We start from the raw sequence: 42,838 nt of genomic DNA on the forward strand, positions 1-42,838 counted from the left end.
CTTGGGGGGTGGCCCGTCGCACCGATAATGTCTGAACGCGGTGATGGTTCCGTGACTCCCGAACTTTTTTAAGAAATATTTGATGCCGGACGTTGCGAGCGTCCCCTCAGCCAGTCGCGGCCGGCGTGGGCGAAGACCGCGCACAGCACGATGGCGCCTCCGACCATGCTCGCCACTGGCGGTATTTCGGCCAGGAACAGGAACGCAAACAGGATCGCGAACGGCACTTCCGCCGAGCCGAGCAGGCCGGACTCAGGCGCCGGGATCAGCCGCGAGCCTTCCGTCCACAGGATGGAAGCCAGCGCGAAGGACGCGCCGAACGTGGCAAGCAGGATAGCGTCTCTTGATGAGACCGCCAGGGGATCGGTGACGAACCAGCCGAGGATGAACAACAGGAAGGCCGAAACCGCACCGGCCCACACCGCCGGCGTGTCGCGGAAAGCGCGCACCATGATCATGTAGAGCGCGCTGCCGGCCGTCATCAGCAGCGCCAGCCCGTCGCCGAACAGATTGCCGGTGCCGAAACCCGACCAGACCATGATGGCCACGCCGCAAAGCGATACCGCCGCCGCCACCATCGTCTGGAGGCGGAAGGGCTCGCGCACCAGAATCCAGGCCAGCACCGCGGCAATGAAGGGCGACGTCGCGTAGATGACCGCGACATTGGCGACGAAAGTGAACTTGAAAGCGGAAATGAAGGCGATGCTGGCCAGCGCGCCTTCCACCGCCAGCAGCCAGCCGCGCCAGCCAAGCCGCAGTGGTTCGCGCTTGCCGGCACGGCGGCGGCGCCACAGCACGTAGAGGCTGATCAGGATCGCGCCGACAAAGCCGCGCCAGCAGGTGATCGTCAGCGGATCGGCATGGATCGATTTTGTCAGCACGCCGGTCAGCCCGAATACAGCCGCCGAGGATGACACGAGGATGATGCCCAGCGTGCGCTCGGCGACAGTGTCGGTGGTGGCTGTCACATCAGTCATGCCGCAAGACTACGCCACTCCATCCTGACATCGTAGCGTCAGCAACATTGACCATCAAAGCCGCTTGCGAAAATGCTCGCCGCCGACGACCAGCAGGCCGGCGGCGACGATAAGGGCAGCCCCCAGAAAGACCTCACGGCGTGGCACGTCGCCCCAGATCGCGAAGCCGAGCGCGAACGCCCACAACAGGGAGGTGTATTCAAGCGGCGCCAGGATCGATGCCGGCGTGCGCTTCATGCCTTCGAAGAGAAGATATTGCGCCAGGCCGCCGAGCGCGCCGACGCTGGCGAGAAGCAGCAATTGACTCGGGTCCGGCCTATGCCACCACAACAGCGCCGGCACCGCCGAAAACACCAGGAAATAGAAATTGTTGAGGAGGAGCTGGATTATCGAGCGTTCGGCAAGCGCCGTCTTGCGCAGCAGCACGATGGCGATGCCCCACAGGAAGGCCGCCGTCAGCACCAGCAACACGGGCACCGACAGGCCGAGATGGGCGGGATCGCAGGCGACAAAGACACCGGCAAAGCCGATCAGGACCGCCAGCCAGCGCAGCACGGGCACCTTTTCGCCGAGCAGGACCACCGAAAGCACGGTGACGATGATCGGAGCCGCGTAATAGACGGTGGTCAGTTCGGCGAGCTGCAGGCTGCGGGCGGCATTGTAATAGCAAAGCCATGCGGCGAGCGTGAAGGCGCTGCGCACCAGCATCGGCAGCACGATCGGGGAGCGCACCGTGTCGGCGAACAGCCGCCGTCCGCCGATCACCGCGCAGGCGCCAAGAATGGTGATGCTGCGAAAGAACATGATCTGCCAGACGGTCATGCTGGTGACCAGCAGCTTGATCGAGGCGTCCTGCGTCGAAAACAGCAAATAGGCGGCGCCCGTCAGCAGGATTCCGGTCAGGACCTTTTCGCGTGTATCGAGAATGGCGATATCGGCCATAAGGCGTGCGCCTGCTTGAGTGAAGGCGGCCCCAGCCCTGTCGGCTCCGCGCCTGTCAGCTATACGGGCGAAATCCCGCACGGCGCTGCTCCAGCGCCATGCTTGCGTTTGGGGCAGGGAACCGTGGCGCGAAATACAGCCGGTCCCGGATACGGCTTCTGGCGCGGCACGGCTGATTGGTTTAGCATCCTCTCATAAAGCCGGAGACAAGGCAGGCGCGCGGAACGCCGGGGAACGGACAGCAAATGGCGCTCGGCTCATGCCAGATGTAGCATGTGAGGGTGCGGCCTGAAGGCCGCGTCTGTCAGAGCGGATATTGCGGGGAGAAGGCCGATGCGGAAACTGCAGTCGCAAGGCGTCCATCACATCACGCTGGTCGGTGCGGGCCGCCAGACCTCTATCGATTTCTGGGAAGGTGTGCTGGGCATGCCCTTCATCTTCGAGCAACCCAACCTCGACAAGCCGAGCGAAAGCCATCTGTATTTCGATCCCGGCGACGGCCGGCTGATCACCATCTTCACCGATGAGACCCGCACCGCCGTGAAGCGCCGCACCCCGACCGACCCGGGCTGTGTGCATCACATCGCCTTTTCGGTGTCGCGCGTCACCTTCCTGCAGGCGGTCGCCCGGCTCGACGAGCGCGCCATCAAGCATAGCGGCATCAAGGATCGCGGCTTCATGGATTCGATCTATTTCGAGGATCCGCTCGGCCTGCTGATCGAACTTGCCTCCTATCGTTTCGAGCCGCCCGCCGGCTTCACCCATGCCGACGTGCTGATGGAGGCGCACAGGCTTCGCGTCGCGCGTGGCGACTATAACATCTCCGAAGTGCATCTGGCAGACGCCATCCAGGCGCTTGTGGAACGCGCGCGCGCGACATTGTCGGCCGACCGCGCACCCAAGAATCCATATTGAAGGCTGAACAGGCAAGGGAGGAATACGTGGCAAAGGCAGTGGCGAAAAGCACAAGGAAACCGGGGGCCAAACCAGCGTCAAAAGCCGCCGCGAAACCGGCCGCCAAAGCAGCGGCCAAACCGGCCGCCAAACCAGCGGCCAAGACGGCCTCGAAGGCAGCCGCCGGCAAGACCGTGGCCAAGGCCAAGGCAAAACCGGCCAGGAAACCAGCACTGACCATCAGCATGTTGAAGCCGAGCGTCAACAACATGACCGTTCGCGTCTTTACCCGCGCCGCCGGGCTCGACCATGCGGAGACCGATGTGTGGGGGCACACGCGCTCGCCCGAATACATGGCGCGCAACCCAGCCCATCTGACGCCGATGATCGAGGACAAGGGACTGCCGCGCGGCGTGCTTTGGGAGAGTTGCGCCATCATGCAGTATCTCTCCAACAAGCATGGGTTGGAGAAATTCTACCCCAAAGCGCCAGCCAAGCGGGCGATGATAGACAGCGCCATGTTCTATCTGATCGGCACGCTCTACCCCTATGTGGCGCGTGCCACCTATCCGGCGCTCGGCTTCCCGCAATATGCCGGCGAGGTCGGCCACAGCGACGCCCATCCCGACAGGAAGTCGGAGGCACAGAAGGCGGCGGTCGCCGCCATTGCCGAACCGCTCGAGGTCTTCCATTCCTTCTTTCGCGACGGCAAGCCGTTCATCGGCGGCAAGAACCCGTCAATCGCCGACATCCGCCTGGCGGCGACCCTGGAGTTCCTCGGCGTCATCGACTACGCCCTGCCCAAATGGGCGAAGGAATACATGGCCGCGATCGAGAAGAAGCTCGGCAAGGCCTATGCCGGCCCGGCCGGCGACGTGCGCGGCTACATCGCCCATGTGAGGTCGCAGGCCAGGGCGTGAGGCGGGCGGGGAGCACCCGTTGGCCCGGCGTCGCCAGACGCGGCCTCCTCCGCGTCTGGTGGTGCAGCCACCGTCTGTCTAGGAGTGCGGTACACAGAGAGCTATCGAAAGGGCAAGACATGGACGCGACGGGATTGAAGGCCATGCAGGCGCCGCTGAAGGAAACCTATCGCGATGATGCCTCGCGTGCGCTGATCACACTGCGAGCCAAGGGCGCGATCGACGACCAGTCGATCGCCTGCAAGGTCGAGACGGGCAGGGCGTTTGCAATCGCCGGCCTGCATCCGGCGACGGGCGGCTCGGGGCTCGAACTGTGTTCGGGCGACATGCTGCTCGAGGCGCTGGTGGCCTGCGCCGGGGTGACGCTGAAGGCGGTGGCGACGGCGCTCGAGTTCAAGCTCGGCGCCGCCACGGTGGAAGCCGAAGGCGATCTCGATTTTCGCGGCACGCTTGGCGTCGCCAAGGATGCGCCGGTAGGCTTTCGCGCCATCCGGCTCAATTTCAGTCTCGATACCGACGAGCCCCAGGAGCGTATCGATTCGCTGCTGAAACTGACCGAGCGCTATTGCGTGGTGTTCCAGACCATCAACCAGAAGCCGGAACTGACGGTGAGCGCCGGCCGTTGAAGCTGCCGATCTCCCCCAAAGGTCCCCAAGTGGGGAGATGCCCGGCAGGGCAGAGGGGGGCGCTGTCCCGCCGGCTTTTGTCAGTGCAGCGCCTTGCTTACTGTGCCGCCGGCTCTTCGGCGTCGCCTTCGTCGGTGAAGGGCGAGGCACTCGGCACGCACTGCACGGACCAGCCAGCGGGTGTCGGCTGCTTCTGATACTCGGTGATGGCGGCGGTGCACTGTTCGCGCTTGTCGAAGGTGCTGGGCAGCACGACCATGCCGCCCTGCGGGCCGGCGATTACCAGATACCAGACCAATGCTGCGGTCGTAGCCATGGGGTTTTCCTTGTTCTGCCTAGGGGGCGCTTGTTGTGGGAGTCGTCCGATCCTAACAACTCCCCGGAAATGACGAAAGCATGACCGCCGCGCGGCCTTCTCCCGTCAGATCACAGGCGCGTGATGAGCCGGCGGTTTACGGGCTGGCGTGTTGCCGCCGCCACGCTTCAGTCGGTCGCGAAGCAATAGAACAGGCCGTCGCCACCCGTGCCTCTCAGCGCTTCCTGGCTGCAGCCGCCACGCGAGGCATGCGAGGAGTTCCACGACTTCGCCGCCGCCGAATCGTCGAGCCCGGTCCGGTCGTGATGGCCCATCATGGCCGCACCTTCGGCACCGCTCAGCGTCCCAGTCGCCGCAGGTCTGGTCCGCGATCCTGGTGCCGTCGGGCTTGGAGCCCGTCAGCATGTCGTGCCGGTTGGGCGTATCGCCGCGGCCATTGACCGTCTCGCCCTTCTCGTTGAGCGCCGTCTGTTTGGTGATGCCGTTGGCGTCACCGTGAAGGGACGCGACGTCTTCGGCGATCTTCTCGCCCTTGGCGTTGAACCAGGGACCCTTGCCGATGCGGTCGCGCGCATCCTCGGCGCTGGTCGAGAGATAGGCAGCCCAGCTCTTGCCGGTGACGCCAGCGGCTTCGGCAAGCGAGGCGCAATGCGCGTCGGCGCCCTTCAGCCCCCCAAGATCGGCGCCCTTGCCGGAGCCGACACTGGTGACGAAGAAACTCATCTTGGTCTCTTGCGAGAGGGCGACACCTGCGGTGGCCGCGAGAGCGGCCGTGACGGCGGTGGCGGCAACGAGAAGAAGTCTGCGCATGTCGGTCCTCCGGTTTCGAATGTCCTACGTTAGAAGAACGTAGCCGGAGGCGCTTTTAATCCGTTTCGAACCCGAGTTTTATTCCGGTTGCCGATAGGCGACGAAGCGGTTGTGCTTGGCCTGGAAGATCAGCCCGGTTTCCCTGAGCTCCGGGCTGACCAGCGGCACGATGCGTTTGGCGATCTCGGAGGGGTGCGGCAGCGTCTCGGGATCCTCACCGGGCACGGCCTGCGCGCGCATCGCGGTGCGGGTGGCGCCGGGATCGGCGGCGTTGACGCGCAGGGCCAAGCTTTGCGTCTCGTGTGCCCAGGAGCGCATCATGGTCTCCACCGCCGCCTTCGATGCCGCGTAGGGCGCCCAGAAGGCGCGTGCCGAATGCGCGGCGTTGGAAGACAGGATAATGGCGCGGCCGGCATCCGAAAGCCGTAGCAGCGGGTCGACCGAGCGGATCAGCCGCCAGGTCGAGGTGACGTTGATGGTCATCACCTTTTCGAATGTCTTGGCCTCGACATGGCCGATCGGCGAGATGACGCCGAGCACGCCGGCATTGGCGACGAGAATGTCGAGCTTGCCCCAGCGCTCGTTGATGGCGCCGCCCAGCCGGTCGATGCCGGCCATGTCGGCAAGATCGAGCGGCACCAGCGTCGCCTGGCCGCCGGCGGCCTTGATCTGGTCGTCGAGTTCTTCCAGCCCGCCGACGGTACGGGCAACGGCGATGACATGCGCGCCGGCGGCCGCCAATTCCCTGGCGATAAAATAGCCGATGCCGCGCGAGGCGCCGGTGACGACCGCGACGCGGCCGGTAAGGTCGAGGGTCATGCTATGGCTTCCGGAAATTTGACTAGGGCTGGTGACGGTCCGGCAATCCTACGCCCCGCTGGTCGCCAGCAGCGACAGCGTGCGCACATTGTCGTGGCCTTCGAAGTCGAGCAGGCGGGTCGGGTACTGGCCGGTGAAGCACGCATCGCAGAACTGCGGCTGTTCGTCGTCGCGGCTGGCCTCGCCGACGGCGCGGTAGAGCCCGTTGATCGACAGGAAGCCGAGCGAATCGACGCGGATGAATTCGGCCATCTCTTCCACCGACATGCGCGATGCGAGCAGCTTCGACTTCTCCGGCGTGTCGACGCCGTAGAAACAGGACGCACTAGTCGGCGGCGAGGCGATGCGCATATGCACTTCCCTGGCGCCGGCGTCGCGCACCATTTGCACGATCTTCTGGCTGGTGGTGCCGCGCACGATGGAATCGTCGACCAGCACCACGCGCTTGCCCTCGATCATGCGGCGGTTGGCGTTGTGCTTGAGCTTGACGCCCATGTGGCGGATTGAATCACCGGGCTGGATGAAGGTGCGGCCGACATAGTGGTTGCGGATGATGCCGAGTTCGAACGGAATGCCAGCCGCCTGGCTGAAGCCGATCGCCGCCGGTGTGCCGGAATCCGGCACCGGCACGACGATGTCGGCCTCGACCGGGTTTTCCTGCGCCAGTTCCGCGCCGATGCGCTTGCGCACCTCATAGACGTTGCGGCCCTCGACCGAGGAGTCGGGCCGGGCGAAATAGACATATTCGAAGATGCAGAAGCGGGTCTTCTGCGGTTCGAACGGGAACAGGCTCTCGATGCCCTTCGAGGTGACGACGACCATCTCGCCGGGCTTCAGGTCGCGCACGAAGCGCGCGCCGATAATATCGAGCGCGCAGGTTTCGGAGGCCAGGATCCAGGCGCCGTCGAGATCGCCCAGCACCAGCGGGCGGATGCCGAGCGGATCGCGGCAGCCGATCATCTTCTTGGCCGTCATCGCCACCAGTGAGAAGGCGCCCTCGACCTGGCGCACTGCGTCGATGAAGCGCGAGTTGAGGTCGCGCTCCTTGCTGGTCGCGACCAGATGCAGAAGCGTCTCGGTGTCGGAGGTCGAGGAGAAGATCGCGCCCTGCTTCTGCAGCGCGCGCTGCACGGTCATGGCGTTGGTCAAATTGCCGTTATGGGCGACGGCGAAGCCGCCATCGGCCAACTCGGCGAAGAAGGGCTGGATGTTGCGCATGCCGGCGCCGCCTGTCGTGGCGTAGCGCGTGTGGCCGATGGCGCGGTTGCCCTGCAGGCTGTCGATGACGCGCTGCTTGGTGAAGGTGTCGCCGATCAGGCCGACATGGCGTTCGACATGGAACTGGGTGCCGTCATAGGAAACGATGCCGGCGGCTTCCTGGCCGCGATGCTGCAGCGCATGCAGGCCGAGTGTGACGATGGCCGCCGCATCCTGCCGGCCAAAGATGCCGAAGACACCGCACTCGTCATGGAAATGGTCGTCGGCCTCGGCGGAAAGCACGTCGTCTGCGTCTGCCATCTGTTCGAGCCTCGCTACGGAAAGGCGTGATATAGTGCAGTCGAGCTTCTAATGCCACTGGAAATAAGGACGCCGGCTTGTGGTCGCCGTCACTCGTCCGGTAGCGTTTCTCTCGCAAAGAGGACTTGCCGGTGAACGATACATCCGACGAAGCCGAAGAGCCCAGTGAGGCCGAAGAAGAGGCGTGGTGCGAATCACAACGCCAGTACGTGATCGACTATCTGGAACGCGAGCAATTGAAACACGGGAGGGTGGGCGAATGGCCAGCTTGGCACGTCTATCCCTACGTTGCCATTTGGGCCATTGAGAGTCTTGCTCGACCTGAATGGATCGGTTGGTGGGCAATCTCTGGTGATCTCCCCACCGACTTTATACCCTGCGGACAGGACCCCACGCCGCGCGCTGCCGCCCGAGAGTTTGGCTTGCGTTGGAAGAAAGCAGCTGTGGCGATGGCTCAAGGGCGGGAATCCGAGGAATTCACGATTGGCAGGCCCGACGATGCCGCAACGCTAGCGCCTCTGCTTGCGTCCAGAGCAAGTATACTCCTGGGTTGGGCTGAGGATGACGAAGCCTGGGACGACGATCCCGATGATCAGTCGGGAACTTGATCGTCGCCGCAGGTCTATAGCCTGCTGTGTCAGTTCGCCGGCGCGGGCGCCGGCTTAGCCGTGTTGTCGGCGGGACCGGCGTCGTTGTCGTCGGGCGCCGGCGCATTGGCGTCGTCGCCACCGGCCGGAGCATCCGCCGCCGGTACGTCCGGCGCGGCGGGTGTCCCTGCGGCCGGCTGATTCGGATTGAGCTTCTTGAGGATGGCGTTTTCGGGATCCTCGGGCAGCAGGCTTTCGAGCTTGGCGCCGATCTGTTCCAGCAGTGGCCGCGACTTGGCTTCGGTGACCCAGGCCGGGGCCTTGGCGCCGGCCAGCCAGTTGAAGAACAGCAGCGCCACCGCAACGACCAGGATGCCGCGCGCCGCGCCGTAGAGGAAGCCGAGCGTGCGGTCGAGCGCGCCGATGCGCGAATCGATGATCCAGTCGGCGAGCTTCATGGTGATGACCGAGACCACGATCAACGCGATGACGAAGACGACGCCGGCAGAGGCCGCCATGGCGATCTTCTCATTCTCGATATAGGGCTTCAGGTAGGGCAGGACCGGCTTGTAGAAGAAGAAAGCCGCCGCCGCCGCCGCCGCCCAGGACACGACCGAAAGCACCTCGCGCGAAAAGCCGCGAACCATGGCGAGCATCGCCGAAACCAGGGTGAAGCCGACGAGAATTCCGTCAAGCAGCGTAATCGGCATGTCTTTGGCCCCACTCCGATCTCTTGTTCACGACTCGACGAGCCGCGTCATTCCTCATCGTCGACACGGCCGCGCCGTGAGCCGGCTATGCGCGCCACGAGGTCGGCAAGCTCGGTGGGCTGGAAAGCGCCGGCCCCGATCCCCCCGGCAAGTTCCTCGCTGCCCAAGGGCAGAACCGCGCTACCAAAACCCAGCTTTTCGGCTTCCTTGAGGCGCTGCTGCGCATGCGCAACCGGCCTCACCGCGCCCGAAAGGCTGATTTCGCCGAAATAGACGCAATCGGCGGGGAGGGCAAGACCGGTGAGCGAGGAAACCAGCGCGGCGGCGACCGCGAGATCGGCCGCCGGCTCGCTGATGCGGTAGCCGCCGGCGACGTTGAGATAGACGTCATGCTGCCCGAAACGGACGCCGCAATGCGCCTCCAGCACCGCCAGGATCATCGACAGCCGCGCCCCGTCCCAGCCGACCACCGCCCGGCGCGGCGTGCCGAGCGAGGAGGCCGCGACCAGCGCCTGGATCTCGACCAGAACCGGCCTGGTGCCCTCCATGCCGGCGAAAACCGCTGCTCCCGGCGATTTCGCGTGCCGTTCGCCAAGGAAAAGTTCGGACGGGTTGGAGACCTCGCGCAGACCCTTGTCCGACATTTCGAAGACGCCGATCTCGTCGGTCGGTCCGAAACGGTTCTTCACCGTGCGCAGGATGCGAAAGTGGTGGCCGCCTTCGCCTTCGAAATAGAGCACGCCGTCGACCATGTGCTCGACCACGCGCGGGCCCGCGATCTGGCCTTCCTTGGTGACATGGCCGACCAGCACGATCGCGGCACCCGTGGATTTGGCGTAGCGGATCATTGCCTGCGCGGCGGCGCGCACCTGGGTGACGGTGCCCGGCGCCGAATCGGCAAGGTCGGTCCACAGGGTCTGGATCGAATCGAGGATGACCAGGTCCGGCCGCTTGCCGTCGGCGATCGTGGCGAGGATGTCCTCGACATTGGTTTCGGCCGCGAGCTCGACCGGCGCGGACGCGACGCCGAGACGCTGGGCGCGCAGCCTGATCTGCGCGACGGCTTCCTCGCCCGAGACATAGACGATCCGGTGGCCCTTGGAGGCAAGGGCGGCCGCCGCCTGGGTCAGCAGCGTCGACTTGCCGATCCCGGGATCGCCGCCGACCAGCAGTGCCGAGCCGCGCACGAAACCGCCGCCGGTGGCGCGGTCGAGTTCGCCGATGCCCGAGATGATGCGCGGTGCGTCCTCGATATCGCCCGAAAGCGTGGTGAGCACCACGGCCCGGCCCTTGCGGGCATTGCGCGTGTTGGCCGGCCCCGAGCCGATGCCGCCCGACGTGCCTTCCTCGACCAGCGTGTTCCACTCGCCGCAGGCATCGCATTTGCCGGCCCAGCGCTGATGCACCGAGCCGCAATTCTGGCAGATGAACTGGACGCGCGATTTAGCCACGCTTTTACCTTCTTGCCCGCTGGCGGACGCCGCGCGCGACAGCCAATCTCCCGATTTGGGGGGGGAGGCAGGACAGAGGGGGGCGCCGTAGGGCGCCGAGACCCGTTATTGTGGAGGTCGTGGTCAAAAGGCTATTCGAACCTCTCCGCGATATGATGCTCTTCCGCCAGATCCGAGAAGCGGGTGAATTCGCCGTGGAAGGCGAGCGTGACCGTGCCGGTAGGCCCGTGGCGCTGCTTGGCCACGATCACCTCGGCCTTGCCGCGCATCTCGTTCATCTCGTTTTCCCACTTGACGTATTCCTCCGTGCCGAGCTTCGGCTCGCGGTTCTTGAGGTAATACTCCTCGCGGTAGACGAAGATGACGACGTCGGCGTCCTGCTCGATGGAACCGGATTCGCGCAAGTCCGAAAGCTGCGGGCGCTTGTCGTCGCGGCTTTCGACCTGACGCGACAGCTGCGACAGCGCGATGATCGGCACGGTCAATTCCTTGGCCAGCGCCTTCAGGCCCGTGGTGATCTCGGTGATTTCCTGCACGCGGTTCTGCGAGGACTTGGCCGATGAGCCCTGCATCAGCTGGATATAGTCGATGACGATCAGGTCGAGGCCGCGCTGGCGCTTCAGGCGGCGCGCCCGGGCGGACAGCTGGGCAATGGAAATACCACCGGTCTGGTCGATGAACAGCGGGATCTTCTGCATGGTCTGCGAACAGGCGACCAGCTTTTCGAAATCCATCTCACTGATTTCGCCGCGGCGGATCTTCGAGGACGAGATTTCCGTCTGTTCGGAAATGATACGGGTCGCGAGCTGCTCGGACGACATTTCGAGCGAGAAGAAACCGACGACCCCGCCATTGGCCGCCTTGAACGAGCCGTCGGCCTGTTGTGCCGGCACATAGGCCTCGGCGACGTTGAAGGCGATGTTGGTGGCGAGCGATGTCTTGCCCATGCCCGGACGGCCGGCAAGCACGATCAGATCGGAGGGCTGCAGGCCGCCCATGCGGCGGTCGAGATCGCGCATGCCGGTGGCGAGGCCCGACAGGCCGCCGTCGCGCATATAGGCGGCGTTGGCCATGTCGACGGCGGTCTTGACCGCGTCGGTGAAGCTCTCGAAGCCGCCGTCATAGCGCCCGGTTTCAGCCAGTTCGAACAGGCGGCGCTCGGCGTCCTCGATCTGTTCGGAAGGCGACATGTCGACCGGCGCGTCATAGGCGATGTTGACCATGTCCTCGCCGACGGTGATCAACGCCCGGCGCGTCGCCAGATCATAGATGGCGCGGCCGTAATCGGTGGCGTTGACGACGGTGACGGCTTCCACCGCCAGGCGCACCACATATTGCGCCACCGTCATGTCGCCGACCTTCTCGTCAGCGGGCAGGAAGGTCTTCAAGGTGATCGGCGTCGCCACCTTGCCCATGCGGATGAGCTCGGCCGCGACCTCGAAAATCTTGCGATGCAAGGGCTCGTGGAAATGGCCCGCTTTCAGGAAGTCGGAGACACGGTAGAAGGCATCGTTGTTGACCAGGATCGCACCGAGGAGAGCCTGCTCGGCCTCGATGTTGTTTGGCGCCTCGCGATAGAGCGGTTGTTCCGCCACGCCGAATTTTCGCGCTGCTTCTGCCATGATGTCCCCGATCTAGATCCCGCCCTCTCGATATCAGAACTGGAAAACTCAGTGCTGACTTATCTGCAACAGTGAGTGTCCAAGCGGCCTTGATGCTCGTTGTTCACAGGGACGGCAAACCGTCCACAGGAGAGTGTTCCTGAGTCCCGATTCCGTTTGACTCGGCAAGTGCTGATTCTTACGCGCGCTATTGGAACGAAGCAAGAACAATCGGTGGGGGTCAACGACCGCCGCGGTCCAACGTATCGCCCCAGTCCAGCCGCCGCGCCACCTTGAACGCCTCGCCGTCGCGCTTGGTGAAGAGCTTTTCGCCGGCGCTGCCGTCCGCCTGGCAGAGTTTCAGCGACACCTTGCCGGAACCGGATTTCGGCGGCGCGATCACCCGCGCGGGGTGCGAGCCGGTGGGCTGTCGAGTAGCGGCGACAAAAATGAATTTCTCGTCCTCCCACGGCACATCGCCGTCCTTGGCCAGCCGGTGCAACCGCGAGCGGGCGACGCGACGGGAAAAATGACACCAGTCGGGCGGGCTGAGCGGGCAGGGTGCCTCGTGCGGACACGGCGCCAGGACATGCGCGCCGGCCGCGATCAGTTGAGCGCGCACCGTGAGGATGCGTTGCCAGCCCGCCGGCGTACCCGGCTCGATGACCAGCAGCGTGTCCGTCGTGAGCTGCCACAGACGGTCGACCATTTTGGGCAGGGATGCCGGCACGATCTCATCCAGCACGTAGGCGCATGTGACGAGGTCCGCCGGCTGGAGGTCGGCAAGGTCTGTCGTGACATCGCCGGCCCGCCAGATGGTCCGCGCCGCGATCGCATCGGCCGCAAGCGTCTCGCCGATCTTGCGCACCGCGGCACTCGCCTCCAGCAGCGTGGCCCGTTCCAGTTCAGGCCAGAGGTCGCTGGTGGCCCAAAGCACGGTGCCAGGGCCGGCGCCGACGTCGAGCAAGGTTTTCGGCGTGAAATCCGGCCGGGCTTCGCCGAGTGTATCGAGGCTGGCGCGGACCGCCGCATAGGTCGCCGGCATCCGCGTCGCCAGATAGGCCTTGACCGCCATCTCCTGCGCCATGTGCAGGCGCCCGTCGCGCAGTTCGGCGCGGTAGCGGTCGGACAGGATTTTCGCCGCCTGCTTCAGGTCCTGCAGCGGTACTTTTTCAAGGATGCGATCGACAGCCTGTCGAAGAGGGGCCGGCAACTCCACGCTATGCTCCTCGCGGCACGAGCAGGATGATCGAGGCGCCGGCCAGGCAGAGCGCCGCACCGCCAAGATCCCAGCGATCGGGCCGGACGCCTTCCACCAGCCAGAGCCAGGCGAGCGAGGCAACGATGTAGATGCCACCGTAAGCGGCATAGGCTCGCCCTGCCGCATTGGTGTCGACCAGTGCCAGGAGCCAGGCGAAGACAAGCAGCGAGACAAAGCCCGGCGCCAGCCACAAAGGCGATTTTTCCAGCCGCCACCAGGCCCATACCGAAAAGCAGCCGCCGATCTCGGCCAGCGCCGCGGCGGCATAGAGGAGATAGGTCATGAAAAAGGCCTCGCGACGATCACGAGGCCTTTTTCGGGGCAGGAGCCTGCGATGGCAAGCGCCATAATGCGTCCTGACAGCGAGGTTCCTATTCCGCCACCTTGCGTCGGCGGGCCGGCTTGGCCGGCTTCGCGACAGAAGCAGCTTCACGGTGCCCCATGTCTTCACGGTGCCCCATGTCGCGCATTTCCAGCGCCTTCTCGCATTTGGCCATATAGTCGCGCGTCATCGGCAGCGTGTCGTTCTTCTTGGCGATCTGGAACTGGAAGATCACCAGGTCTTGCCAACGGAAGGCGGCTTCCGAGGCGGCCAGATAGAATTCCCACATGCGGCAGAAGCGTTCGTCATAGATCGCCTTGGCCTTGTCGCGGTTGGCGGCGAAGCGCTGACCCCAATGCTTCAGCGTATCGGCATAGTGGAGGCGCAGGATCTCGACATCGGTGACCACGAGGCCGGATTTCTCGATCGCCGGCAGCACTTCGGACATCGCCGGGATGTAGCCGCCCGGGAAAATATACTTGCGGATGAAGGCGCTGGTCGCCCACGGCACGCCGGAGCGGCCGATCGTGTGCAAAAGCATGACGCCGTCGGGCTTCAGCAATGTTGCCGCCTTGTCGAAGAAGGTACGGTAATGGTTGACGCCGACATGCTCGAACATGCCGACCGAGACGATGCGGTCGAAGCGTTCGTTGAGTTCGCGATAATCCTTCAGTTCGAAATGGACGTGGTTTTCCAGCCCTTGCGCATGCGCCCGGTCGGTAGCGACGCCATGCTGTTCGGTCGACAGCGTCACGCCCTGCACGTCGACATCGAAGGCCTTGGCGAGGTAGAGGCCGAGCCCGCCCCAGCCGGAGCCGATGTCGAGCACCGTCTGGCCGGCCTTCAGCCTGAGCTTGGCGGCGATATGGCGCTTCTTGGCGGCCTGCGCCTCGTCGAGCGTCATGTCCGGCTGCTCGAAATAGGCGCAGGAATATTGCATGTCCTCATCGAGGAAGAGCCGGTAGAGTTCGCCCGACAGATCGTAGTGGCGCTGCACGTTGCGGCGCGAGCGCGAGGCGGTGTTGATCTGCTGCAGGCGGCGGAAGGCGTGGCGCAGGCCCTCGATGGCTTTCGACCAGGTCGCGTCGATGCCGCCGCTGCCCATGTTCTGGAAGGCGATGCGCATCAGTCCGAGCACGCCGCCTTCGAGAATGTCGAGTTCGCCGTCCATGTAGGATTCAGGCACCGCCAGCATTGGATCGAAGGTAATGGCGCGCTCGGCATGTCGGGTCTTGATGTGCATGTGCACCGGCTCGCCGCTGCCGTCACCGAAGAGGAACGTCGTGCCTTTCGGCCCGGTTACCTTGAGACTGCCCGTGCGCACCAGGCGGTCGAGAACGCGCTTCAACAGAATATTCATGACCAAATGTCCCCTCAGTCGGACCACCCGGTGATCGGACCGGTATTGCCAAATCAAAAGTGTCACAGCGCATCGCCCGCGTCCAATCGACGCGCCACGACACAATGTGCACAAGATATAGGGTGTCGAAAAGTTCCTTTTGGCACAAAAAAGCCCGGGCCAGAGGCCCGGGCGTTGGTCCAGAAAGACGGAAACCGTCAGAACGGAGCAGGCGCCGGCTTGTCGCCCTGCAACGCGGTCAGGCGTTGTCTTCGCCGCCCTCGAATTCGGCGTTCGGGTCGAAGAAGTTTTCCGGCCGCGCATTGTCGTTGATGTCGTCGCCATAAATGGCTTCGGCGGTCGTCAGCGTCTCGCCCTTTGCCTGGCGCTCGGCTTCGTCGGCCGTGCGGGCGATGTTGAGCGTGATGGTGACCTCGACTTCCGGATGCAGCGCGATCGCCACATTGGTGAGGCCGATGGTCTTGATCGGCTGGTTGAGCTGGATCTGGTTGCGGTTGACCGTGAAGCCTTCCGCGATCAGCAGGTCGGCGATGTCGCGGGTCGACACCGAACCGTAGAGCTGGCCGGTCTCGCCGGCCGAACGGACCGCGATGAAGCTCTTGCCGTCTAGCTTTTCGGCGACCTGGGCGGCTTCCGACTTGCGCTCGAGGTTGCGGGCTTCGAGCTGGGCGCGCTGGCCTTCGAACTTTTTCTTGTTGGCTTCGTTGGCGCGCAGCGCCTTGCCCTGCGGCAGCAGGAAGTTGCGGGCAAAACCGTCCTTGACCTTGACGGTATCGCCCATCTGGCCGAGGCGGGAAACGCGTTCGAGAAGAATGACTTCCATGGTTATGTTCCTTTTGGTTGGGCGCCCGTCCACGCGGTGGACGCCGAATTCTCTGGAACAGGTCAGGAAGCAAAAAGGGCGTTGCCGCCGGTGTCGCTGTCCTGCCTGTCGCGGCAGTTAGAGGTTTTTGACCTCAACTCGGGATTTGAAAACCAACCGATCATGCCCGTCATGGCCGGCGAAAGGAACGGGCGGCGAACCGCCCGTTCGGAAGAATCAGCGAACCACGTAGGGCAGCAGGCCGAGGAAACGGGCGCGCTTGATCGCCTTGGCGAGCTCGCGCTGCTTCTTCTGGCTGACGGCGGTGATGCGCGAGGGCACGATCTTGCCGCGCTCGGAAATGTAGCGCTGTAGCAGACGCACGTCCTTGTAGTCGATCTTCGGTGCGTTGGCACCGGAGAACGGGCAGGTCTTGCGACGGCGATGGAAAGGGCGCCGGGTCGGGATCTGGTTGATGTCGACCATTATTCTGCACCCCCTTCAAAACCTTCGCGCGGACGGCGCGGACCACGGTCGCCGCCTTCACGATCGCCGAACGAACGCGGGCCACGATCGCCGCGGTCGCCGAAGCTGCGCGCCGGACGATCGCCACGGTCGCGATCGCCGAAGCCGCCGCGCTCGGAGCGCTCTTCGCGCTTCTGCATCATGGCCGAGGGACCTTCCTCATGCGCTTCGACCTTGATGGTCAGGAAACGCAGCACGTCCTCGGACAGGCCCATCTGGCGCTCCATTTCGTTGAGCGCCGCCGGCGGGCAGGTGAGGTCCATCAGCGTGTAGTATGCCTTCCGGTTCTTGTTGACCCGGTAGGTGAGGGACTTCAGTCCCCAGTTCTCGACCCGGCCGACGGACCCGCCATTCGCGGAGATGACGCCCTTGTACTGTTCGACAAGCGCATCGACCTGCTGCTGCGAGAGGTCCTGCCGGGCAAGAAACACATGTTCGTAAAGAGCCATTATGTCTTGTGCCTTTCTTCGTTTCTCTCCCGGTTCCCGGCGGCAAAAGCCTCTGCAACTTCTCTGACCCGCATGTGCCTCGAAAGGCGCGGGGAAGAAAGGAGCATGACGAGACGGTCGAGAGCGGAGACACGGGAGGCGGAAGCGCTTCTGGCTTCACACGAAGGTTCTCGAAAAAACCTCCGGCCCTCCGTTCAGCCCCCAGCTGGGACCGGCAGATTGGCGGCGTCTATATAGCAATCCGCCGATAAGGCAAGGGCAAGCGGCGGTCCCGATGTCGCAGCGGCCGGAAAAATCAAGCGTCTGCACCGGCGAGGCACCGGCAATTTTCCGGCAACCGGCCCTTAACCACAATGTCAGGTTGCGCAGGGTTGCGCCGCGCCGTCAACGGTCGATTCATCATGCAAGGCGCAAAAGCCCGGACAACCGCGCATAGCGGCAAGCATTTCCGGGGGTAAGGATGCTTCTCAACAAGTTCTGGCGCTCGAAAAGCGGCAATTTCGCGTTACTGATGGGGTTGGGGCTCCCGGCCATTCTGTCGGCCGTGGCCTTCGCGACCGATGTCTCGACCATGATGCGTGCCAAGAGCAACCTGCAGAACGCGCTCGATGCGGCAAACCTTGCCTCCTCGCATCTTGGCGATCTCGACATTACCCGCACCGATGCCTTCGACCGCTATTTCCAGGCCAACATCGCTGGACATGGCGAACTCGTCAACGCGCAGGCGACCCTGACCGTCGACAGGGGCGTCAATTTCATCAAGACCAAGGCGGTCGCCTCGGCCGACGTCAATCTGAACTTCGCTTTCCTGTTCGGCCAGAGCAAGCACATCGTGGTCGATGCCTCGGCGGCCGAGTCCAATAACCAGCTCGAAGTCGTGTTGGTTCTGGACAATACCGGCTCGATGGCTGGCGCTCGCATGACGGCTCTGAGGACGGCGACGAAGTCGTTGCTGGATACGCTCGAATCGACAAAGTCGCCGACGCGCCAGGTGCGTGCCTCGCTGGTTCCCTTCGTCACGGCCGTGAACGTAAATGGCGACGGGTTCGATCCGTCCTGGATCGACATGGACGGCAAATCCTCGACCAACGGTATCAATTTCCCCGTCATCGACGGCAAGCGCCCGAACCACATGGCGCTGTTCAGGCAGCTCAAGGACACCGGATGGGCCGAGCCCGGATGGAACGACACGGGATGGAAGGGCTGCGTGGAGGCGCGGGCCGGCGCCTACAACATTTCCGACACGCCGCCCGACCCGGCTAAGCCCGACACGCTGTTCGTGCCCTATTTTGCGCCGGATGATCCGGGAGATGCGCAGATGCCGTCCAGTTCCTATGGCAATGAGGCAAAATACTACAACAATTCCTATCTCAGCGACGCCAGCGACACGGTCAAGCTAGACAAGCAGAAAGGCGACAACCGGCTCGGCATCGACTTCAACGGCCTCGACAGCGATCCCGACAAAGCCACCAAGGAACAGGTCGCCAAATATGTGGCGCCGGCCAAGGAACTTATCACCGAGACGGGAACTCCCGTCACCGTTGGTCCCAACCGTTCCTGCCCGACCCCCGTCGTTCCCCTGACCGACGATTTCGACAAATTGCGTAAGGCGGCGAGCCAGATGACGGAATGGAACGGCTCCGGCACCAACGTCTCGGAGGGGCTGTCCTGGGGCATGCGGGTGCTCTCGCCCGGCGCGCCCTATACCGGCGGCGCGCCATTCAAGACGTCTGGCGTCAGCAAGATCGTGCTCCTGCTCACCGATGGTGAGAACGTCGTCTACGGCGCCAGCCAGCAATCGACGAAGTCCGACTACACATCCTACGGCTATCTGGCGGGTGGTCGCTTCGGGTCGGACAATCAGACGACGGCGGCCCGCAATGTCGACGGCTGGACGAAGAGCGTCTGCACGCAGTTGAAGAACCAGGGCGTGCAGATTTACACGATGGTGCTGCAGTCCGACACCGCCGCCAACCGCACGCTTTACAGCGCCTGCGCTTCCGATCCGAGCGATTATTATGCCGTCAACGATCCAGCCAAGCTGCCGAACGTGTTCCTGCAGATCGCCAACAAGTTCTCCAAGCTGCAATTGACGAACTGAGCGGCCGGTCCCGAAAGGCGGGGCCGACAAGGGAGTTGCGCGCCCCGCTCAACTCGTATGGGCGACGACCTTGTCGACCGTCTCGGGGAAGAAGTCGGGCGCGGCCCGGCGCTTGCCGAACATCATGTCGTACTGGATCAGCCGGAAATCGCGGATCGCCGGATCGATCTCCTTTTGGCGCGACCAGTCGGGCGTGGCCGCGCCGTCCGACGTGAGCAGCAGGTTGCGGTCGACGACGCGGTAGCGCTCCCGCATCTCGCCCAGGAAGCCCGTATAGTACGGGTGGGTGATGCCTGCCGCGGTGAGGATGTGATAGGGCAGGAACGCGGGGCTGACCGCGCCCACATCCTCGACCGGACCGGAGCGGTTCGACCAGATGACAAGCGGCGTCTGGTGATGTTCGAGGGCGGCTTCCGGCGTCGGTTCCTTGCGCGGCGCGACATTGTCCTTCAGGAATCCGGTCTCGACATAGACCGGTCCGAGCGGCGGCAGGTGGTCACCGAAAAAGGCGACAATCGTTGGCCGCTCGCGCGTCTTGGCCCATTCGATCAGCCGCTCGAGGCCGCGGTCCGCGTCGGCTGAACCCTCGGCGTAGGAGAGCAGCGAGTCGCGCGCCCACTGGCTGATCGGCGCTTGCACCGAATGGGTCGGGTTCGAATAGCGGTTCGGTTCATACGGGCCATGGTTCTGCAGGCTGACGGCGAAGAAGAATACCGGGTCGTCGCTGGCGTCGGCTTCGCGGATGATCTCGTCGGTCATCGCCGCATCCGATGCCAGCGGTCCGCGCTTCTCCATGGGCGGCAACGTCTCTTCCGATTTGAAGTCGTTGAAGCCGAAATCGGCATAGACCGCGCCACGGTTCCAGAACCAGTTGGTGCCGGGGTGGATGGCGCGTGCCCTATAGCCTTCGCTCTTCAGGAAGGTCGCCATCGACGGCGTCGGGGTGCGCACATATTGCTGGTAGGGGATGCTGCCGGCCGGCAGGAAAGCATTGGAAAAGCCGGTCAGCGCCTCGAATTCGATGTTGGCGGTCATGCCGCCGAATTCGGGCGAGAACATCGAGCCCGAGCGGAGCGCCCGCACATTTGGGATCGGATCGGGGGTGATGGTGACGCCGGGCAGCTTGGTCGGATCCCAGAAGGATTCGCTCATGACGATGATGATGTCTGGCTTCTGGGCCGGCATCGAGGCGGTCACATCGGGCCTGTCGATCGCCTCGATTGCCTTGTCGGAATAGCCCGGCGGTGCCGAGACATGCGCCATCGGCACGTTGAGGGCAAAGGCCAGCGCAAAGCCGTTGGAGGCGTAGTTTTCCTTCTGGTCCCACATGATCGGGATGATCTGCAGCCGGTCCCTGGTCCACGAGAAGGTGGCGTAGTCCATGATCGAGACGAAGAAGGCGAGGAGCGGCACCGCCAGCGTCAGGCGGGCAAGGCGGCCCTTGCGGCTGAGGGCTGGAACCTTGCGGCGCCATAACCGCCAGCCGTAGACGAGCAGGGACAGGCCGCCGACGATGCCCACGACCATGGCGAGCGCCGTCATCGGCCGGTCTCGCACCAGGAGCGGCAGCAGGGCGAAGATCTGGCGGGCATAGAGGAAGTCGGTCGGATAGAGCGGATCGCCGAGATAATGCGACTTCTGGTGGCCGACAAAGGCCAGCGACAGGGTCAGCGGCGCGACGATCATCAGGCTCTGGTGACTGCGGCCGAGCACGGCATCGAGGCCGATCAGGATCAGCGCGAACACGACGATGGTGGTCCAGCCGGGCTTGAGCGGCTGCAGGAAGAAGGAGACGGTGCCGGCAACGTCACCGCGCACGATCAGCTCGATGGCGAACACCAGGACGGCGGCGATCGCCAGGCTGATCAGTCCGTAACGGACGACCGGCCATTTCCGGCCCGGCAGGTAGCCGGTGGACGGATCGTCTTCCAGGAACTGCGGCGCGGCATTGCCGGCACGTTTCAAACTCTTTGCCACTTCAACTTCCCACCCAAAGACAACCCAGTCATTCGATTGTCATATAATTGTCACGCAAAGCTAGCGCCTGTGACGGAAATAAGAAGAGCCAGCAAACGATTCGTGAGCGGTTTTCATGAGGTGTGATCGCCAAAAAGGCCTTTTGGAACAGGCACTCGCGCGCGCATGCATCTCTTGTGGTGGGGTGAAGTGGCTTGACTTGGCGGCCTGCCTTGCGTCACAGGCAGGGAAAATTCGTAGTATCAGGCAAGCAGAACCAGTCTGGGGAGCCCTCGCATGGCCGTCGCATTCACCTTTCCAGGACAAGGAAGCCAGGCTGTCGGCATGGGCAAGGATCTCGCCGATAGTTTTCCAGAGGCACGCAAGGTTTTCCAGGAAGTCGACGAAGCGCTCGGCGAAAACCTGTCGAAGTTGATCTGGGAAGGCCCCGAAGAGACCTTGACGCTGACCGCCAACGCGCAGCCGGCCCTGATGGCGGTATCGCTGGCGGCGATCAGAGCGCTGGAAGCGCGCGGTCTCTCGCTGAAGGACAAGGTCGCCTATGTCGCCGGCCACTCGCTGGGCGAATATTCGGCGCTCGCCGCCGCCGGCTTCATTTCGATTGCCGATGCCGCGCGGCTGTTGCGCATTCGCGGCAACGCCATGCAGGCAGCCGTGCCGGCCGGCGAGGGCGCGATGGCGGCGATCATCGGACTGGAGCAGGCCGATGTCGAAGCCGCCTGTGCCGAGGCCGCGCAAGGGGCGGGCAAGGTCTGCCAGATCGCCAACGACAATGGCGGCGGCCAACTGGTCATTTCAGGTGCCAAGGCCGCGGTTGAACTGGCGGCGAAACTGTGCACCGAAAAGGGCGCCAAGCGTGCGCTGATGCTGCAGGTGTCGGCGCCGTTCCATTCGGCGCTGATGGCGCCGGCGGCCAATGTCATGCACGAGGCGCTTGCCGACGTGGCCAAGACCGCGCCAGTCGTTCCCGTCGTTTCGAACGTCAGCGTCACCCCGACCAGCGAGCCCGACGAGATCGCCCGGCGCCTGGTCGAACAGGTGACGGGCCGCGTGCGTTGGCGCGAGACGGTGGAATGGTTCGGCCAAAACGGCGTCACCACACTTTACGAGATCGGCTCGGGGAAGGTTCTGTCCGGTCTGGCGCGGCGCATCAACCGCGATATCGCCACCGGCGCCATAGGAACGGCCGCCGACGTCGAGGCGGCGTTGGCCGCGTTCTGATCTTGTGTTCCTGACAGCGCGGCTGTACATGAATACATGTATTCATGGAGCTGCCGCCATGCCGACATCGATACGACTGGCTCCCGAGATTGAGGAGCGTCTGGACTTTCTTGCGGCCAGAACCGGCCGCAGCAAGGCCTACTATCTGCGCGAACTCATTGAACGTGGTATCGAGGAGATGGAGGACTACTATCTCGCCGCCGAAGTGCTGGAGCGGATCAAGCGCGGTGAAGAAGATGTAGTGACCGGCGAGGATTTCTGGCGTGGCCTGGACGCTTGAATACGCTCGTTCGGCGCGAAAATTTGTCGAAAAACTGGATCCGCAAACGCGTCATCGCATTCGAGACTTCATAGAAAACCGCATCGCGGTGCTCGACAATCCACGTGAGGCAGGCAAACCGCTGAAGGGTCCGCTGGCTACTTTTTGGAGATATCGGGTTGGGGATTACCGGGTTATCTGCGATGTGCAGGACCAGCGGGTCGTCATTCTGGTGGTAACGGTAGGTCAGTCATCGCGGCGACGTCTACAGATGAGCGGACCAATCCGCCGCACGATTTGAGAAGAGGATAGGACATGTTCGAACTGACCGGCCGCAAGGCACTCGTTACCGGCGCGTCGGGGGGCATCGGCGAGGCGATCGCCAGGGTGCTGCATGCGCAGGGCGCGATCGTCGGCTTGCACGGCACGCGGGTCGAGAAACTGGAGACGCTGGCCGCCGAACTGGGCGACCGGGTCAAGCTGTTCCCGGCCAATTTGTCCGACCGCGACGAGGTCAAGGCGCTCGGCCAGAAGGCGGAGGCCGATCTCGAGGGCGTCGACATCCTCGTCAACAATGCCGGCATCACCAAGGACGGCCTGTTCGTGCGCATGTCGGACGCCGACTGGGATAGCGTGCTGGAGGTCAATCTCACCGCCGCTTTCCGGCTGACCCGTGAACTGACCCATCCGATGATGCGTCGCCGCCATGGCCGCATCATCAACATCACCTCGGTGGTCGGCGTGACCGGCAATCCCGGCCAAGCGAATTACTGCGCTTCCAAGGCGGGCATGATCGGCTTTTCCAAATCGCTGGCGCAGGAGATCGCCACCCGCAACATCACCGTCAACTGCGTCGCTCCGGGCTTCATCGAATCGGCCATGACCGACAAGCTCAACGACAAGCAGAAAGAGGCGATCATGGCGGCGATCCCCACCAAGCGCATGGGCACCAGTGCCGAAGTGGCGTCCGCCGTTGCCTACCTGGCTTCGAACGAGGCCGCCTATGTGACGGGGCAGACCATTCACGTGAATGGCGGTATGGCGATGATCTGAGCGAGGCTCCGGGGGCAACACCGCGGCGCTGTGAAAACCCACCATTTCGGCTTGGACCTCAGCTATTTTTCGTGTAATGCGGCCCGCAACCCGGCGGTTCGGGCAAAAACCGGTTCGTGGCCGTTGCGTTTCCGGCAGGACCATCTTTCAGCTTGATTAGCGGCATTCCGCCCGCTAACGAAGACAGACAAACAAAAGACGAGGATGCCCCAAATGAGTGACACCGCAGAGCGCGTCAAGAAGATCGTCATCGAGCACCTGGGCGTCGATGCCGACAAAGTGACGGAGCAGGCGAGCTTCATCGATGATCTGGGCGCTGACAGCCTCGACACGGTTGAACTCGTCATGGCGTTCGAAGAAGAATTCGGCGTCGAGATTCCCGATGACGCGGCCGAGACCATCCTGACGGTCGGCGATGCCGTGAAGTACATCGACAAGGCTTCCGCCTGACGCTTTCCGCAGTCACTACCGGGGAGGACCTGCGATGAGGCGTGTCGTCGTCACGGGCCTTGGCCTGGTTTCGCCGTTCGGCATGGGCTTCGAGCACGGCTGGAAGGAACTGCTGACTGGTCGCAGCGCCGCCAAGCGCGTCACCGAGTTCGAGGTGGACGATCTTGCCTGCAAGATCGCCCACGTCATTCCGCGTGGCGACGGTTCCAACGGCACGCTCAATCCCGAAGCCATTCTCGAGCCGAAGGAACTTCGCAAGATCGGCGACTTCATCCTGTACGGGATCGCGGCCGCCGATGAAGCGCTGAAGGATTCCGGCTGGCAGCCTTCGACCGAGGATGAGCGTTGTGCCACCGGTGTGCTGATCGGCTCCGGCATCGGCGGCCTCGAGGGCATTGCCGAGAACGCGATCATCCTCAAGGAACGCGGCCCGCGCCGCATCAGCCCGTTCTTCATTCCCGGAAACATCATCAATCTGGTCTCCGGCCAGGTGTCGATCCGGCATGGGCTGAAAGGCCCCAACCACGCCGTCGTCACCGCCTGTTCGACCGGCGCGCACGCCATTGGCGACGCCGCCCGGCTGATCATCTTTGGCGATGCCGACGTAATGCTGGCCGGTGGCGCGGAATCGCCGGTGACCCGGCTTTCGCTGGCGGGCTTCGCCGCCTGCCGGGCGCTCTCGACCGAGCGCAACGACACCCCGCAAACAGCCTCGCGGCCCTACGACCGCGACCGCGACGGCTTCGTCATGGGCGAGGGCGCCGGCGTGGTGGTGCTCGAGGAATTGGAGCATGCCAAGGCACGCGGTGCGAAGATTTACGCCGAGGTGACCGGCTACGGTCTCACCGGCGATGCCTATCACATCACCGCCCCCGCCGAGGACGGCGACGGCGCTTTCCGTTGCATGACGGCCGCGTTGAACCGGGCAAAGCTTACGCCGGCCGATGTCGACTACATCAATGCGCATGGCACCTCGACCATGGCCGATACGATCGAACTCGGTGCCGTCGAGCGGCTGGTCGGCAATGCGGCGTCGAAGATCTCGATGTCGTCGACCAAGTCGTCGATCGGCCATTTGCTGGGCGCGGCGGGCGCGGCCGAAGCGATCTTTTCGATCCTCGCCATCCGGGACAATATCGCACCGGCTACCATCAACCTCGACAATCCCGAGCGCGAAACCGCGATCGACCTGGTCCCTAACAAGCCACGCGCGCGCCAGATCGACGTGGCGCTGTCGAATTCCTTCGGCTTCGGCGGCACCAACGCTTCGCTCGTCTTCCAGCGGTATGATGGCTGAAAATCCGGCTGCCGGGCGATGCTTTGGCGTGTCGTCAATTTTGCCATATTCGCCCCTACTCTGCCGCAGGGGATTCGTTGAGAGATCGAACGGTAGGGCGAAATGAATACAAATCCGGCGGGCAACGGAGAATTCGGGCAAGGGACGGCGAATACCGGGCCGATCGTGCCGAAGACAGCGAGTGAGGCGTTGCGGCCGGAGGTTGGAACGCCGCCGCCGAAACGGTCGCGCGCCTCGCGTAGCCAGATCGTCGTGTTCATGAACTTCGTCATCTCCTCGGTGATGCTGATGGTTCTTGCGGCGGGCGTGGCCGTCTATTTCGGCAAGCAGGAATTCACCGAACCCGGCCCCTCGGCCAATGGCGACACCTTCCTCGTCAAGCCCAACACCGGCGTGCAGGACATCGCCGACCAGCTCGAGCGCCGCGGACTGATCAGCGACGCCCGCATTTTCCGCCTCGGCGTGCGTGCCTTCGGCAACGGTTCCGCGCTCAAGGCCGGTGAATACGAGATCAAGCCCAAAGCCTCCATGCGCGACATCATGGAACTCCTGAAGAGTGGCAAGTCGGTGATGTATTCGCTGACCATTCCGGAGGGACTAACGGTCGAGCAGGCCTTGCAGCGCATCGCCGAAGAACCCGCCCTGAGTGGCGACATGCCGGCGAAAACGCCTCCCGAGGGCAGCCTTGCCACCGACACGCTTCGTTTCACGCGTGGCGCGACGCGTCAGCAGATGGTCGACAAGCTGCTCGCCGATCAGAAAAAACTGGTCGATGAGGTGTGGCAGAGGCGCGCGCCGGATCTGCCCCTGGCCAGCGTCGAGGACTTTGTCACCCTGGCCTCGATCGTCGAGAAGGAAACCGGCAAGGGTGATGAACGCTCGCGCGTGGCCGCCGTCTTCCTGAACCGATTGGCCAAGGGCATGCGCCTGCAGTCCGATCCGACCATCATTTACGGTCTGTTTGGCGGCAAGGGCAAACCGGCGGACCGTCCGATCTACCAGTCCGACATCCAGAAGCAGACGCCCTACAACACCTATGTGATCAGCGGCTTGCCGCCGACGCCCATCGCCAATCCGGGCCGCGCGGCCCTCGAGGCCGTGGCCAATCCGTCGAAGACCGACGATCTCTATTTCGTCGCCGACGGCACGGGCGGTCACGTCTTCGCCGCGACCCTGGACGAGCATAACGAGAACGTCGCCCGCTATCGCGCGCTGCAGAAGAAGCAGGCCGATGACGCAGCCAAGGCGGCTGCTGCCGCCGGCACCAGCGGCGGCACCGACAAGCCTGCCGCCGACAAGCCCGCCGACGATGGCGCCGACGGCGACGCCGGCGGTGATGCGGGCGCGGCTCAATAAGTGAAGAAAGGCGTTGCCTGAAAGGCGGCGGCCTGACATTTGAAAGAACGCCAGGCGTCCGATTTCGACGCATTCGCGGCGTGGTCATTTTAAGCCGCGCTAGCCCCTCCGGAAAACCGGTGTCGGGGTGAGGCGCCAGGAATGTGCGGGCGACATGAATTTGCAGAGCATGACGGGTTTCGCCCGGGCCGTCGCCGAGCATGACGGCACCTCGATCGCCTGGGAAGTCAAATCCGTCAATGGCAAGAGCGTCGAGGTGCGGCTGCGGCTGCCTCAGGGGTTCGAGCGGTTGGAGCCCGTGGTCAGGCAAACGCTGCAGAAGCGTTTCGCCCGCGGCAATTTCCAGGCGACGCTGACCATCGGCCGCGCGGCCGGCGCGCAGGCGCAACCTGTCGTCAACGAGGCTTTTCTGAAAGACCTCGCCGGCCTGGCCAAGCGGTTGCAGGAACAGTTCGGCGCCGCGCCGGCGACGGCTGACGGATTGCTGTCGTTGCGTGGCGTGCTCGATGTTCCCGAAACCGTCGAAACCGAAGAGGCGCGGGCCGCGCTCGACACCGCCATCATGGCCGCGCTCGACGCGGCGCTGAACGGGCTGGAACAGGCTCGGCAAGGAGAAGGCGCGGCACTTTCCTTGCTCTTGTCCGGTCATATCGACACCATCGAGACATTGACCCTGCGCGCGGAAGCGGACCCGTCACGCGATGCGGCGGCGATCCGCGAACGCATAGCCGAGCAGGTCAGGCTGCTGATGGATGCATCCGCCAATCTGGATGCGAGCCGGCTGCACATGGAGGCGGCGTTCCTCGCCACCAAGGCCGATATTCGCGAAGAGATCGACCGGCTGAAAACGCATGTCGCGTCCGGCCGGGCCTTGCTTCAGGGCGGCGGCGCCGTCGGCCGCAAGCTTGATTTTCTGGCACAGGAATTTAACCGCGAATCAAATACGCTGTGTTCCAAGTCGAATGCCGCGGCCGTCACGGCGATCGGGCTGGAATTGAAGGCCGTGGTCGACCAGTTTCGTGAACAGGTCCAGAATCTGGAGTAGCCGATGGTTGCCAAGGAACCGATGGTTGCCAGGGATTTGGGGTCCCGCATCCGCCGCCGGGGGTTGATGCTCGTCCTGTCGTCGCCCTCGGGTGCCGGCAAGTCGACGATCGCGCGCAATCTTCTGGAGAGCGACTCCAGCCTCGAACTCTCGGTCTCGGTTACTACGAGGCCGCGCCGCGGTTCGGAGATCGAGGGCGTCCATTATCATTTCCGCACGATGCGCGACTTCGAGCGGCTGCGCGATTCCGACGCGCTGCTCGAATGGGCGCAGGTGCACGGCAATTGCTACGCGACACCGCGCGAGCCTGCCGAACTGGCGCTGGCGCAAGGCCGCGACATGCTGTTCGACATCGACTGGCAGGGCGCTCAACAGCTCAAGGAGAAGATGCGTGCCGACATCGTCTCGATCTTCATCCTGCCGCCATCGATGAAGGAATTAAAGGCGCGGCTGAAGCGCCGCGCCGAAGACCAGGAAGCGGTGATCGAGACCCGGCTGAAGAACGCCCGCAACGAGATCGAGCACTGGAAGGAATATGACTTCGTCATCGTCAATGACGATCTCGACCGTGCCTTCGCCGAGGTGCGCGGCATCGTCGTGGCCGAGCGGCTGCGGCGCGACCGCCGGCCCGGTCTCTTCGACTTCGTCTCGGGATTGCTGGACGAGAAGACGGCGTAAGCGCCTCTCCTTCCTTCTCCCCGTTCACGGGCAGAAGGAAGACGGCGTAAGCGCCTCTCCTTCCTTCTCCCCGTTCACGGGCAGAAGGTGGCCCAAAGGGCCGGATGAGGGGCGGCGCCGTTCCTTCGTTGGTTCGTGCCGCCTGCCGCCATCCTCTCACCTTAAACGGAGAGAAGTTACACCGCGTTCGTCAACGTCACGAACTCCTCGACGCTGAGTGTTTCGGCGCGTCGCGTCGGATCGATTCCCGCTCGTTCGAGCAAGGCCTCGCCGCCGAGGCTTTTCACGCTCTGCCGCAGCATCTTTCGGCGCTGGCCGAAGGCGGCTTCCGTCACCCGGCCTAGTTTCCTCACATCGGCGGGCAGGGGTGTCGCGCGCGGCTCCAGATGTACCACCGAAGAGGTGACCTTGGGTGGCGGCGTGAAGGCCTGGGGCGGTACGTCGAAGGCGATCCTGGCCTGCGTGCGCCAGCCGGCGAGCACGCCGAGCCTGCCATAGGCATCGCTGCCGGGTGCGGCGACGATGCGCTGGGCGACCTCACGCTGAAACATCAGCGTCATCGAGGCGTAGAAGGGCGGCCAGTCCGCGACCGTCAGCCATCGGACCAGAAGTTCCGTGCCGATATTGTAGGGCAGATTGGCCACGATCCGGACCTTGCCACCGTCTCCAGCAGCCTCCGAGGCGAGGGCGGCGAAGTCGGTCTTCAGCGCATCTCCTGAAATCACCTGCAGCCGGTCGGGGTAATGAGCGGAGACTTCGGCAAGCGCCGCCAGGCAGCGTTCGTCGCGCTCGATGGCGACGACCCGGCAGGCGCCGTTGGACAGCAGCGCCCTCGTCAACCCTCCAGGCCCGGGCCCGACTTCAATTACCGTGGCATTCGTCAGGTCGCCGGCGCTGCGTGCGATCTTGCCGGTCAAATTGAGATCAAGCAGGAAGTTCTGGCCGAGCGCCTTTTTCGCCTGCAGCCCGTGGCGCTCGATGACGTCCCGCAGCGGCGGCAGCCCATCGAAGCTCATGCGCGAGGACCGGAAGCGGAAGCGCTCATGCGGCGACGGCCTTTGCGTCGACATCAGCGAGCTTTCTGGCAAGCTTCAGTGCCGCGATCAGGCTGTCTGGTCGCGCCACGCCCTTGCCGGCGATGTCGAAGGCGGTGCCATGGTCGGGCGAGGTGCGGATGAAGGGCAGGCCCAGCGTGACGTTGACCGCCTCGTCGAAGGCCAGCGCCTTGGCCGGGATCAGGGCCTGGTCGTGATACATGCACAATGCGGCGTCGTAGCCTGCCCGCGCCCGGGCGTGGAACAGCGTGTCGGCGGGCAGGGGGCCGAAAGCATCGATGCCTTCAGCGCGCAGGATGTCGACCGCCGGCCGCACGATACGCTCGTCTTCCAGGCCCATGGAGCCACCTTCGCCGGCATGCGGATTGAGGCCGGCAATGGCGAGGCGTGGCCTGGCGAGGCCGAAGCGGCTGGCAAGGTCGGCCGCGGTGATGCGCGCGGTCGCGACGATCAATTCCGTGGTCAGGGCCTTCGGCACCTCGGCGAGCGCGATGTGGATGGTGACGGGAACCGTGCGCAGCTCAGGGCCTGCCAGCATCATCACCGGCATCGCCTCGACGCCGCTGTGCCGGGCCGCCAGATGCGCCAGATATTCGGTATGACCGGGGAAGCGGAAGCCGGCATCATAAAGCGGTTTCTTGGCAATCGGGCAGGTCACCACGGCCGCGGCCTCGCCGGCAAGGCAGGCCGCGACCGCGCGGTCGATGGCCTCGAGGGTGCCGGCTGCATTGGCTGGGTCGGGCCGGCCGGGGCTATCGATGAAGCGCGCCGTCAGGGGAACGATCGGCAAGGCGCTGCCAAAGGCCTCTGTCGCCTGCGCCGGGGTCACCTCCTGGATAGCCAGCGAAATGCCGAGATGACGCGCCCGCGAGGCGATCACGGCTGGGTCGGCGAGCAGGTAGAAGGCGGGCAAGCCAATGGCCTGTCGCGCCAGAAAGGCGGCAATGGCTATTTCAGGGCCGATACCGGATGGATCGCCGACGCTCAACGCCAGCGCGGTCATCGCGCTCCTCACGTCAGCGCTTGACGATGCGGGCTTTCGCCTTCAGCTCATCGACATATTTCTTGCTGAGGTCGTCGGCGGCCTTGTCGCTGGAGCCTTCGCTCTGAAACACCATCTGGGCGGTCTTGTCGTCGGACACTTCGCGCGACGAGCAGATGCCGATGAATTCGACGCCGCGTTCGGTCTCGCGCGTGACGGTGGCGCCACCGACCTTGGTCGCCTTGATCTGCTCGGCCCAGTCAGGCGGCAATTGCGGCGCCAGAACCCGGCCGAGATCACGAACGGTGACGTCGATCAGGCCCTTGGCGAATTCGCGCGTCGTATTGCAGCCGTTGAAGCGGGCGCGCATGGCGTCGGCCTCGCGCTTGCGTTTGGCCAGCGTCGCGCTGCGTTCGGCCGCCGGCACGACGAAGATGACCTGCTGCAGCATGTATTCCATGGCACTCGGCTTGGCGCCGCCCTTGTCGAGCATGCGCCTGACCGCGTCCTGTTCGGTCACGCTGCCACCTTCGCCGGAACGGTAACGCGCGCTGAGCGCCTGGTTCCATGCCATCTGGGCGCGAATGAATTCCTTGAAATGATCCTTGCCGACGCCGGATTTTTCCATGACGCCGTCGAGCTGGCCGAGCTGCATCTTGTTGTTGGTGGCAAAGCGCTGATAGGCGGCCTCGACCTGGGCATCGCTGATGCGGATGCCAAGCCGCTTGGCCTCGGCGAGGCGCAGCGTCTGGTCGATCATTTCCTGGGCGGCATCGCCCTTCTTGCGCTGCAGCTTCAGGAAGGCGGCACGATGGGCGATATCACCACTGGTGACCGGTATGTCGTTGACGACGTATTTGATCTCGCTGGCGAAAGCCGGCGGCGTCATGACGGTCATCGACACGGATGTCGCCGCCACAAGCAACGCGAACCCTGCTGAAAAGAGGTATTTCCTCATCCTTGGCATCCCAATTCTATCCCGGCTCCGCCCGACTCCGTCCCCTTCCGGATGCGCGAATCCGTGCCAGCCCTATGCGGCGAAACGATGTCGCCGCTTATTGGATGGTGTCGACTCCGTTGCTCGACGAACCGAAGTCGCCGAGGGTGCGGAACGACAGGTTGAAGCCGATGCTCTGCGTCACTTCCCTGGTGTTGAGGTCACGCGACTGCGAGTACGTCATCAGATAGGTGAAGCAGGAATCGTTGTAGGCAAAGCCCACACCGTCCTTGACCAGCAGGCTCTCCTGCAAATCGTAGGTTCCTGTCCCGAACACGCGCCAGTTCTCGGCGAGATGCGTCGATGCGCCGAGCGTGACCTCGTGACGGTCGGTCGTGAAGCCATAGAGCGGCTGGGCCTGGATGAAGGCATATTTGGCGCTCAACGACACCGGCAGGCCGGAATAGGCGGCTTTCAGCTCGGCGCGGCGGACCTCGAAGCTCTGTTCGTCGAAACGACCGCTGACCGAGGCAGCGAACCCATTCGGGCTGGTGATGCCAAACAGGCCGACATAGTCGGACTTGGTCGTCTCAAGACCTGAATTTGCGCCGACATTGACCAGATCGGGTGCCGCGAAGGAGTTTTCGCCGCCGATCTGATAGGATTGGCCGAAGATCGCATTGGTGCCCCAGCCATTGATGTAGGAGCCGGAATAACGCATGCCGACATTGGCGCGCGAGCCGCCCTCGATGCGGTCATAACCGGAGAACTTGTCGCGTTCGAACAGCGTGGTCGCGTCGAACACCATGCTCTGCGCGTCTTCGTTCGGAACGGAGAGGCCCCCGACATACTGTTCGTTCGGACGCAGGAACACCTGCGCCATCGGCTCGAAAACATGGCTCGACCCGCTGGCCATGGAAAACAGCAGCGGCCAGCTCATCTCCAGCCCGGCGGTCGCCATATAGCGGGCAAAGGACGAGCGCATGTCTTCGTTGGTATTTATCACAGGGTTGGCGGCCATCTCCTGAATGGCAGCGAGCGAATTCGATGAAGCGCGGACGTAGTCAACATCGCCCTGGAATGCCAGCAGCGGTGTCAAAACCAGCCCGTCATCGGTGACGAAGCTCCGTTTCCACTCGGCCTCGGCGGTGAGGCGGCCGGACTCGCCTTCGATACCGCGCACGCGCTGCGCAAGCGTGGAAGAGTCGTATGGCGTGTTGAAAGCCTCGTCGAGATCTTCGCGGCGGATGACGCGTGTATTGACGTTCAGCGACAACTGGCCACCGGCGACCGATGTGTCGGGGATATAGGCGTAATCAAGCGAGGGCAGCACCCAGGGCTGCTGGCCGCTTCGCGCGGCGGGATTGTCGTTGGGCGCATCTTCCTGGACTTCGAAATGCATGGCGCGCACGTCGAAATAATTACGGTCGTTGAGACCGGTCAGGTAGACCGAGGACTGGTGGACATATGAGTTGTACTTAGCAATGTTGTAGGTATTCGAGAAGTTCTTGTCGGTCTGCAGCAACACGTCCCAGCCGAAATTCCAGCGTTCGTTGATCGCGAACTGCCCTTGCGTGCCCATCATGCCGCGGAACTTGTTCGGATCGCCCACCGCGCCGGAATCGATATTGTGGCCAGCGGTCGAGGGGAATGCGCCGCTGTCGATGAAGGCGTCCGGATTCTGCTGCTGGATCCCGGCAACCTTGAAAGTGTATTCGCCGTTGTTGAAGCGCTGGCGCCATTCGGCTTCGCCGAGGAAGCCCTGCTTGGTGTAGCCGCTGCCCGTCACCGTCAGGTCATATGTCGGCGAAAGGGCGAAATAATAGGGAACCTTGACGCTGTACCCCAGATGGCTGTTGTAGCCGATGCTCGGGATCAGGAAGCCGCTCTTGCGTTTCACCGTCGGGTCGGCGATCTCGAACGCCGGCAGGTAGGCGAGCGGAAAGCCGAAGAACTCGAAATTCGCGTTCTCGAAGCGGACCGTCTTCTTCTCACCGTTCCAGATGATCTTCCTGGCCTTGACCCGCCATGTCGGCGCCTTGTCAGGCTTGTCCTCGCAAGGTTCGCAGGCGGTGTAGACGCCATTGTGGAAGGTGGTCAGCACGCCGCCCATGCGCTCGGCGCTTTCGGCGGCGAAATAGGCCTTGTCGACAGTTTCCACGCGTAGCGCGTTGACGAAACCGTCGGCGAAATCGTCGGTTATGTCGATGTGCTGCGAATTGATCTTGGTGCCGTCGCTGTTGACGATTTCGACGTTGCCGCTGGCAACCATCCGCTTGGTGTTGCGGTTGTAGACGACCTTCTGGGCGACGAGGCGGTTGCCGCCATAGTCGATCTGCACGCCGCCGACGGCGGTCACGGTCTGGTTATCGTTGTTGTACTCCAGCGTGTCGGCGGCCAGCAGCATCTGCGAGCCGGACGGAACCGTGGTCGCCAACTGGCCGACCTCCTGCGCGAAGGCTGGCAACGAGACGCCGCAGGCGACCAGGCAAGCCAAGGCGCTCGCCGCATAGAGGCGCGCCAAACGGGCCTGCCTGTTGCTGGGCAAAAACGCCTCCCTCACTAGCCGTCTTCCTTGTATAGCAGGAAAGTCACCCCGAAGAACATAGCTACCACGACCGGCACCCAGGCGGCTATGGCAGTCGGCACGAACCCCGCCACGCCGAATGCCTTCACCAGCACCGAAACGACATAAAGCAGAAAGCCGGCAACGACGCCACCCAGAATCATCGTTCCCGACTGCCCCATCCGCGCAAATCGCATTGAAACTGTTGCCGCAATCAGCGTCATGGCGACGAGCAGGAACGGCAACGCCACCAGCGAATCAAACTGCATGGCAAAGGCATTTGCCTTGAGGCCGAAGGAACGGGCAACCTCGATTTTTCCGGGTAGGTCGTAGAAAGGAATTGTCTCAGGGCGCGCCAACCGCTCCTGCACGAATTCCGGCTTCAGGTTGGTCGGCACGCGATCGCTCGCCACGGGCTGGATGGTGCCGTTTCTGAAGGTCTTCACATCCTGCAATTCCCAATAGCCGTCACGCAGGTAAGCACGCGCCGCATCCTTGCGCTCGACGATATTGCCTTGCTGGTCGAGGATGAAAAACACGGCGTCGGCCATCTCCAGCCCCTGGTCGAGGATGGCCCGCGCGCCGATGATCGTGTCGCCGGAGCTGGTCTTCTGGCGAATCCAGGGCGCGGCATCGGCCGAAACCGTGTTGGATTTGCCGGAGCGCAGCTGGGTCTCGATCTGTTCGGACAAGGAGAAGGCGTGCGCGGCGAGCGGGTTGATGATTCCGACCGATACGGCGCCGAACAGCAGTGCGCCGATGCAGCATGGCAAGAGGAACTGCCAGGCGGAAACCCCCGCGGACCGCGCGATGACAAGTTCGTAACGTCGGTTGAGCGAAACCAGCGTCGCCATTGCCGAGAACAAGCCGACAAACGGCACCGTCTGCAGCATGATCATGGGCATTCGAAGGCCCGAAATGGCCATCGCCGTGCCATAGGTGAACCCCGGCAGGCCGGTGGTGCGGCCGGACAGTTCGGTGAAATCGATCAGGAATACCAGCGCCAGAAGGCCCAGGAAGAACCAGATCGTGATCGCCACGTAGCGGAAGAAGAAATAGCGGCCCAGCGTCCAGCCCATCAGCCGACCCCCTGGCCCGAGGTGCCGCGCCTGGATAGACGCAACTTGAGGGCGTTCCAGCTTTCACCGACGCGGCTGGCCAGGTTGGTCATCCAGTCCGCCCAGGCAACCGGCAGTTCCATGGTCCGGTTCGACATGATGAACCAGATCGCCACCGCGGACGCGACTATCGGCACGCCATAGACCACATAGGAATATTGCGGGACCTCGTCGGCCTTGCTCGCGGCGAAGAAGCCCAGCCAGCGCACGAACAGCGATATCGCGATGGCCGTGATCAGCGGATTGACGCGCGCCTCGCGATGCGAACGCGCGTCTCCCGCCACAGCGAGCGCGATCAGCGCGAACACCATGGAGTATGTCCATTCCGAAAATCGCTGGTCGATCTCGGCCCGGTACTCCTGGGGACTTTGTTGATAGTACTTGTCGTTGGGGCTCGGGTTGAGCAGGTATTGGGTTGTCTGGTCCTTCGGCAGGAGCGTCACCTGGTTGGCCGCCGACATGAAGGCCGACATGTCGAAAGCATAGGACGTGAACCGGATGACACTGAGGTCGCCCGTCAGCGTCTTGCGATGAATGACGCCGTCATTCATCATCAGGACCTTTTCGCCGCCGCGCTCGATGATGCTGCCGTTTTTGGCGTAATAGACCAGATTGACACCCTCTTCGCGCGAATCGGCGACGAAGATGCCACCCAGCCGGTTGTCGGGCAGCCGCTCGCCAATCTGCAGGAACAGTCCGTCCTCTATTTTCCGGAAGGTGCCTTCCTGGATGATCAGCGACAAAAGGTCGGCACGCGACTCCGCCACCAGGGCGCGGTTCTTCTGTCGCGCATAGGGGTCGATGCCGTTGTCCACGGCGAACGAAAAGACGCTGGCGGCAAGCGCCAGCAGCATGATCGGCCGCACGATGGTCCAGCGCGAGGCACCCGACGCATTGACCACCGCGAGTTCCGAATCCGAATTCATCACACTCAGTGTCTGGGCGACCGCCACCACCAGCGCGAAGGGCACGACGATTGGAATGATAGAGGGGAGAATGAGCGAGGCGACCTCGAAGAAGGTCAAAGCCGACTGGCCGCTGTCGGTGACCAGATTGATCTTGGCCAGCACCTGCGTCGTCCACACGATGGCCAGCGTCCAGACCAGCGCCGCCAGGAAGACCACGAAAGCGCGGCGCATGATGTAGCGTTCAACGACCTTCATGAAGGCTTTACTCGATTTTCTCGAACGGCATCATGCCACCACGTCAAGGGTAGCTGTCCGGCGACGCCCGCACAACTGGCTCCGTTGGGCTCCATCAGGCAGGCGATCCGGTTCCCGTCCCACGTCGCGTGCCGCAGCGGGTTGGAGTGTCGGCGGCAATGGATAAGAAAGGACGAACATCGATGGTTAACCACAGGTTGCGGCATGAAGCGGAGCCGTTCCGCGACGAATCGCCATCGATTCCATGTCTCATATGGGTAGCCATTTTGGCAAAGTCTTGCCAAATGCCGGAAAACGACCAAATGTCGCGGATCGCTTCAAACCGCTTCACGCATCATCGCGCACTCCCCGAAAGCAGGACATGATGAATCCGAGACCATCGATCGCCTTTGCAAAATTCGCCGCGCCCCAGACGGCGGCGAGCAGGAAGGGCACGGTCTTCGTGCTGTCGGCGGATGAGGGCGGCTTGAGCGATACCGCCAGGGCTTACGATCCGGGCAAGACGCTGGATCGGGCTTTCCCGGTCGCCGAGTTTACCGGCAAATTCGCTGGCATTGTCGAAATCCTGGCCCCCGAAGCAACATCGCTCGATAGATTGGTGGCGGTTGGCACCGGCAAGGTGTCGGGGCTCGACGAATATGCCTGGCTGAAGCTCGGTGGCACCATCGCGGCATCGCTGCGCAAGGCCACCGACGTGGCCGTGGTCCTCGATCTGGCCGGCGCCTCGCCCGATGGCAAGGACGCCGCGAACCTGGCGGCGGGCATTCTTCTGCGCGGCTATTCCTTCGACAAGTACAAGACCAGGAAGGATAAGGACGATGGCCAGGGGGGCGGCAAAGCCGAACCGAAAAAGCCGGTCAAGGTGACCATCCATACCGCCGACCCGGCAGGTGCGAAAAAGGCTTTCGCCGAAGTCGAGGCGGTGGTCGACGGCGTGCTTCTGGCGCGCGATCTCGTCAACGAACCGGCAAACGTGCTGGGACCCGTCGAATTCGCCGCCCGCGCCAAGGAACTCGAGGCGCTCGGCGTCAAGGTCGAGATCCTGACAGAGAAGGAGATGAAGAAGCTCGGCATGGGCTCGCTGCTCGGCGTCGCGCAAGGCTCGCCCCGAGGCGCCCGCATGGCGGTCATGCAATGGAATGGCGGCAAGGCCAAGGACAGTCCGGTCGCCTTCGTCGGCAAAGGCGTCACGTTCGACACCGGCGGCAATTCGATCAAGCCGGCGTCGGGCATGGAGGACATGAAGGGCGACATGGGCGGCGCCGCCGCCGTGACCGGGTTGATGCACGCGCTCGCCGCGCGCAAGGCCAAGGCCAATGTCGTCGGCATCATCGGCCTTGTCGAAAACGCGGTCGACGGTCATGCCCAGCGTCCCGGCGACATCGTCACCTCGATGTCGGGACAGACCATCGAGGTGCTCAACACCGACGCGGAGGGGCGCCTCGTTCTGGCCGATGCTCTGTGGTACTGCAACGATCGCTTCCAGCCTAAATTCATGGTCAACCTGGCAACGCTGACCGGCGCCGTCATGGTCGCGCTCGGCCTGCATTATGCCGGCCTGTTCTCCAACAATGACGAGCTGGCACAAAGGCTGACCGCGGCCGGACAGTCAACGCAGGAACGGCTCTGGCGCCTGCCGCTTGGCGCCGAATACGACAAGCTGATCGATTCCAAGAACGCCGACATGAAGAACATCGGCGGCCGCTATGGTGGTGCCATCATCGCCGCGCAGTTCCTGCAGCGCTTCGTCAAGGACACGCCCTGGGCGCATCTCGACATTGCCGGGACCGCGATGGGCTCGCCGTTGAACGAGATCAACCAGTCCTGGGGTTCGGGTTTCGGCGTTCGGCTGCTGGACCGGCTGGTGCGTGATCACTACGAGGGCTGACGTTCATCCATGGCCGATGTGCTGTTCTACCATCTGACTGAATCGACGCTGGAGGATGCGCTGCCGGGCCTGCTCGAGCGCAGCGTGGATCGCGGCTGGCGCGCCGTGGTGCAAACCGGCACCGAGGAGCGGCGCGACGCGCTCGACCAGCATATGTGGACCTTTCGCGATGATTCCTTCCTGGCGCATGCGACCGATCGCGAGGCATATCCCGGCGAACAGCCAATCCTGTTGACCACGGGTGACGGCAATCCCAACGAAGCCAAGATCAGGTTCCTGGTCGACGGCGCGGCGCCGCCCGACCTTGCCGGCTACGAGCGTGCGGTGTTCCTGTTCGACGGCCATGACGCGGCACAGGTCGAGATGGCCCGGGCGCATTGGAAGACGATGAAGGACGCTGGCCACGCGGTGACCTACTGGCAGCAGAACTCTGACCGCCGGTGGGAGCGCAAGGCGTAGAGCTATTCCGGGAAAAGTGTGCGCCTATCTCGGGAAAAAGCGCGTGGCGCTCTCCGTGGGAATTGCGCAAGAGCGAAGGACCGGAGCCGTTCGGCGTTTCCCTGAAACGATGAACATCTCCAGCCCGGCGACTGTCGCGGGTGACAGTTCTAGAGCCTTGCCTTGATCCGGTTCTGTTTCCTGGTGACGTAGTCGCCGTACTTCAATTTCGACGACTCGTCCGACCGGTTCCGATGCTGGCTCCTGAAAATGTACCATTCGCCGTCGGGCGATTTGCGCTTGTAGATCGCCTTGCCGGTCTGGCGATGCTCGAAGCAGGTCATGGAGCCTTTCACGCCCCAGGAGCCGTGCCATTTCGCCCGGTAGCACAACTTGCCGCCGCCGGGGATGAACCATATCCCGTCGCCATAGCTCGGCTGGCCCTTTTCCGTCGACCAGGCGTTGAATTGCCGCTGCCTGACGGCAAAGTATGCGGCCCCGTGATTGCCCCACATCCACGAACGGTTCCGATAGATCTGGTAGACGCCTTCGTCGGGCACCACGGCGCCCTTTTGCGCCTGCTCGGCGATTTTGGCCGCAGTCTTGGCTGTCGCAGGGACCTGTAAGCCAAGAAGAACGGAGCAGGCGAATGCCGCTCCGAGACAATTACCCAGCACTCGTTTCACGGAACTACTCCACGGACTGATTTACGCCACGCCTCACCATCATGCCGAAACACCGCTCCGGCATGATGCCAATCAAACAAGAAAGATGGAGATCCATCCCGTTCGTGTCGGGACGCATCGCAACGATGCGTCTACGGCAGGACGTGCTGGGTCACCCTCCAATCGGGCAGACCATAGCCCCCCAGCCACGGCCACACTTCCTTCTGGTTGAAGTAGACAACCGACGTCAGCGCCGGGAACTCCGCATAGGATTTGCGGGAATCGTCCTGCCACTTCGAAACATAGTCCTGCTTGCCGACATAGCCGAGTTCCGCCACCACGATCGGCTTGTTGAAACCCGCGACGCGGTCGTAGCCGGGCTTCAGCATCTCTTCGAACGTACGGTCGCGACCGGCCTCGTCATTGTCCTTTTTCTGCAGGCCGAACACCGACAGGCCGATCACGTCGACATAGTCGTCACCGGGGTAGTATTTTTCCAGGCCTTCCTCGCCTTTGGGCGACCACATGTATTTGGCCGCGGGGGCCGCCTTGCGGCAGAGATCGACTTCGCGCTTGTAAGCGGAGATCCAGTCCTTGGGAGCCCAGTTGGCCCAAGTGAAGCGGCCGTTCTTGTCTTCCATTTCCTGCGCCCAGCGAATGGTCACCGGGCTTTTCATCTGCCCCACCAGGCCGCAGATCGCCTGCATATTGGCATCGTACCTGCCGCCCAATATGCCGTCACGCAGTTCGGGCGGGGTGATGCGCCAGTCCTTCGACCAGGTCCACGGCTCGATCGTGATCAACAGCGAGCGGTTGCGCTGCAGGGCGTAGGCGTCGGCCAGGGGCAGCGTCGACAGATCGACGTCTTCCCAAGGCAGGAACAGTTCCTCGATGCTGGCGGTCTTGTCATTGGTGAAATCGCCATACGGATCGTAGGAGCCGAATGCCGATGCGGCGCTGCTCGTCTGAACGGGATCCGTCGCGGGGACGGAGCCGGCGCCTCCCGCGGTGGGGAAAGCGGCGCTTGCGCCCAAAATCAACGTGATCACAAGTGCATTTGCTGCGGAGTGTTTCATCCTTGATCTCCCATGGCCTCAACTTCCCGCGGAAGCCAAGACTCGCCCGGCGCATCGATGCCTGATCGACACGACTATCCAACACCGATCGGCTCTATTGGCGGAATCTGCGGGATTTCGGAGCGACCATAGGCAGGTGCGCGAACCTTGTAAGGAGCCCACCCATTATCTCTCAAGGCGCCAACACCGAGGAGCTTCAGAGAGAAAGTTCGCCGCGATACTCACAAATTCGCGTCAACATTCCGATATATCATCCCTAGCTAATTTAAGAGCCGGACGGGGCCAAGAGTCAAGAACAATTAACGATCGGTTAACCTTGGCGCTCGCGACATGGTTAACGTTGCCCTTTCCCCTCGCCAATCCGTGGGACCCAAGTCCCTCTCGGTGAAGTCCTCGACGGAATATTTTCGGCTCGCCCTTTGAGGATCTGGTCCCCAAAAGGCCGCGGATTCGTGCCGCGATCCAAGGCGTTGGTTAACCAGTTCTCAAGACATGTAGTTAAGAAAGGCTTAATTTAGTTGACTCTAATTGAGCGTGAGCGGATTCTGGAAGCTAGGTAAAAGGTTGTCAGCCGTCGTTCGGCTGACGCTCAGACTGGCGATGCGTATGAGTGTTTCCGCGGACGTAGCAACCATCAGCGATAAGACCAGGCCGACACGCCGGTCTCGGGCGGCTCTGGCCAAGGCGGCGCGGAAGGGCCCTTTTCTGGTCCCCGTTCTGTCGGCCACTCAGCAATGGGTTTTGAGACTGGCGCTGGCTTTCTGGTTCGTCACCCTGGTTTTCTTCTGGTCCTGGTGGCTGCGGCCCGAGCATGTCGAATACATCGGACCCTACGCCTTCGCGACGATGGTGCTGGCCTGGCTGACGCTGATGCCGATGTATTTCCTGTTGTTCGTGCTTGTGTCGAAAAAGCCGTCCGAATTTTATACCGTCTCCGCGAGTTCGAGGGTGGCGATGGTGGTGACGAAAGCGCCATCCGAACCGTTTTCCGTGGTGGCGCGCACGCTCGAGGCGATGCTTGCGCAGGATTATCCTCACGACACTTGGCTTGCCGACGAAGACCCTTCGCAGGAGACGATCGCTTGGTGCAAGGCGCGAAACGTCCAGATTTCGACGCGGCGAGGCCGGGAGGACTATCATCGCATGACGTGGCCGCGCCGGACCCGTTGCAAGGAAGGCAATCTCGCCTTCTTTTATGATCACTACGGCTATGAACGCTACGACTTCGTCGCCCAGATGGATGCCGACCACGTGCCGACGCGGACCTATCTGCGCGAAATGTTGGCGCCCTTCGCCGATCCTGCGGTCGGCTACGTCTCGGCACCGAGCATTTGCGACAACAATGCCGCCGAGAGTTGGTCGGCCCGCGGCCGACTGTTCGTGGAGGGAATGCTGCACGGACTCCTGCAGTCCGGCTACACCAGCGTCGGAGCGCCGCTGTGCATAGGCTCGCACTATGCCGTGCGCACCGCTGCGTTGAAGCAGGCGGGCGGGCTTGGCCCGGAACTGGCCGAAGATCACTCGACCTCCATGCTGATCAACGCGACGGGCTGGCGCGGTGTGCATTCAATCGACGCCATTGCGCACGGTGACGGCCCGCAGACTTTCGCCGATCTCGTCACGCAGGAATTCCAGTGGTCGAGGAGCCTGACCACCATCTTGCTCCAATACTCGCCTATGTATCTCTCCAGGCTGAGGTTGCGATTGAGATTGCAGTTCCTCTTCTGCCAGCTTTGGTACCCGTTGTTCGCACTGCTCGCGCTCTCAACTTATCTAATGCCGATCTACGCGCTGGTTTCCGGCCAGAACTTCGCCAATGTGATGTATCTCGATTTCATTATCCATTACGCGCCGAGTTCGATCACGCCGATCGTGCTGGTGATGATGCTGAAGGCGTTCGCGCTCTCACGCCCGGTAACGGCCAAGGCCCTGAGCTGGGAGGGCATGCTGTTTCATTTCTTCGCACGCTGGCCATGGGTGCTGGCGGGCACCCTGTCGGCCGTCCGCGACCATCTGACTAGGTCGTTTGTCGATTTTCGCGTTACGCCGAAGGGGAGCGGCCCGAAGCATCTCCTGCCGGTTCGTGTCGTCATCCCCTATGTGGTGCTTGCCATCGGTGCGTCCTTGCCCGTTCTCCTTGTACAAAATCCGCAGAACGCCACGGGCTTTTATTGGTTCGCCGCCTTCAATGCAGTTCTATATGGCCTGCTGACGGTCGTGATCATTGCCAAGCACGTCACCGAGAACAAGATTTCCCTGCGGCCGAGCATCGGCAAATTTGCCTTGCAGGCTTCGCTCGCCGGCGTCGCTTTGGCGGCTCCGCTGGCGGGTTTCTACGGCCGGGGCCTGGAGGGCATTTACGGGCTGCAGCAGGGCGCCGGCTCCGTCCATCTCGTCAGGATGGCTTTCCCGGTGTCAGGCGCCGGCATGGGTAAAATAGGCACCCGCAACTTCTACTTCGATCCAAGTTGGGAAACGCCGCGCTGAGCGTCTCGTAAAACCGGTAACGGCCCCTCCGACTCTGCCTGCCTGAGCGCCGGTCGCAGTTATTGCCACCGGCGCGGAGCTTTTGCCGGGCACCACATGGCAAGACTCCCCCGGCCAAGACTCCCCCAGCTAAGAC

The 42,838-nt window shown here is 63.2% G+C and carries 40 protein-coding genes and 1 pseudogene; 17 read left to right on the forward strand and 24 right to left on the reverse strand.

Annotated features, from left to right (window positions below):
- Positions 1-68: 68 nt before the first annotated feature.
- Positions 69-977, reverse strand: a complete 909-nt coding sequence (locus FJ948_RS28760) for a DMT family transporter (protein WP_140710477.1) — start codon at positions 975-977, stop codon at positions 69-71.
- A gap of 54 nt (positions 978-1,031) precedes the next feature.
- Entirely contained in the window at positions 1,032-1,919 is an 888-nt protein-coding gene (locus FJ948_RS28765; RefSeq protein ID WP_140710479.1) for a DMT family transporter, read from the reverse strand.
- Between the two features lie 333 nt (positions 1,920-2,252).
- On the opposite strand from FJ948_RS28765, the gene FJ948_RS28770 reads away from it, so the two are divergent.
- From FJ948_RS28770 to FJ948_RS28780, 3 genes are all read left to right on the forward strand, one after another.
- The gene (locus FJ948_RS28770; protein ID WP_140710481.1) at positions 2,253-2,834 is read left to right on the forward strand and encodes a VOC family protein; all 582 of its coding nucleotides are present in this window, start codon (positions 2,253-2,255) and stop codon (positions 2,832-2,834) included.
- A 26-nt stretch (positions 2,835-2,860) separates the two neighbouring features.
- Positions 2,861-3,733 carry a glutathione S-transferase family protein gene (locus tag FJ948_RS28775; protein WP_181173868.1) on the forward strand — a complete coding sequence of 291 codons (873 nt, stop codon included), beginning with the start codon at positions 2,861-2,863 and terminating at the stop codon, positions 3,731-3,733.
- 119 nt (positions 3,734-3,852) lie between these two features.
- The gene (locus FJ948_RS28780) at positions 3,853-4,359 is read left to right on the forward strand and encodes an OsmC family protein (protein WP_140710483.1); all 507 of its coding nucleotides are present in this window, start codon (positions 3,853-3,855) and stop codon (positions 4,357-4,359) included.
- 97 nt (positions 4,360-4,456) lie between these two features.
- On the opposite strand, the gene FJ948_RS28785 is transcribed toward FJ948_RS28780, so the two are convergent.
- From FJ948_RS28785 to purF, 4 genes and pseudogenes are all read right to left on the reverse strand, one after another.
- Positions 4,457-4,675 (reverse strand): hypothetical protein, encoded by a 219-nt coding sequence (locus tag FJ948_RS28785; protein WP_015318519.1) that lies wholly within the window; start codon positions 4,673-4,675, stop codon positions 4,457-4,459.
- Positions 4,676-4,842: 167 nt separating this feature from the next.
- Positions 4,843-5,485, reverse strand: a pseudogene (locus FJ948_RS28790) (hypothetical protein).
- A gap of 78 nt (positions 5,486-5,563) precedes the next feature.
- Entirely contained in the window at positions 5,564-6,304 is a 741-nt protein-coding gene (locus FJ948_RS28795; RefSeq protein WP_140710484.1) for an SDR family NAD(P)-dependent oxidoreductase, read from the reverse strand.
- Between the two features lie 48 nt (positions 6,305-6,352).
- Positions 6,353-7,822, reverse strand: a complete 1,470-nt coding sequence (purF, locus tag FJ948_RS28800) for an amidophosphoribosyltransferase (RefSeq protein WP_140710486.1) — start codon at positions 7,820-7,822, stop codon at positions 6,353-6,355.
- 131 nt (positions 7,823-7,953) lie between these two features.
- Between purF and FJ948_RS28805 the strand changes: the two genes are divergently transcribed.
- Entirely contained in the window at positions 7,954-8,430 is a 477-nt protein-coding gene (locus FJ948_RS28805; protein WP_181173869.1) for a DUF4826 family protein, read from the forward strand.
- Between the two features lie 29 nt (positions 8,431-8,459).
- On the opposite strand, the gene FJ948_RS28810 is transcribed toward FJ948_RS28805, so the two are convergent.
- The 9 genes from FJ948_RS28810 to rpsF form a co-directional block, all read right to left on the reverse strand.
- Entirely contained in the window at positions 8,460-9,119 is a 660-nt protein-coding gene (locus tag FJ948_RS28810) for a CvpA family protein (RefSeq protein WP_140710490.1), read from the reverse strand.
- A gap of 47 nt (positions 9,120-9,166) precedes the next feature.
- Positions 9,167-10,570 (reverse strand): DNA repair protein RadA, encoded by a 1,404-nt coding sequence (gene radA / locus FJ948_RS28815; RefSeq protein ID WP_140710492.1) that lies wholly within the window; start codon positions 10,568-10,570, stop codon positions 9,167-9,169.
- Positions 10,571-10,701: 131 nt separating this feature from the next.
- Positions 10,702-12,192 (reverse strand): replicative DNA helicase, encoded by a 1,491-nt coding sequence (locus tag FJ948_RS28820; RefSeq protein ID WP_140710494.1) that lies wholly within the window; start codon positions 12,190-12,192, stop codon positions 10,702-10,704.
- Between the two features lie 220 nt (positions 12,193-12,412).
- Positions 12,413-13,390: a small ribosomal subunit Rsm22 family protein gene (locus FJ948_RS28825; protein ID WP_140710496.1), complete on the reverse strand. Its 978-nt coding sequence runs from the start codon at positions 13,388-13,390 to the stop codon at positions 12,413-12,415.
- A gap of 1 nt (position 13,391) precedes the next feature.
- On the reverse strand, positions 13,392-13,715 hold the full coding sequence (locus FJ948_RS28830) for a YnfA family protein (RefSeq protein ID WP_140710498.1): 324 nt from the start codon (positions 13,713-13,715) through the stop codon (positions 13,392-13,394).
- 88 nt (positions 13,716-13,803) lie between these two features.
- Positions 13,804-15,114 carry a cyclopropane-fatty-acyl-phospholipid synthase family protein gene (locus FJ948_RS28835; protein ID WP_140710500.1) on the reverse strand — a complete coding sequence of 437 codons (1,311 nt, stop codon included), beginning with the start codon at positions 15,112-15,114 and terminating at the stop codon, positions 13,804-13,806.
- A gap of 238 nt (positions 15,115-15,352) precedes the next feature.
- Positions 15,353-15,937 carry a 50S ribosomal protein L9 gene (rplI, locus tag FJ948_RS28840; RefSeq protein WP_140710502.1) on the reverse strand — a complete coding sequence of 195 codons (585 nt, stop codon included), beginning with the start codon at positions 15,935-15,937 and terminating at the stop codon, positions 15,353-15,355.
- 216 nt (positions 15,938-16,153) lie between these two features.
- On the reverse strand, positions 16,154-16,402 hold the full coding sequence (rpsR, locus tag FJ948_RS28845) for a 30S ribosomal protein S18 (RefSeq protein WP_006203718.1): 249 nt from the start codon (positions 16,400-16,402) through the stop codon (positions 16,154-16,156).
- On the reverse strand, positions 16,402-16,890 hold the full coding sequence (rpsF, locus tag FJ948_RS28850; protein WP_015318508.1) for a 30S ribosomal protein S6: 489 nt from the start codon (positions 16,888-16,890) through the stop codon (positions 16,402-16,404). Before rpsF ends, rpsR begins: the two co-directional genes overlap by 1 nt.
- Before the next feature lie 460 nt (positions 16,891-17,350).
- On the opposite strand from rpsF, the gene FJ948_RS28855 reads away from it, so the two are divergent.
- A complete protein-coding gene (locus FJ948_RS28855; protein WP_140710504.1) occupies positions 17,351-18,991 on the forward strand; it encodes a pilus assembly protein in 1,641 nt (546 codons plus the stop codon).
- 48 nt (positions 18,992-19,039) lie between these two features.
- Here FJ948_RS28855 and FJ948_RS28860 read toward each other — a convergent pair whose 3' ends face one another.
- Positions 19,040-20,968 (reverse strand): LTA synthase family protein, encoded by a 1,929-nt coding sequence (locus tag FJ948_RS28860; protein ID WP_140710506.1) that lies wholly within the window; start codon positions 20,966-20,968, stop codon positions 19,040-19,042.
- A 276-nt stretch (positions 20,969-21,244) separates the two neighbouring features.
- On the opposite strand from FJ948_RS28860, the gene fabD reads away from it, so the two are divergent.
- From fabD to gmk, 9 genes are all read left to right on the forward strand, one after another.
- Positions 21,245-22,189 carry an ACP S-malonyltransferase gene (fabD, locus tag FJ948_RS28865; RefSeq protein WP_140710508.1) on the forward strand — a complete coding sequence of 315 codons (945 nt, stop codon included), beginning with the start codon at positions 21,245-21,247 and terminating at the stop codon, positions 22,187-22,189.
- A gap of 58 nt (positions 22,190-22,247) precedes the next feature.
- The gene (locus FJ948_RS28870) at positions 22,248-22,469 is read left to right on the forward strand and encodes a ribbon-helix-helix protein, CopG family (protein ID WP_140710510.1); all 222 of its coding nucleotides are present in this window, start codon (positions 22,248-22,250) and stop codon (positions 22,467-22,469) included.
- Positions 22,453-22,749 (forward strand): type II toxin-antitoxin system RelE/ParE family toxin, encoded by a 297-nt coding sequence (locus tag FJ948_RS28875; protein WP_140710512.1) that lies wholly within the window; start codon positions 22,453-22,455, stop codon positions 22,747-22,749. The genes FJ948_RS28870 and FJ948_RS28875 overlap by 17 nt, the downstream gene beginning before the upstream one ends.
- Positions 22,750-22,763: 14 nt before the next feature.
- Entirely contained in the window at positions 22,764-23,501 is a 738-nt protein-coding gene (fabG, locus tag FJ948_RS28880) for a 3-oxoacyl-[acyl-carrier-protein] reductase (protein ID WP_140710514.1), read from the forward strand.
- Positions 23,502-23,714: 213 nt separating this feature from the next.
- Positions 23,715-23,951, forward strand: a complete 237-nt coding sequence (locus tag FJ948_RS28885) for an acyl carrier protein (protein WP_006203723.1) — start codon at positions 23,715-23,717, stop codon at positions 23,949-23,951.
- A gap of 34 nt (positions 23,952-23,985) precedes the next feature.
- A complete protein-coding gene (fabF, locus tag FJ948_RS28890) occupies positions 23,986-25,248 on the forward strand; it encodes a beta-ketoacyl-ACP synthase II (protein WP_140710516.1) in 1,263 nt (420 codons plus the stop codon).
- Between the two features lie 102 nt (positions 25,249-25,350).
- Positions 25,351-26,604 (forward strand): endolytic transglycosylase MltG, encoded by a 1,254-nt coding sequence (mltG, locus tag FJ948_RS28895; protein WP_140710518.1) that lies wholly within the window; start codon positions 25,351-25,353, stop codon positions 26,602-26,604.
- Between the two features lie 154 nt (positions 26,605-26,758).
- Positions 26,759-27,649, forward strand: coding sequence for a YicC/YloC family endoribonuclease (locus FJ948_RS28900; protein WP_140710520.1), 891 nt, complete (start codon positions 26,759-26,761; stop codon positions 27,647-27,649).
- A 21-nt stretch (positions 27,650-27,670) separates the two neighbouring features.
- On the forward strand, positions 27,671-28,327 hold the full coding sequence (gene gmk / locus FJ948_RS28905; RefSeq protein ID WP_140710542.1) for a guanylate kinase: 657 nt from the start codon (positions 27,671-27,673) through the stop codon (positions 28,325-28,327).
- 176 nt (positions 28,328-28,503) lie between these two features.
- Here gmk and rsmA read toward each other — a convergent pair whose 3' ends face one another.
- From rsmA to lptF, 6 genes are all read right to left on the reverse strand, one after another.
- Positions 28,504-29,343: a 16S rRNA (adenine(1518)-N(6)/adenine(1519)-N(6))-dimethyltransferase RsmA gene (rsmA, locus tag FJ948_RS28910; RefSeq protein ID WP_140710544.1), complete on the reverse strand. Its 840-nt coding sequence runs from the start codon at positions 29,341-29,343 to the stop codon at positions 28,504-28,506.
- Positions 29,344-29,368: 25 nt separating this feature from the next.
- A complete protein-coding gene (gene pdxA, locus FJ948_RS28915) occupies positions 29,369-30,385 on the reverse strand; it encodes a 4-hydroxythreonine-4-phosphate dehydrogenase PdxA (protein ID WP_181173870.1) in 1,017 nt (338 codons plus the stop codon).
- Positions 30,386-30,398: 13 nt separating this feature from the next.
- A complete protein-coding gene (locus FJ948_RS28920) occupies positions 30,399-31,331 on the reverse strand; it encodes a peptidylprolyl isomerase (RefSeq protein ID WP_181173871.1) in 933 nt (310 codons plus the stop codon).
- An 88-nt stretch (positions 31,332-31,419) separates the two neighbouring features.
- Positions 31,420-33,864: an LPS-assembly protein LptD gene (locus FJ948_RS28925; protein WP_181173872.1), complete on the reverse strand. Its 2,445-nt coding sequence runs from the start codon at positions 33,862-33,864 to the stop codon at positions 31,420-31,422.
- Positions 33,864-34,949: an LPS export ABC transporter permease LptG gene (gene lptG / locus FJ948_RS28930; RefSeq protein ID WP_181173873.1), complete on the reverse strand. Its 1,086-nt coding sequence runs from the start codon at positions 34,947-34,949 to the stop codon at positions 33,864-33,866. Before lptG ends, FJ948_RS28925 begins: the two co-directional genes overlap by 1 nt.
- A complete protein-coding gene (gene lptF, locus FJ948_RS28935) occupies positions 34,946-36,148 on the reverse strand; it encodes an LPS export ABC transporter permease LptF (protein WP_140710530.1) in 1,203 nt (400 codons plus the stop codon). Before lptF ends, lptG begins: the two co-directional genes overlap by 4 nt.
- A 364-nt stretch (positions 36,149-36,512) precedes the next feature.
- Here lptF and FJ948_RS28940 point away from each other — a divergent pair, with 364 nt between their 5' ends.
- Positions 36,513-38,036 carry a leucyl aminopeptidase gene (locus tag FJ948_RS28940; protein WP_140710546.1) on the forward strand — a complete coding sequence of 508 codons (1,524 nt, stop codon included), beginning with the start codon at positions 36,513-36,515 and terminating at the stop codon, positions 38,034-38,036.
- 9 nt (positions 38,037-38,045) lie between these two features.
- Positions 38,046-38,495 (forward strand): DNA polymerase III subunit chi, encoded by a 450-nt coding sequence (locus FJ948_RS28945; protein WP_140710532.1) that lies wholly within the window; start codon positions 38,046-38,048, stop codon positions 38,493-38,495.
- Positions 38,496-38,644: 149 nt separating this feature from the next.
- On the opposite strand, the gene FJ948_RS28950 is transcribed toward FJ948_RS28945, so the two are convergent.
- Both FJ948_RS28950 and FJ948_RS28955 read right to left on the reverse strand, forming a co-directional pair.
- Positions 38,645-39,160: a DUF995 domain-containing protein gene (locus FJ948_RS28950; protein WP_140710534.1), complete on the reverse strand. Its 516-nt coding sequence runs from the start codon at positions 39,158-39,160 to the stop codon at positions 38,645-38,647.
- A gap of 131 nt (positions 39,161-39,291) precedes the next feature.
- Positions 39,292-40,215 (reverse strand): glycoside hydrolase family 26 protein, encoded by a 924-nt coding sequence (locus FJ948_RS28955; protein WP_140710536.1) that lies wholly within the window; start codon positions 40,213-40,215, stop codon positions 39,292-39,294.
- A 606-nt stretch (positions 40,216-40,821) separates the two neighbouring features.
- On the opposite strand from FJ948_RS28955, the gene FJ948_RS28960 reads away from it, so the two are divergent.
- A complete protein-coding gene (locus FJ948_RS28960; RefSeq protein ID WP_140710538.1) occupies positions 40,822-42,702 on the forward strand; it encodes a cellulose synthase catalytic subunit in 1,881 nt (626 codons plus the stop codon).
- Positions 42,703-42,838 lie beyond the last annotated feature (136 nt).

The sequence above is a fragment of the Mesorhizobium sp. B2-3-12 genome (assembly GCF_006442205.1).
Lineage (GTDB): Bacteria > Pseudomonadota > Alphaproteobacteria > Rhizobiales > Rhizobiaceae > Mesorhizobium.

Excerpts from the sequence above, each read along its gene's own strand:
- FJ948_RS28920 (WP_181173871.1), bottom strand. The coding sequence starts at position 31,331 with ATGCCAAGGATGAGGAAATACCTCTTTTCAGCAGGGTTCGCGTTGCTT.
- pdxA (WP_181173870.1), bottom strand. The coding sequence starts at position 30,385 with ATGACCGCGCTGGCGTTGAGCGTCGGCGATCCATCCGGTATCGGCCCT.
- rsmA (WP_140710544.1), bottom strand. The coding sequence starts at position 29,343 with ATGAGCTTCGATGGGCTGCCGCCGCTGCGGGACGTCATCGAGCGCCAC.
- gmk (WP_140710542.1), top strand. The coding sequence starts at position 27,671 with ATGGTTGCCAGGGATTTGGGGTCCCGCATCCGCCGCCGGGGGTTGATG.
- FJ948_RS28885 (WP_006203723.1), top strand. The coding sequence starts at position 23,715 with ATGAGTGACACCGCAGAGCGCGTCAAGAAGATCGTCATCGAGCACCTG.
- FJ948_RS28870 (WP_140710510.1), top strand. The coding sequence starts at position 22,248 with ATGCCGACATCGATACGACTGGCTCCCGAGATTGAGGAGCGTCTGGAC.
- FJ948_RS28780 (WP_140710483.1), top strand. The coding sequence starts at position 3,853 with ATGGACGCGACGGGATTGAAGGCCATGCAGGCGCCGCTGAAGGAAACC.
- FJ948_RS28940 (WP_140710546.1), top strand. The coding sequence starts at position 36,513 with ATGAATCCGAGACCATCGATCGCCTTTGCAAAATTCGCCGCGCCCCAG.
- FJ948_RS28830 (WP_140710498.1), bottom strand. The coding sequence starts at position 13,715 with ATGACCTATCTCCTCTATGCCGCCGCGGCGCTGGCCGAGATCGGCGGC.
- lptF (WP_140710530.1), bottom strand. The coding sequence starts at position 36,148 with ATGAAGGTCGTTGAACGCTACATCATGCGCCGCGCTTTCGTGGTCTTC.
- FJ948_RS28960 (WP_140710538.1), top strand. The coding sequence starts at position 40,822 with ATGAGTGTTTCCGCGGACGTAGCAACCATCAGCGATAAGACCAGGCCG.
- FJ948_RS28900 (WP_140710520.1), top strand. The coding sequence starts at position 26,759 with ATGAATTTGCAGAGCATGACGGGTTTCGCCCGGGCCGTCGCCGAGCAT.
- rplI (WP_140710502.1), bottom strand. The coding sequence starts at position 15,937 with ATGGAAGTCATTCTTCTCGAACGCGTTTCCCGCCTCGGCCAGATGGGC.
- mltG (WP_140710518.1), top strand. The coding sequence starts at position 25,351 with ATGAATACAAATCCGGCGGGCAACGGAGAATTCGGGCAAGGGACGGCG.
- FJ948_RS28820 (WP_140710494.1), bottom strand. The coding sequence starts at position 12,192 with ATGGCAGAAGCAGCGCGAAAATTCGGCGTGGCGGAACAACCGCTCTAT.
- FJ948_RS28760 (WP_140710477.1), bottom strand. The coding sequence starts at position 977 with ATGACTGATGTGACAGCCACCACCGACACTGTCGCCGAGCGCACGCTG.
- rpsF (WP_015318508.1), bottom strand. The coding sequence starts at position 16,890 with ATGGCTCTTTACGAACATGTGTTTCTTGCCCGGCAGGACCTCTCGCAG.
- fabG (WP_140710514.1), top strand. The coding sequence starts at position 22,764 with ATGTTCGAACTGACCGGCCGCAAGGCACTCGTTACCGGCGCGTCGGGG.
- fabD (WP_140710508.1), top strand. The coding sequence starts at position 21,245 with ATGGCCGTCGCATTCACCTTTCCAGGACAAGGAAGCCAGGCTGTCGGC.
- purF (WP_140710486.1), bottom strand. The coding sequence starts at position 7,822 with ATGGCAGACGCAGACGACGTGCTTTCCGCCGAGGCCGACGACCATTTC.
- FJ948_RS28855 (WP_140710504.1), top strand. The coding sequence starts at position 17,351 with ATGCTTCTCAACAAGTTCTGGCGCTCGAAAAGCGGCAATTTCGCGTTA.
- rpsR (WP_006203718.1), bottom strand. The coding sequence starts at position 16,402 with ATGGTCGACATCAACCAGATCCCGACCCGGCGCCCTTTCCATCGCCGT.
- fabF (WP_140710516.1), top strand. The coding sequence starts at position 23,986 with ATGAGGCGTGTCGTCGTCACGGGCCTTGGCCTGGTTTCGCCGTTCGGC.
- FJ948_RS28765 (WP_140710479.1), bottom strand. The coding sequence starts at position 1,919 with ATGGCCGATATCGCCATTCTCGATACACGCGAAAAGGTCCTGACCGGA.
- FJ948_RS28835 (WP_140710500.1), bottom strand. The coding sequence starts at position 15,114 with ATGAATATTCTGTTGAAGCGCGTTCTCGACCGCCTGGTGCGCACGGGC.
- FJ948_RS28785 (WP_015318519.1), bottom strand. The coding sequence starts at position 4,675 with ATGGCTACGACCGCAGCATTGGTCTGGTATCTGGTAATCGCCGGCCCG.
- FJ948_RS28795 (WP_140710484.1), bottom strand. The coding sequence starts at position 6,304 with ATGACCCTCGACCTTACCGGCCGCGTCGCGGTCGTCACCGGCGCCTCG.
- FJ948_RS28770 (WP_140710481.1), top strand. The coding sequence starts at position 2,253 with ATGCGGAAACTGCAGTCGCAAGGCGTCCATCACATCACGCTGGTCGGT.
- FJ948_RS28955 (WP_140710536.1), bottom strand. The coding sequence starts at position 40,215 with ATGAAACACTCCGCAGCAAATGCACTTGTGATCACGTTGATTTTGGGC.
- FJ948_RS28810 (WP_140710490.1), bottom strand. The coding sequence starts at position 9,119 with ATGCCGATTACGCTGCTTGACGGAATTCTCGTCGGCTTCACCCTGGTT.
- FJ948_RS28945 (WP_140710532.1), top strand. The coding sequence starts at position 38,046 with ATGGCCGATGTGCTGTTCTACCATCTGACTGAATCGACGCTGGAGGAT.